Origin of the sequence: Pseudomonas pseudonitroreducens, from assembly GCF_021603645.1 — a bacterium.
Lineage (GTDB): Bacteria > Pseudomonadota > Gammaproteobacteria > Pseudomonadales > Pseudomonadaceae > Pseudomonas > Pseudomonas pseudonitroreducens.
The window spans coordinates 340,784-397,551 of the sequence record NZ_BQHJ01000004.1 but is presented as its reverse complement, the minus strand read 5'-3'; the positions used below and the strand labels follow the sequence as shown (position 1 = coordinate 397,551).

Here is a 56,768-nt window from a genome sequence, read left to right as displayed (position 1 = left end):
GCGCTACGGCGTAAAAGAAAGGCCGCCTTCGGGCGGCCTTTTTATTGCCACGGCTTTTCTGTAGGAGCGAGCTTGCTCGCAAACCCCTTGACGCCATTACGGCTGGAAATCCCATTCGCGAGCAAGCTCGCTCCTACGAAGAGCCTGCCGGCAAACGATTGCAGGATCACGCCATGTACGTGGCCACGGTCATGGCCCCTTTCTTACAGGAACGAAAAAGCCGCCCGAAGGCGGCTTTTTCACGAAAGGGAACGACAGCGCCGATTACTTCTCGGCAGCGCTGCGCAGGCCCTTCAGGGTGTTCATCGGTGCATCCACCACGAAGCTGTTGGCCAGCCAGGACGGAATGCTGCCACCCGGCTCGGTCTGCACCTGGTAGGTCACTTCGGTCACGCCCGCGCCCTTGGGCACCAGCTTCCACTCGCCGATCAGTTTCGGCACGCGGATTTCACCCTTCTCTTCCGGAATGTAGCTCGGCTCGGCCTTCAGATGACGGATCAGGCCGCCGTCGGCGGTCTTCTCGGTGGTCACGTGGATCACCACGTCACGACCGGTCACCGGCCAGGGCATGTCGATCTTCGAGTAGGTCCAGGAATTGTCGCCCTCGGTCTTCAGCAGACGCATCTCGGCGCAGGCGTGAATCCACTTGCAGGATCCGGCCACGTCTTCCTGCAGGGCGTTGATCTTGGCCACATCGGCCTTGATGTCGACGACGCCACGGTAGGCCTTGTACTTGGAACCTGCGACCGGGCTGAGGAAGACCTTCACACCGTCGTCTTCCTTCTCCAGCTTCCAGTCTTCCGCCAGGGCAGTACCGGCAAAGCCCATCACGGCAGTGGCCAGCAGGGTCATACGCAATACACCACGCATCGTCTTACCTCTCTTTATTCTTGATCTTGTGGGGGCAACAAATGCTGTCGCCCCGTCGCAATCCGCGGTCTTGAGCGGGTTGGGGCGTCAGTATGGACCGCGAAAACGTGACTTCCAAGTCACATCAGGCGGCGGTGATACGCTCCCACTCGGTGAGAATCTGCAAAGCCTGTTCGTTGCTGCTACCGCAGGCATCGGCGTCCGCATCGAAGGCCGCACAAACCTTTGGACGCCGCGAGTCGCCGAATAGTTTGCACAGATTGCGCTCATCCAGCTGTACGCAGCGCACACCCGCGGGCTTGCCGTCGGGCATGCCGGGGATGGGCGAGGAAATCGACGGCGCTATGCAGCATGCGCCACAGCCGATACGGCATTGCATGGTTGATGGACTCTCGACTCAGGGATCACGGGCTGGAGCGCAGCAGTCCCTGCTCGCGCAGTGCCGCCACCAGATGCTCGCCCTCGGCGGAGCCTGCGCGGTAGAAAACCGCCGGCTCGCCAATCGGCGTGGGGACGTCAACTGTCCCGCCGGCAGCCACCTCAAAGGTGCTGCCGCTCCACAGGTGCACCCAGCGCCCCTCGGGCAATGCCACGTTCAGGCGCTGCACGCCGGGCTCCAGTACCGGTGCCAGCAGAAATTGGTCGCCGAGCATATAGCTCGTCGGCGTTTCCGCCAAGCTGGCCGGATCAGCGGGGAACTCCAGCCACAGCGGGCGCACCAGCGGCCAACCGTGCTGGGCCGCCTCGTCCATCAGGCGCTGACGGTACGGCGCCAGCTCGCGGAATACACTGGCGAAGCGCTGCAACTGCGCCACCGTGGCCGACGTGCTGTAGGCCTGCACGTTGTCGTCCGGACGGTTGCCCTCGTGGGTGCGCAGCAGACTGGTGAAGGCGGAAAACTCCATCCAGCGCAGCAGCAGTTCCTCGCTGCGGTGGTAGTTCCTGATCGGGCTGCTGATGGTGGTGTAGCCGCCGGTATCGCTGTGGTTCAGGCTGAACCCGGAAACACCCCCGGAGAGCAACCCCAACAGCGCGCTGTGCAGGCCGTCGTCGGCGTCCCAGGTCACCAACTGGTCGCCCAGCCACAGGCTCGTGGTCAGGCCGGGGCTGCGGCTGTAGGCGGAACGCATGAAGAACAGCAGGTCGCCTGGCCCCTCCTCGTCCAGCAGTTGCCGGTTGAGCTTCGCCCACAACTCCGGATAGCGGTTGTGCAACGCCGCCGCCGACTCACCGGACGCCAGCTTCGCGTCATAGGGCAAGGCCTCGCCGAAGTCCGCCATCCAGCCGGAGAAGCCGGCGCCAAGCATTTCCTCGCGCATCACTCCACGCAGCCATTCAGCGGCCTGAGGACTGGTCAGGTCGACCAAGCCGGCGCTGAAGCTGGTGTTCTGCAACAGAAGGGGCTGCCCCTGGGCGTCCACCGTCAGGTAGCCGTGCTCCAGCGCTTCCCGGTAGAGATTGCGGGTCGTCCCACCCTTCTCCGCCGTGTCCACCAGGAATGGGTTCACGTAGGCCAGGCTGCGAATACCCTTGGCGCGCAGCTCGGCATTGAACGCCGACCATCCCGGATAGCGCTCACCATCGAGCACCCAGTTCCACCACAGTTGCTTGCCGAAACTGGTGCTGCGCTGGCCAACCCAATCCTGCACCCAGACGCCGGCCAGCGGCACCTTCGCCTGCTCCAGCTGCTGGACGATGCCACGCACACGCTCGGTGCCGCCCTGCAGCCCGAGGATCACCCCCTGCTGCGTCCAGGCCGGCAACGGCGGCATGCGCCCGACGACCGAGGTGTGTGCTTCGATCAATGCCTTGGGACTGCTGCCTTTATAGAAGTGCGCCTTGAGTTTGCCGGCGTGCACTTCCAGCGCCACGCGCTGATCGTCACGCAGGTCGAAGACCTGGTACTCCGATGCCTCGCTGAAGAAGCCGTGCAGGCGCGAGGTGAGGTAGAAAGGTACCGGCGCATAGGTGGTCCACCAATCACCGCCGGCGCGGTTAGTCAGATCGGCGGCCAGCGTGATGGGTTGCAGGCCACGCCCCACGCCCTGTTCCTGTACCAGGATCGGCAACCGGCGCCCGCTCAGGTTGAAGCGGGTGAATTGCTCGCCGAAGCCGTGAAACTGCTCGTCGGCCTCCCGCGCCCAAGCCAGATAGAGACGGTTCAGCGTCGGGTCATCCAGGCTCACATCCATCAGCACGCCGCGCTCGCCATCGGCACGCAGTGCAACGCTGTAAGGCACCTGCCGACCATCGTCGCAACCCAGTTTCCCCGAGATCAGCAGCTCATCCGTCCCGCCCCGAACGGCATCCAGCTGTTGCTGGTGACACAGCAAACCACGGTGTTCGTGGACGAACATTGCGCCACGATGCTCCTCGGCCTCGACACGTCCGAGTCCGGCGGCGAGGAACCCGCCACGGGTCTGCCACAGCGTCTGCGCGGGGTGCTCGCCCGCCAGCAAGGCGAAGGATGCGCCGTCCCATTCCAGGCGATAGCCACCCAGCTTCCAGCTCTGCCCGGCCGCCATGGCCGGCGCCACCGTCAGCTGCGCCCAGACCGGCCGCTGCTGCCACCACTGCCAGCCCTTCCAGCCACCAACCCCCAGCATTCCCAGCGCCAGCAGAACTGCGCTTGCCCGCAACAAGACTCTGATCACTACCCCGCCCCTTGGCTGTCGCGCGGCGCTCCACTAGGCTCAGGCGCAGTCCCCCACTGGAGCCGCTGCCATGCCGGTCTGGCTGCAAACCGCGTTTCTTCTGTCGCTCTCCAACCTGTTCATGACCTTCGCCTGGTACGGCCACCTGAAAACCCTGAACAGCAAGCCGTGGATCATCGCGGCGCTGGTCAGCTGGGGCATCGCACTGTTCGAGTACTTGCTGCAGGTGCCGGCCAACCGCATCGGTTACACAGTGATGTCGGTGGGGCAACTGAAGATCATGCAGGAGGTCATCACGCTGGCGGTCTTCGTGCCGTTCAGCGTGTACTTCATGCAGCAGCCACTGAAGCTCGACTATCTCTGGGCCGGCTTGTGCCTGCTGGGCGCGGTGTACTTTATCTTCCGCGCCTGAGGCGGGCAGGAGCGGCGCACGACGATCTCTGCGACCGATGGCGCCACCTGCAGGGAATAAAGCGAGTCAGGACTCGGACGAGTCCTGCAGGCGAGTGATCAGGCTGGAGGTGTCCCAGCGCCCGCCGCCGGCGGCCTGCACCTCGGCGTAGAACTGGTCGACCAGCGCCGTGACCGGCAGTTGCGCGCCATTGCGGCGTGCCTCGTCGAGGACGATCCCCAGGTCCTTGCGCATCCAGTCCACGGCGAAGCCGAAATCGAAGCGACCTTCCAGCATGCTCTGGTGGCGGTTCTCCAGTTGCCACGACTGCGCGGCACCCTTGCTGATCACTTCCATCGCCGCCATCCCGTCGAGGCCGGCGCTCTGGGCAAAGTGCAGGGCCTCGGACAACCCCTGCAGCAGGCCGCCCACGCAGATCTGATTGACCATCTTGGTCAGTTGCCCGCTGCCCACCGGGCCCATGCGTCGCACCATGCGCGCGTAGGTGGCGATTACCGGCTCGGCACGCGAATAGATATCCGCATCGCCACCGACCATCACCGTCAACGCGCCGTTCTCGGCACCGGCCTGGCCGCCGGACACCGGTGCATCGAGGAAGCCCAGCTCACGCTCGGCTGCCGCCACCGCCAGCTCACGGGCGACTTCGGCCGAGGCGGTGGTGTGGTCCACCAGCACCGAACCGGGCTGCATGCCGGCCAATGCGCCCTCCTCGCCCAGCACCACGCTGCGCAGGTCATCATCGTTACCCACGCAGCACATCACGAAGTCGGCCCATTGCGCGGCTTCGCGCGGAGTATCCGCCGAGCGGCCACCGAACTGCCTGACCCACTGCGCCGCACGGCTTGCGGTGCGATTGAAGACACACACCTCATGCCCTTCGCGCGCCAGGTGCCCGGCCATGGGGTAACCCATCACGCCCAGGCCGATGAATGCCACTTTCGCCATCGCAGTCCCCTTGTCCGATCAAGTCGCTCAGCCTAGCACAGCGGTTTGCCGGTCCTGCAAACGCCTTCCATACTCGATTCGAACCCAACTTTCGAACCCAACCACGAGCACCGACTATGCCCCACTGGCTGGTGATCGACCTGGAAGCCACTACCGAGGAAGGCGGCTGGCCGGTCGAGGAAATGGAGATCATCGAGATCGGCGCGAGCCTGGTGGCCGAGGCCGACGGTCGCGAGCTCGACCATTTCCAGCGTTTCGTCCGCCCGCAGCGGCGTCCGCTGCTGACGGCCTTTTGCCGTGAACTCACCCACATCACCCAGGCCAACGTCGATGCCGCAGCGCCCCTGCATGAGGTCTGGCCGCAGTTCGAGCGCTGGCTCGCCCAGCACAGGCCACGCCTGGCCGGATGGACCAGCTGGGGCGACTACGACCGCCATCAGCTGGAGCTGGAATGGCGCCGCCAGCACCTGGACAGCCACCTTTCCCGCGTTCCTCACGTCAACCTCAAGCAGCGCTTCGCCCAGGCCCGCCAGCTCAAGCGCCCGGTAGGGCTGAACGCTGCCTTGCACCTGGCCGGCCTGCACTTCCAGGGGCAACCGCACCGCGCCCTGGAAGACGCCCGCAACACCGCCCGTCTGCTGCCGCTGACCCTGCCCGTCGCCGGCTGAAAGCGCCCCGCAATCGCTGACTGCACGGTCGCCTGCGCCGCTCTAGTGACGGGGCCTGCGGCCTTGGGCATACTGGCGGGCCCTTTTTCACCCCTCTAGCAGGAGAAGCCCATGTTCAAGGTCAACGAGTACTTCGACGGCACCGTCAAATCCATCGCCTTCGACATGACCGCAGGCCCCGCCACCATCGGCGTGATGGCTCCCGGCGAATACGAATTCGGCACCAGCCAGCTGGAGGTGATGCACGTCGTCGCCGGCGCGCTGACCGTCAAGCTGCCGGGCAGCGACAACTGGGAAACCTTCGAAGGCGGCAGCAACTTCACCGTGCCGGCCAACAGCAAGTTCCAGCTGAAAGTCGCCCAGGACACCGCCTACCTCTGCGAATACCGCTGAGTTCGGCGCGTCATGAAAAACCGGCCCTGGTGGCCGGTTTTTTTATTGCCCGCGCACAGGGTGAATCAAACCTGTAGGAGCGAGCTTGCTCGCGAACCACTTCCCGGCGGCTGCGGCGCTGGGCTGTTCGCGAGCAAGGATCTGGCGTCCCCCTCGGTCCTACGAAGAGCAGTCACGCAGTCCGGCATCCAGCTGATCCCGCAACCACGCATTCTTCTCCGCGATGAACACCAGCCGCGAACCCTGCGCCGCCTCGGCCAGCGTCGCCGGGCGTAACTGGTAGCGCCCGCCCACATATTGCAGCCACGCCGCCTCGCCCTGCCCCGTCAGGCGTATCAGCCCTTTGAGGCGCAGCAACCCGCGCGGCAACGTCTCCAGCCAGTGCTTCAGCCGCACGCCGTCGAAGTGTTCATCACCCTGCCAGCTCCAGCTGTCGAACAGCTCGCCATGGTCGACACCTTCCTGCCCATGCGGCCGCAGCTTGCGCGACGGCTCGCCCAGCAGCAGCTCATCGGGAATCTGCGCCTGGATGGTTTCCAGCACTCGCGCTCCGCGTCCGAAGCGCTCGCGCTGACTCGCGCGCTCGTCGGTATCCAGCAGGTCGCACTTGTTCAACAGCAGCAGGTCGGCCGCTGCTGCCTGCATGCGCTCCAGCCGTGCGTACTCGCCTTCCAGCGGCTCACGACGGGCAGCGTCGACCACCGTCAGCACCGCATCCAGGTGCAGGCGCCTGCGCAGCTTCGGGTAGCCCAGCGTCTGCACGATGCGTTGCGGGTCGGAAACCCCGCTGCACTCGATCACTACCTGTTCCAGCGGCGGGTGCATATTCGCCAGCCGCTCCAGCTGCGCCAGCAGGTCGTCCTGCACCGAGCAGCAAATGCAGCCATTCTCCAGGCTGTACACGGCCTCGGTCTGCTCGGCGATCATCCCGGCGTCGATGTTCAGCTCGCCGAAATCATTGACGATCACCGCCAGCCGCCGACCCTCGCAGCGCTCCAGCAGGTTGCGCAGCAGCGTGGTCTTGCCCGCGCCGAGGAAGCCGGCGACCACCGTCACCGGGATGCTCGCGGCGCTCATGCGTTGACCCCGTCGATGCGCGGTGGCTCGCCCTGCCACACCGCCGCCAGGGCGGTGTCGCTGAACTGGCCAAGACGGTCGTACACCGGGCGGCCCTCGACGAAGGTCAGTTGTACTTCGGTGCGATGGATGTAGTTGCGCGCCGGCTGCTCGAAGAGGTTGCGGTCAAGCACGATGAAGTCCGCCGACTTGCCCGCCTCCAGGCTGCCGGTGAGCTTCTCCAGGCCCATGGCATAGGCGCCATTGAGCGTCGCTACGCGAATCGCCTGTTCCAGGCTGATCGGCTCGCCGAAGCATGCCGGGTCGTCGTTCCACGGATTCTGCCGGGTGACCAGGGTTTCCAGCGCCAGCCAGGGGTCGATGGACGCCACCGGCCAGTCGGTGCCGAACACCGCGATACCGCCGGCAGCCAGCACGCCCTTGAAGTCGTAGATGCGCTTCAGGCGATCGGTACCGTAGCCGGAGCGCGCGCCGCTGGCGAAGGGCGTCGGGTACCAGGCCGCCGGGGAGAACTCGGCGATCACCTCCAGCTCGCGGAAGCGCTTGAGGTTGCCCGGATGCAGGATGGTGCTATGCGCGCACTGGTGGCGCACGCCGCTGAATCCATTGCGCCGACGCGCTTCGGCCACTGCGTCGAGGAACACGTCGGACGCCGCATCGCCGGTGCAGTGGGCGATGACGCGGATACCGCTGCGATCCATGTCCACCACCATGTCGTTGATGTGCTCCGGCGTCAGGTTGAGCTTGCCGCGCCAGGCGTCCTCGCCCGGCCAGGGGGTAATAAGGAAGGAGGAGCGCGGCTCGACGGTACCGTCGAAGTGGAATTTCACCGCATTCGCCGACAGGCGTGCGCTGCGGTAGTAGTGGCGCTCGCCACTGAGCAGCTCCCAGCGACGGCGCACCGGGAAGATATCGTCCTGCCAACTGATCGCGGCCTCGACCCGCAGGGTCAGTTGCCCGGCATCGTCGAGGTACTTGAGGGCATCCAGACGGTTCTCGCAGACGTGCAGGTACTTGGCCGCGGTGACCCCACGCGAACTCTGGAAATGCACACCCTCGCGGTAGGACTGGCGCAATACCTTGGCCGGCGTCGGCGGCATGGCGGCATGGATCAGTGCGTAGGCACCGTCGATCAGCAGGCCGTTGGGCTCGCCGGTCAGCTCATCGCGCTCCAGGTAGCCATTGCGCGGGTCAGCGGTGCTGGCATCGATGCCGGCCAGTTCCAGCGCGCGGGAGTTGACCATCATGGTCCCCCACATGCGGTCCAGCAGCGCAACCGGACGGTCCGGCATCACCGAGTCGAGCCACTCGCGGCCCGGCTTCAGCCCGGCTTCGCGGAAGGTGTAGCGCACCCAGTACTGGCCGTAGACCCAGCCATCGCCGGGATGGCTGTCGGCGTAGTCACGGATCGCTTTCGCCAGTTGCTCCGGAGTCGGGTCCTCGATGCCGACGTCGAGATCGTCGGCATAGCGTGGATTGAGCGCCAGGTCCGGATGGGTGTGCATGTCGTGCAGGCCGGGCATGCAGAACGCGCCTTCGAGATCGCGCACCAGGGTGTCCGCGCCGACCAGGTGCTCCATGTCCTCGCGGCGGCCCACTGCCAGCAGCCGGCCATTGCGAATGGCCACGGCTTCGGCCCAGGGCTGGGCGGGGTCCAGGGTATAGAAGCGGCCGTTGTGCAGCAGCAGTTCGGCAAAGCGATCAGTGGGGGAGTTGGAGGAGCGGAAGCGGTCCGGAGCGGTCATGGGAAGCCCTTGTTGTTCTTGTCCGTGGGGGCAGTATAGGGCTCGACTTTCAACCATTGACTAGCACAAGATGACAACTCGCTAGCATTAAACGACAGGTTGACCGCGCGAATGCCCACCGCTTCCTTCGACATCGATTACGCCGCGCGCCAGCTGTTCCGCCATTTCCTCGACGAATGGCGCGCTCGCCCCGCCCTGCCGCCCGTGGCTCCCCTGCTCGGCGGCCTGGGCCTGCCGGCCGGTGGCGAAGCGGCGGCCGCGGAAATGAACTTCGCCCGCTACTACCGCCTGCTGCATCAGGCCGCCGGCCTGCTCGGTTCGAGCGATTTCTTCCTGCGCCTGGGCCAGCGCTACAACCTCTTCGATCTCGGGGTGATCGGCTATGCGCTGATCAGCGCGGCGAACCTGCGGCGCTCCTGGGATATCTCCCTCGGCCAGCCTTCGAGCCTGATGCCACACCCGATCCACACCCACCGCGAGGAAATCGGCGAGCACATCCGTCTGACGCTGCAGCTCCCGCCTTTCGGCGAGGTGGAACGCATTGCACTCTGCGAGGAATGGCTGAGCAGCACCTGGCGCTGGCTCTGCCAGCGCCTGCCGGACCTGGAAAACTGCGCCGGCATGCAATTGCACCTGCCCTATCCGCCGCCGGCCCATGCCGCCGTGTATGGCGAGCTCTTCCCCGGCCCCTGCCATTTCAATGCCGAGCAGGCCGAGCTGTGGATGCCGAAGGAGTTTCACGACCGCCCCTTCTCCACCGCCAACCCATCGGTGAGCCGACTGTGCCAGGCGCAGGGCGCGGCAACGCTGGCCAGCTTCGAGCGCGGCCCGGCGCTACCGGACGATGTGCGCTACTACCTGCTGCAGAATGCGCGCATCCCGCTGCCGGACCTGGAGCAGACCGCCGCCTGGCTGCGCCTGCCACCGCATACGCTGCAACGCCGGCTGCGCGAGCACGGGCTGACCTTCAAGGGCATCGTGCTGGAAGTGCGGATGGCGCTGGCCCAGCGTTATCTGCTGGCCAGCCGGATGGCCCTGCAGGAGATTGCCTTCCTGCTCGGCTACGAACACGTCACCAGCTTCCACCGGGCATTCCAGCGGTTTACCGGGACGACGCCGGAGCGGTTCCGCGCCGCGGGTGGGATCGTGCAGGAATGAAGCGATCGCGGACAAAGTCCGCTCCTGCGAGACACCTCTGCGCTTGGGCCATCCCTCACCCTAGCCCTCTCCCAAGGGGAGAGGGGACCGTTCGGTGCAGGATGAAACGTCGGCAACAGTCGGCACGGACTGCTCCCTCTCCCCCGGGAGAGGGCTGGGGTGAGGGGAAAGCATCGGCACGGGCTTCCCGAGAAAGACAGTTGCTCCTACGCCAGTGTTGCCATTTCGCGTAGGAGCGGACTCCGCCCGCGATTGTCTCGACGGCGCGCCTAACCTTCCTTCTCGCAATTGATCATCCACGGCACCCCGAAGCGATCTTCCACGGCGCCGAACAGCTCGGCCCAGAAGGTCTGCTCCAGCGGCATGGTGACCTTGCCGCCCTGCCCCAGGGCGTCGAAGAGACGCCGCGCCTCGGCCTTGCTGTCGACATTGAGGGTGATCGATACGCCCTTCACCCCGTCGTACTGACCGCACTGGGGCGAGGCATCCGAGCCCATCAGCACATGGCCGTCTACCTCCAGGCGAACATGGATGACACGGTTTTTCAGCGCCTCGGGCATGTCCTCGCAGCCCGGCGCATCGGAGAAGCGCATCAGCGCCGGCAGCTCGGCGCGCAGCACCTCGGCGTAATAACGGAAGGCTTCCTCGCAGTTGCCATCAAAGACCAGGTAAGCATTCATCAACATGGCGGTGTCCTCCAGATTCAGGATTTGCTGGCGATTTCGGCGCGCAGGCGCTCTTCCTGCTCGCGCAGTTCCGGGGTGAATTCGGCGCCGAAATCCTCGGCCTCGAAGATTTGCCGGATCTCGATCTCGGACTCGCCGTCGAACGGGTTGGGCGAACGCCTGACCCAATCGATGCACTCCTGCAACGACGCGGCCTGCATGATCCAGAAGCCGGCGATCAGCTCCTTGGTTTCGGCGAACGGGCCGTCGATCACCTGCCGCGATGCGCCATCGAAGCGCACCCGCGCGCCCTTCACGCTGGGGTGCAGGCCCTCGCCAGCGAGCATCACGCCGGCCTTCACCAGCTCCTCGTTGTAGGCTCCCATGGCGGCGAGCAGCTCTTCCTTGGGCATTACACCGGCTTCGGAGTCGGCGGTGGCTTTGACGATCACCATGAAGCGCATGGTCTTTCTCCTCTTGTCATTGTCTTGTAGTTGCCAGCGTGGCGGCCGGTTGCTACCGGTTCCTGACATCTAGTCGAAGGGCGCGACGACAGATCGACAGTCATTGGAAAAAAATTTCCACGGCGGCACAGGGGGAATGAGCATAGGTCGCCAGGGCACGGGAAGACGGTGAAATCGGAAATTTCGCTATGGACGGCCATCGCCAGCGCCGTTAGAACGGGGCGCTCAGATTAATCCGGGCGTCCCCATGCAGGTCCAGCTCATTCCCGTCATCGAACTGTTCTATCTGGTCGATGACGTTCCCTTGCCGATCGACGGGCCGTACTGGAAGCACGTGCAAAGCTGGCAGGCATTCCACGAGCGCAACCTGCAAGCCAACGGTTTCAGCCCGGGGCTCAAGCCCTATCTCCCGGGCAGCGCATTCCATCGCCTCGGAAACCTGAGCGACCCGGACATTTCGCGACTGATTCGCCTGCACTGCGCCGAGGGCCTGAGGGGTTCCGGAGACTGGCGGCAGATTCGCCCCCTGCCGGGCGGCTACGTCCTGCGGGTGGGCAATCTGGACATTCTCTTCCCGCAGTGCTGCAGCGACCTGGGCGACCTGCACAGCTGGCAGCGCATTGCCCAGGGCAAGGGTGCCTACCTCTACAGCGGCCACCCGTCACCGGTCATCTGCCAGCAGAATCAGTCCGCGAGTTTCGATTTCAACGAAAACGAACAGGGCGAAAGCTTCACCCCGCCGCCCGCCCTGCATTCGGTGACCGTGCCACTGGCCGCGCTCAGGCGAGCCGTGCTGGCCGCCGATCGGGAACTGCGGATCTTCGCGGCGCGGCTGGAATTGCTCAACGCCGAAGAGGCACTCAAGGTGCCCGACATCGAAACCCTGCTGATCCACGGACGCTAGCCCTCCGGGCTGGACAGTCTGCTCCGCGCTTCTTAGATTCAGTCCTTTTCGCATGACACGGAGCATTGCCCCATGAGCCTGGAATCGGTTCGCGCCTTCTTCGCCGAAAAGGCCCCCGACATCGCCATCATCGAGCTGGAAACCAGCACCGCCACAGTCGCCCTGGCCGCCGAGGCCCACGGCGTGGAGCCGGGCCGCATCGCCAAGACGCTGTCCCTGCGGGTGGGCGAGCGTACCGTGCTGGTGGTGGCGCGCGGCGATGCGCGGCTGGACAACCGCAAGCTCAAGGAAGCCTTTGGCGGCAAGGCCAAGATGCTCGGTGCCGAGGAAGTCGTGGAGCTGACCGGACACCCGGTGGGTGGGGTCTGCCCGTTCGGCCTGGCGACGCCGTTGCCGGTGTATTGCGATGTGTCCCTGCAGGCCTTCGACGAAGTACTGCCGGCGGCTGGGGCGGTGCACAGCGCCGTACGCATCGGGCCGCAGCGCATGGCAGAGCTGGTGGCGGCGGACTGGATCGATGTCTGCCAGGAGCTGGTTGATCAACCAGCTTAGGTTTGCCGACCCATCGCGGACGAAGTCCGCTCCTACACCCGATGGAAATTCTCGGTAGGAGCGGACTCCGTCCGCGATGGGTGTCAGGCCGCTCCGATCCGTCAAGGTACATCCCCTGCTCCACCACTGTTGCCACAGCAACACCCACCCAACACTTTGCTGTTTGCCCAGCGCCTCAAGTGTTGGAGAAAAACACCAAACCATTGATTTACAAGACTTTTAAATTTCGGCACAGCTTGTGCAATGACCTGAACAGACAGGCCCGAACACCGGGCCGCTTCATCTGCCCCGAGGTCGCTGTACTGCCATGTCCCAACTCCCCGAATCCGCCCACTACGACATCCGTGAGCCGAACGCCCAGGTAATCGCCTCCGACGCCGAGGCCATCGACGTCGCCCACAAGGTCGCCGCCTTCCTGCTCGAAGGCGCCGCCGAGCGCGACCGCAACCGCGAAGTACCGCCGGAAGTGGTCGAGGTCTATTCCAACAGCGGCCTGTGGGGCATCAGCGTGCCGCGCGCCTTTGGTGGCGCCGAGGTGTCCTACGCCACGCTGGCGGAAGTCATCGCCATCATCTCCGCCGCCGACCCGTCGCTGGGGCAGATTCCACAGAACCACTACTGCCTGCTGGAAGACATCCGCCTGCAGGGCAGCGAGGAGCAGAAGCGCTTCTTCTTCGATCTGGCACTCAAGGGCAACCGCTTCGCCAACGCGCTGTCGGAAACCGGCGGCAAGACCGTGCAGGACATCCAGACCCGCCTGCGCCGCGACGGCGACCATGTCGTACTCGATGGCCGCAAGGGCTACTGCACCGGCTCGCTCTACGCCCATTGGCTCGGTGTGCTGGGCCTGGACGAACAGGGCAACGCCCAGCTCGCCTTCGTCCCGCGTGACACGCCGGGGCTGGTGATCGTCGACGACTGGGCGAGCATCGGCCAGCGCACCACCTCCAGCGGCACGGTGCTGGTGGAAGGCCTGCGTGTGCCGGCGTTCAACGTCTTCCCCACCCACCGCTCCTACGACGTACCGACCCTGGCCGGCCCGTTCGCGCAGATCACTACCGCCGCCATCGATGCCGGCATTGCCCGCGCGGCGCTGCGCGACACCATCGCCTTCGTCCGCGAACAGGCGCGCCCGTGGATCGACGCGGGCGTGGAGAAGGCCAGCGAAGACCCGCTGACCATCATCCAGGTCGGTGAACTGGGCATCCGCATCGAATCCGCCGACGCCCTGCTGGAACGCGCCGGCAAGGTAATGGACGCCGCCCGCCCGGCGCCGGACGAAGACAGCGTGGCCCGCGCCTCGGTTGCCGTGGCCAAGGCCAAGGTGCTGACCACCGAGGTCGCCATCGACGCCGCCAACAAGCTGTTCGAGCTGGGCGGCACCCGCTCCACCCTCGCCCGCCATGCCCTCGACCGCCACTGGCGCAACGCCCGCGTGCACACCCTGCACGACCCGGTGCGCTGGAAGTACCACCTGGTCGGCAACTGGCTGCTCAACGACAAGCGCCCGCCGCGCCACGACTGGAACTGAGGCCATCGCCATGAACAAGCAGATCCGCCTCAACGCCTTCGCCATGAACTGCGTCGGCCACCTCTCGCCCGGCCTCTGGCGCCACCCGCGCGACCAGCAGGCCGCGCGCTACACCGACATCCACTACTGGATCGAGCTGGCGAAAACCCTCGAACGCGGCAAGATCGACGGCCTGTTCCTGGCCGACGTGCTGGGCGTCTACGACGTCTACCACGGCAATGCCGACGCCGCGCTGAGCGCCGGCGCCCAGGTGCCGGCCAACGACCCGCTGCAGATCGTCCCGGCCATGGCCGCGGCCACCGAGCACCTGGGTTTCGGCATTACCGCCTCGGTGTCGTTCGAGCACCCGTTCCCTTTCGCCCGGCGCATGTCCACCCTGGATCACCTGACCCGTGGCCGCGCCGGTTGGAACATCGTCACCTCCTACCTCAACAGCGGCGCGCGCAACCTGGGGCTGAAGCAGCAGCTCAACCACCAGCAGCGCTACGCCCTGGCCGCCGAGTACCTGGAGGTCTGCTACAAGCTCTGGGAGGCCAGCTGGGACGATGACGCGGTAGTCGCCGACCGCAAGAGTGGCGTCTACGCAGACCCGCGCAAGGTCCACCCCATCGAGCACCAGGGCGAGCACTTCGAAGTGCCCGGCTTCCACCTCAGCCAGCCATCGCCGCAGCGTACGCCAGTGCTGTACCAGGCCGGCGCGTCGAGCCGCGGCAAAGCCTTCGCCGCCGGCAATGCCGAGTGCGTGTTCGTCGCCGCACCGACGAAAAACATCCTCCGTGACCAGGTCGCCGACCTGCGCCGCCTCGCCGTGGAAGCCGGTCGGCAGGCCGGCGATGTGCTGGTACTGAACCAGCTCACGGTGATCGTCGCACCGACCGACGCCGAGGCGCTGGCCAAGCTGGAAGACTACCGCCAGTACAGCGACCGTGACGGCGCCCTGGCTCTGGTCTCCGGCTGGACCGGCATCGACTTCGGCCAGTACGCGCCGGACCAGGTGTTGCGCCACGTACAGAGCGACGCCATCCAGTCTGCGGTGGACGCCTTCAGCGCCGCCGACCCGCAGCGCCAGTGGACCGCCGCCGAGATCGCCGACTACTGCGCCCTGGGCGGCGACGGCCCGCTGCTGGTGGGCTCGCCGCAGACCGTGGCGGACCAGCTGCAGGCCTGGGTCGAGGAAACCGACGTGGACGGCTTCAACCTGTCCAGCCTGGTGGCGCCGGAAACCTTCGTCGACATCGTCGACCTGCTGGTGCCGGAACTACAGGCACGCGGCCTGTTCAAGCGCGAGTACGAACAGGGCACGCTGCGCCAGAAGCTGTTCGGCCAGGGCGACCGCCTCGGCGCTTCGCACCGCGCCGCCAAGCTGCGCAGGGGCCGCGAATGATGGACGGCTGGTTCCGCAACCTCGACTGGCACGACCTCGGCCAGGCCTGCCTGGACACCCTCGCCATGCTCGGCGGCGCGCTGGCCTTCACCGTGTTGCTGGGCCTGCCGCTGGGCGTGTTGCTGTACCTCACCGGCAAGCGCCAGCTGCACGCGAAGCCCGGCCTGTACCGCGCCCTGTCGGTGGTGGTGAACATGCTGCGTTCGCTGCCGTTCATCATCCTGCTGATCGTGCTGATCCCGGTCACCACGCTGGTCACCGGCACCTCGCTGGGCGTGCCCGGCGCCATCCCGCCGCTGGTGGTGGGTTGCACGCCGTTCTTCGCGCGGCTGGTGGAAACCGCCCTGCGCGAAGTCGACCGCGGCCTGGTGGAAGCCACTCAGGCGATGGGCGCCAGCACCTGGCAGATCATCTGGCACACGCTGCTGCCGGAAGCGCGCACCGGGCTGATCGCTGCCGTCACCGTGACCGCCATCGTGCTGGTGGACTACACGGCGATGTCCGGCGTGATCGGCGGCGGCGGCCTTGGCGACCTGGCGATCCGCTTCGGTTACCAGCGTTTCCAGACCGACGTGATGATCATCACCGTCGCCCTGCTGATCCTGCTGGTGCAGGCCCTGCAGATGAGCGGCGACCGCCTGGTGGCGCGCTACACGAGGCGCTGAATTCCCCGCCCACTCCCTCTCCGGGAGCGGCACCCAGAACACCCGCCGGCAGCCGGGCCCCGCTGCCATCAAGGCCCCACGTCCACACCACGACGGCCCACCCACTGAAGCCCCAAGGAGCAACACCCATGAAAAAGGCCATCGCCATTCTGGCGGCCGTCGTCGCCTTCTCCGCCCACGCGGGGGAGAAACTCGTTGTCGGCGCCACCCCGGTGCCGCACGCGGAAATTCTCGAGTTCGTCAAACCGCAGCTGGCCAAGGAAGGCGTCGACCTGGACATCAAGGTCTTCACCGACTTCATCCAGCCCAACCTGCAGCTCGCGCAGAAGAACCTCGACGCCAACTACTACCAGTACCGGCCGTTCCTCGATGACTTCAACAAGACCCGCCACACCGACCTGGTGCCGGTGGTGGGCATCCACATCGAGCCATTCGGCGCCTACTCCACCAAGTACAAGTCCCTCGCCGAGCTGCCCGACGGCGCCAGCGTGGCCATCCCCAACGACCCGGTGAACACCGGCCGCGCCCTGGTGCTGCTGGCCGAGAGCGGCCTGATCAAGCTCAAGGACCCGAGCAACCCGCAGTCCACCGAGCGCGACATCACCGACAACCCCAGGCACCTGAAGATTCGTGAACTGGAAGGCGCGCTGCTGGCCCGCGCGGTGAAGCAGGTGGACCTGGCGTTCATCTTCGCCAACTACGCCCTGGAAGCCGGGATCGACACCAAGAGCGCGCTGATCGTCGAGAAAGGCAAGGACCTCTACGCCGAGTTCCTGGTGGCGCGTCCGGACAACATCCAGGACCCGGGCATCCAGAAGCTGGCCAAGGCGCTGAATTCGCCGGAAGTCCGCCAGTTCATCCTGACCCGCTACAAGGGCGAGATCGCCCCGGCGTTCTAAGCGCCCCCGCGTTTGTCCTGTAGGAGCGAGCTTGCTCGCGAACCTTTCGGCCCCGCACCAGGGTTTGTTCGCGAGCAAGCTCGCTCCTACGAAGAGCTGCTCCGTCACCACAGGAAACCGCATGACCAACGAATCCGCACCCAAGGACCTTCGTGACCAGGCGCCCCGGCTACTCCCGGCGCGCCGTATCAGCAACGACCCCCAGGCCATCGAAGCCGCCCACGAAGTGGCCCGCCTGGCAAAACCCGGAGCAGCCGCCCGCGACCGCGAGCGCGCGCTGCCCTGGAGTGAACTGGAACACTTCACCGCTCTGGGGCTTGGTGGCATCAGCATTCCCCGCGAGTACGGCGGCGCGCAGGTTTCCTACGCTACCGTCGCCGAAGTCTTCCGCGTGATCTGCGCTGCCGACCCGGCACTGGGGCAGATTCCGCAGAACCAGTTCGGCCTGCTCAACGTCATCGACAGCGTCGCCAGCGAGGCGCAGAAGCGCGTGTTGTTCGGCGGCGTGCTCAACGGCCGGCGCATCGGCAATGCCGGCCCCGAGCGCAGCACCAGAAACACCCTCGAACTCAAGGCGCGCCTACTGCGCGATGGAGACAACTTCCGCGTCAGTGGCGAGAAGTTCTATTCCACTGGCGCGCTGTTCGCCCACTGGGTCGCGGTGAAAGCCATCGACGAAGACGGCCGCGCCGTCATGGGCTTCGTCGAACGCGGCGTGGACGGCCTGCGCATCGTCGACGACTGGTCCGGCTTCGGCCAGCGCACCACCGCCAGCGGTACCGTGCTGCTGGAGAACGCCCCCGTCGCCGACTCGCTGGTGATCCACAACGGCCGCCTGGCCGACATCCCGAACATCCAGGGCGCCGTCTCGCAGTTGATCCAGGCCGCCATCGATGCCGGCATCGCAGCGAATGCGCTGGAAGACGCCATCGACTTCATCCGCACGCGCACTCGCCCGTTCATCGATGCCGAGGTCGAGAACGCCAGCGACGAGCCCTTCACTATCGCCGAGATCGGCCGTCTGCAGGTCGAACTGCACGCCGCCGAAGCACTGCTGGAACGCGCCGGCCACGTACTCGACGAAGTCAGCGCACGGCCCATCGACGACGAATCCGCCGCCCGCGCCTCCATCGCCGTGGCCGAGGCCAAGGTGCTGACCACCGAGATCAGTCTGGTCGCCAGCGAGAAGCTCTTCGAGCTGGCCGGCAGCCGCGCCACCCTCGCCGAATTCAACCTCGACCGCCACTGGCGCAACGCCCGCGTGCACACCCTGCACGACCCGGTGCGCTGGAAGGTCCAGGCAGTTGGCGCCTACCACCTCAACGGCGCCCGCCCGGCGCGTCATTCCTGGATCTGAGGAGCGCCGATGAACAGCATCGTTTTGTCCAACCCAGAGCTGGCCAATCCCGTCCATATCATCCGCAGCGACGACGAAGCGCTCGACGTCGCCCGCGCCCTGGCCGCCGACTTCCGCGAAGGCGCCATCGCCCGCGACCGCGAGCGACGCCTGCCGTGGGATGAACTGGAACGCTTCAGCCACTCCGGCCTGTGGGGCATCACCGTGCCGCGCGAGTACGGCGGCGCGGGCGTTTCCCGCGTCACCGTGGCGCGGGTGATCGCCATCATTGCCGCTGCCGACGGTTCGCTCGGGCAGATTCCGCAGAACCACTTCTATGCCGTCGAGCTGTTGCGGGTGAATGGCAACGACGAGCAGAAAGCCCGCCTGTTCGCCGAGGTGCTGGCCGGCGTGCGCTTCGGCAATGCGCTGGCGGAGATCGGCACCCGTACCGCCCACGACCGCACCACGCGGCTCAAGCGCGAGGATGGCTGCCTGCGCATCCATGGCCGCAAGTTCTACTGCACCGGCGCGCTCTATGCGCAGCGCATTCCCACGCTGGTGATCGATGACGATGGTCTGCAGCAGTTCGCTTTCACCCCGCGCGATACGCCAGGCGTCGAGATCATCGACGACTGGTCCGGCTTCGGCCAGCGCACCACCGGCAGCGGCAGCGTGGTGTTCGATGGCGCGCCGGTGGACGAGCGCGACATCGTGCCGTTCCAGAGCGCCTTCGAGCGCCCGACCACGGTCGGTCCGTTCGCGCAGATTCTTCACGCCGCCATCGACGTCGGTATCGCCCGAGGCGCGTACGAGGATGCGCTGGTGTTCCTCCGCGAGAAGGCACGGCCGTGGATCGATTCGGGCGTGGACAAGGCCAGTGATGATCCGCTGGCGATCAACGAAGTAGGCCGCCTGGCGATCCGCCTGCATGCCGCCGAAGCGCTGCTGGATCGCTCCGGCCGAGTGCTCGACGCCGCCATCGCCGAGCCGACTGCCGAAAGCGTTGCCGCCGCCTCCATCGCCGTGGCCGAGGCGCGGGCCATTACCACCGAAGTCTCGCTGCTGGCCGGCAGCAAGCTGATCGAACTGGGCGGCAGCCGCGCCAGCCTCGCCGAACTGGGCCTGGACCGCCACTGGCGCAACGCCCGCGTGCACACCCTGCACGACCCGGCGCGCTGGAAGTACTTCGCGGTGGGCAACTACTACCTCAACGGCAAGCTGCCGCCGCGCCGGGGGACGCTCTGATGCCCCGCGCCGTATCAGCTCTTCGTAGGAGCGAGCTTGCTCGCGAACAGCCCGAGCCCTCATCGGTTCGCGAGCAAGCTCGCTCCTACAGGCCCCCGGCCAGCGATGTACGGCGCATAACGCCTACGGCGCTATCCGCCACCGCCGCGGATACCCCGCTCCCGGGTATTCGCCATGCCCATGCCGCAGCGCCGTTGCCGAGCCGCCAGCGCAAGGAATCCCCATGAGCCAGAAACAGATTCTCCTCAACGCCTTCAGCATGAATTGCGTCGGCCACATCAACCACGGCCTGTGGACGCACCCGCGCGACCGCTCGACGGACTTCAACAAGCTCAGCCACTGGACCGAGCTCGCGCGCCTGCTGGAAAAGGGCCTGTTCGACGGCTTGTTCCTCGCCGATATCCTCGGCGTCTACGACGTCTACCAGAACGGCATCGAGCTCACCGCCAAGGAAGCCATCCAGCTACCGGTGAACGACCCGCTGATGCTCGTCTCGGCCATGGCCGGCGTTACGCAGAATCTGGGCTTCGGCGTCACCGCCAACCTCACCTACGAGGCGCCCTACCCGTTCGCCCGCAGGCTTTCCACGCTGGATCATCTGAGCGATGGCCGCATCGGCTGGAACATCGTCACCGGCTACCTTGAAAGCACCGCCCGCGCCATGGGCCAGGACCGGCAGATCGATCACGACCGCCGCTATGACCGCGCCGACGAATACCTGGAGGTGCTCTACAAGCTCTGGGAAGGCAGTTGGGAAGACGACGCCGTGCTCGCCGATCGCCAGCGCCGCATCTACGCGCAGCCGGGCAAGGTGCACAAGGTTCGCCACCACGGCGAGTTCTTCGACGTCGAGGGTTACCACCTCAGCCAGCCGTCGCCGCAGCGCACGCCGCTGCTGTTCCAGGCGGGCGCATCCAATCGCGGGCTGGCCTTCGCCGCCCGCCATGCCGAGTGCGTGTTCGTCTCGGCGCAGACCCGCGAGGCCACTCGCGTGCTGGTGGAGCGCATCCGCCAGGCGGCGGTGGACGCGGGCCGGCGGGCAGACGATATCAAGGTGTTCATGGGCATCAATGTGATCGTCGCGCCGACCGAGGCCGAGGCGCGCGACAAGCTCGCCGAGTACCGCCGCTTTGCCAGCGCGGAAGCCGGTCTTGCGCACTTCGCCAGCACCACCGGCATCGACTTCTCGCGCTATGCGCTGGACGAGCCGATCCGCTACGAGAAAACCAACGCCATCGAGTCCGCCACCAAGGCCCTGACCGTCGCCCGCACCGACGCCACCGTGCGCCAGCTGCTGGAACAGCTCGCCCTCGGCGGGCGTTACACCACGCTGGTGGGCAACCCGCCGCAGGTCGCCGATGAGCTGCTGGGCTGGATCAACGATGCCGGGCTCGATGGCTTCAACCTGACCCGCACCGTGGAGCCGGAAAGCTACGCCGACTTCATCGAACTGGTCGTGCCCGAACTGCAGAACCGCGGCGCCTACAAGACCGCCTACGCCGACGGCCCGCTGCGGGAAAAACTCTTCGGCGCCGGCCGCGCCCGCTTGCCCGCGCGGCATGTCGGCGCGAGCTACCGCCAGGCAACCGCCACTGGAGCGACTCCAGCCTTCTCTCTTTAAAAGGCCGACAGGCTCTACAAACCAAAAGGATTCGTTGCCATGCATGCACGCTTCAAACTCACCCTCGGCCTCTCGCTGAGCCTCCTCGCCGCCGGCCTCGCCCAGGCCGCCGACACCCTGCGCCTGGGCACCACCGCGGCCTTCGCGCCGCCGCTGGAAGTGGCGGTGAAGGAAGCCGCCCAGCAAGGGCTGAAGGTCGAGCTGGTGGAATTCACCGATTGGAACGCGCCGAACATCACCCTCGACCACGGTGACATCGACGCCAATTACTTCCAGCACACACCCTTCCTGGAGAACGCCAACCGCGAGGGCGGCCTGCACCTGAAGGCCTTCGCGCCGGGGATCATCAACAACGTCGGCCTGTACTCGACCCGCTACAAGGCCATCGCCGACCTGCCCGACGGCGCCAAGGTCGCCATCGCCAACGACCCGATCAATGGCGGCCGCGGCCTGCAGCTGCTGCAGAAGGCCGGGTTGCTCAAGCTCAAGGATGGCGTGGGCTACAAGGCGACGCTCGACGACATCGTGGCCAACCCCAGGCACATCCAGATCATCGAGCTGGAGGCCGTGCAACTGGTGCGTGCGCTGGATGATGTCGACCTCGCGCAGGGCTACCCGCATTACATCCGCCTCGCCGGGACCATCGATCCGAACAGCGCCCTGCTGTTCGACGGCATCGAGAACCGCGAATACGTCATCCAGTTCGTTACCCGTGACGACTTCAAGGACCCGGACGGCCGACTGAAGAAGTTCGTCGATCTCTACCAGCACTCGCCGCAGGTCCGCGCCGCGCTGGACAAGGCCCACGGCTCGCTCTACCAGCCGGGCTGGCAGTAAGCGCAGCAGCGTTTACCTGTAGGAGCGAGCTTGCTCGCGAACCCGGCCTCGCAGCGGGGTTCGCGAGCAAGCTCGCTCCTACAACGATTGCCGGACTCGCAAGCATGCTTTCGTAGGGCGCATAACGCGCCAGCGTTATCCGCCACATAGCAGCCGGCGGATAACCTGTTCCAGGTCATGCGCCCTACGTTCCTTGCCTCACCTTTCAGGAACAGGCCCCCACCATGGTCAGCTTCAACCGCAACCTCGAACTCGCCACCCAGCACATCGCCCTGCGCGGCCTGGGCAAGACCTACGCCGGGCACCACGGCCCGGTGGAGGCACTCAGCGACATCGAACTCTCCGTCCGCCGTGGCGAAGTGTTCGGCATCATCGGCCGCAGCGGCGCCGGCAAGAGCTCGCTGATCCGCACCCTCAACCGCCTGGAGCAACCCAGTGTCGGCCAGGTGCTGATCGACGGCGAGGACATCGGTGCCTTCGACGCCCAGCAACTGGTCGGCCTGCGCCGCCGCGTCGGCATGATCTTCCAGCACTTCAACCTGATGTCGGCCAAGACCGTGGCGCAGAACATCGCCCTGCCGCTGCGCGTGGCCGGCGTGCCGAAGGCGCGCATCGCCGAGCGGGTCGATGAACTGCTGCAGCTTGTGGGCCTGCAAGACAAGCGCCACGCCTACCCGGCACAACTCTCCGGCGGCCAGAAGCAGCGCGTCGGCATCGCCCGCGCGCTGGTGCACCAGCCGGAAATCCTGCTCTGCGACGAAGCCACCTCGGCGCTGGACCCGGAAAGCACCCAGGCCATCCTCGCGCTATTGCGCGACATCAACCGCCGCCTTGGCCTGACCATCGTGCTGATCACCCACGAGATGGCGGTGATCCGCGAAATCTGCGACCGCGTGGTGGTGCTCGAACGCGGGCGCATCGTCGAGCAGGGCGATGTCTGGGAAGTCTTCGGCAACCCGCAGCACGAGGTCAGCCGCACCCTGCTCGGCTCGTTGCAACAGCACCTGCCACCGGACCTGCTGGCGCGGCTGGAGCATCCTTCGGACAACGAAGTCATCCTCGACCTGCACTACACCGGCGTGCGCGAACAGGAGCCGGACCTGCTGGCCATCGCCCAGGCGCTGGGCAGCCGCATCAGCCTGCTGCACGGCGGCATCGAACGCATCCAGGGCCGCGCCCTCGGCCGCCTGCTGCTGAGCGTCGCTGCCCCTGCCGCGAGTGCTCCGCAACTGCTCGAACGCGCCCGCGACGTCGCCGATCGGCTGGAGGTACTCACCCATGCCTGATCGTTTGCTGCAAGGCTTGCTCGACACCCTGCTGATGATCGGCGCGTCCTCGGCCATCGTCCTGCTGGTGGGTATTCCGCTGGCCCTGGTGCTGGTCACCACCGGCCCCGGCGGGATCTTCCAGGCACGCCTGGTCAACCAGAGCCTGGGCAGCGTGGTCAACGTGCTGCGCTCGATCCCCTTCCTGATCCTGATGGTCGCGCTGATTCCCTTCACCCGCCTGATCGTCGGCACCAGCTACGGCGTGTGGGCCGCGGTAGTACCGCTGACCATCGCCGCCACGCCGTTCTTCGCACGCATCGCCGAAGTCAGCCTGCGCGAGGTCGACCATGGTCTGATCGAGGCGGCGCAGGCGATGGGCTGCCAGCCCCGGCACATCATCTGCAACGTGCTGCTGCCCGAGGCACGGCCAGGCATAGTCGCCGGCTTCACCATCACCCTGGTGACCATGATCAACTCCTCGGCCATGGCCGGCGCCATCGGTGCCGGCGGCCTCGGCGATCTCGCCTATCGCTATGGCTACCAGCGCTTCGACACCCAGGTGATGCTCACCGTGATCATCCTGCTGGTGGCACTGGTGACGCTGATCCAGTTCGGCGGCGACCGCCTGGCGCGCTGGCTCAACAAACGGCTGTGACGTTCGTCGGCTGATTCCGCCTCGGCCCTGCTCCCACGCGGGTTGCGTCTAACCTGACAACACACCCGCCCCTCCGTGCCCAGGCACAGTTCGTGGATGCGTGGCGTCCCTGTGCTCATTGCGGAGGCGTTCGTCATGGCCAACCCCCTTTCCACCCTGGGTATCGTGCACACCGCCATCAGCCTGGTGCCCCTCGTTGCAGGCATCTGGGCGCTCTACCAGACAGGGCGCATCGACCCACGCAGCCGTGCCGGCAAGTGGTATGTCTACGGGATGATCCTCGGTGTGCTGACGGCATTCGGACTCTCCAGCACCGGCGGCTTCAACGCCGGGCACGCCATCGGCATCCTCTGCCTGGTCGCCATTGCGGTGGGCAGCTACGCCCAGCGTGTCGGTGTACTCGGCGGCCTGGGTGAGTACGTGGAAACGGCAGCCATGAGCTTCGGCTTGTTCCTGATGATGATCCCCACGCTCAACGAATCGCTGTCGCGGCTGCCGCCCTCCAACCCGATCGGCCAGGGCCCGGACTCGCCGCCGGTGCAGACTGCCGTGATGATCGCCCTGCTGCTGTTCTTCATCGGCGTGCTCTACCAGTTCTACCGTATCTATCGGCGCCGCGTACCGCCGGCACGCCCGGCGCACTGACGGTCTATGCTGGCGACGTCATCCTGCTGGAGCGCCGCCATGACCGTCCGCCGCATCGTCGCCAACCTCGCCACCGGCAAGCCAGCCGAAGTGGCGCGTTTCTACCGCGAGCTGTTCGACCTGGAGGTCGTGATGGACCATGGCTGGATCCTCACGCTCGCGAGCGGCGAGCAGGCCCAGGCGCAGATCAGCCTGGCCAGCGAGGGCGGCTCCGACGCGCCGGTACCGGACCTGTCCATCGAGGTGGACAACCTGGATGAGGTGCACGAACGCGCGCGCAGCGCCGCTCATGCGATTGCCTACCCACTGACGGCCGAGCCCTGGGGCGTGCGCCGGTTCTTCCTGCGCGACCCGCTGGGAACGCTGGTCAATGTGCTGGAGCATGCCTAGCCGGTAACCGTTCGTCAGCCGCCCCGCCACCAGTCCTTCCGGCCCGGCAAACCGCCGCAACCGTCCTAGACTGCACTGGGCGCCCCCAGGCTCCGGCCGGAGCGGCGCAGATCGGATTCATCACCTGTCCTGGCGAGCCGTTGAACAGCAGTGTGCCCAGCACCGCAGGCCACAGGACCCGGCGCCCCAGACGGCGCCAGTTCCCTACATGAGCAATGCCATGTCAGAACGCGAACCATCGTCGACAGCGCCATCCGTTCCGTTGCAGGCGCAGGTGCATACCCGGGCTCCGGCTTCGCCTCGGGCACTTCCCGCCATGTCTCGAGTTCGCCAGCTCACCGCCCGTCTGGGTGGTTTGTTATCACCACGCCTCAGTCCAGCGCAGCAGATGCCGCCGGGCGTCTCGAAGGATCAGCCCCAGGAGATCACCATGAGTATCCGCAATTCCAAGGAACCCGCTGAAGACGCCGACCAGCAGCGCCCCTTCGCCAACCCGGACGACCATCTGTCGCAGCTCTACGATCTGCCGCCCGGCCAACTGCCGGACGCACTGGGCGCAGCCCCCGGCAGGACCTCGGGCGCCCCCACGGAAGCCGCCGGCTATGCGCAGAAACAGCAACAGAGTGCGCAACACACCCTTGATCAGCTGGACGAACTGGACGAGGCCCTGCTCCGCGAAGCGAACCGGCCCACCGTGAAGCCCAAGGGCGCTGCGGCCTATACCCCGGTAGATCCCGCCAGCCAGGCGGACCAGTTGCTGGCGGCGGCCGTCTCGCCACAATCCAGCGATACCGAGAATGTGCTGCAGGACGTACAGACCACCCTGGACTCCCTCGCCGGCATGGCCCAGGGGCTTTCCCAGCAGCGCCTGGACTCCATCAAGGAACGCGAGGGGCTCGATGCCCGCCAGGAGCAGGCCGACGAGCGTGAACGCCTGCTCAACGAACGCGAAGATACCTTGCGCCAGTGGGAGCAGCGCTTGCAGCAAGAGAAGGCTGCCCTGGCCCAGCAGGGCGAACAGCAGGCCGCGACGCTGGCGGAACGCAGCGCCACCCTGCAGGCTCTGGCAGAGACCGTCGACAGCCGCGACCGCGCCACTGCGAAACGCAGCGAAGCACTGCGCAGCGAGCAGGAGCAGCTGGAACGCAAGCTAGCCCAGATGCGTGTTCGCCATACCGAACTGGATGGCCGCGAAACCATGCTGCAACAGAAGGACAACGAACTGACCGAACGCTTCAAGCAGCTGGTGGATGCCAAGGAGCGTTTCAGCGCCATCGTTCGCAGCTTCAACGAAACGGTGCGCTTCAACACCGCGCTGAGCGCCATCAGCAAAACCGTCGGCGCACGCGCAGGCGAACTCTGATCCGGCCGCGGGACGCCGGGGCCACGCGGCCCCGGCATCGCGCTTCAACGGTTGAGGAAACCCAGCAGGTCCTCGTTCACCTGGTCGGCCAGGGTGGTGCACATGCCGTGCGGCCCGCCCTTGTAGACTTTCAGCTCGCCCTTCTGCACCAGCTCCACCGAGCGCCGGCCGGCGGCGTCGATGGGCACGATCTGGTCGTCGTCGCCGTGGAGGATCAGCGCCGGCACGTCGATCTTCTTCAGGTCCTCGGTGTAATCCACCTCGGAAAACTCGTGGATGCACAGGTACTGGCCTAGGTGCCCGCCGGTCATGCCCTGCAGCCAGAAGTTGTCGATCACCCCCTGGGACTGCTTCGCGCCGGGCCGGTTGTAGCCATAGAACGGTACCGCCAGGTCCTTGAAGAACTGTGAACGGTCTTCCTTCACCCCCTTGCGGATACCATCGAACACATCGATCGGCAGGCCACCGGGGTTGGCCGCGGTCTTGAGCATCAGCGGCGGCACCGCGCCGATCAGCACCGCACCGGACAACCGTTTCGTGCCGTGGCGGCCGATGTAGTGCGCCACCTCGCCGCCACCGGTGGAGTGGCCGACCAGGGTTGCACCCTTGAGGTCCAGTGCATCAATCACCGCCGCCAGGTCGTCGGCGTAGGTGTCCATGTCATTGCCGTTGGCCGGCTGGCCCGAACGGCCGTGGCCACGCCGGTCATGGGCGATGACCCGGTAGCCCTTCTGCACCAGGAACAGCATCTGCGCATCCCAGGCGTCAGCGTTGAGCGGCCAGCCATGGGAGAACACCACCGGCTGCCCACTGCCCCAGTCCTTGTAGAAGATCTCGGTGCCATCTTTCGCTTTCACGATGCTCATTTGGGTCGTTTCCTTCAGGGAGTGGTTGAAAAGAAACGCCGCAACTCCGGCGACTGCGGGCCGCTCTACGGCGGCCTTGAGCATAGCCAGCGCAATGGCGCCGACAGCGCCAGCCGATGGCTTTCCGACGAGCGACGGCTCAGCCGATACCGGCGCCGAACAGACCGCCGAGCCAGTCGGAGAACACCCGCAGGCGTCGCGACATCTGCCGGCGCACCGGGTACAGGACGCTGACCGGCAGCGGCGGCGGCTGCCAGTCGCGCAGCACTTCCACCAGCTCGCCGCTGCCCAGTCCTTCGCGCAGGTGATAGCGCGGCGCCTGGATCATGCCAAAGCCAGCACGGCAGGCGGCAATGTAGGCGTCGGCGTTGTTCACCGAAATCCGGCTGGGCAACCGCTGGGTGCGCAGTTCGCCGTCGAAGCGGAACTCCAGGTCGAAGATGCGTCCGCTGGAGGCCGACTGATAGTTCACCGCCAGATGCCCTTCGAGCCGATCCGGGTGCTCGGGCAGGCCAAACGCCTGTACGTAGGTGCGGCTCACGCAGGTCAATTGTTCCAGCTCGGCGATGCGCCGGCCGACCAGACTGGAGTCCGGCAAATCGCCGGCGCGCAGCACGCAGTCCACGCCCTCGCGCACCAGATCGACCTGGCGGTCATTCAGGCTCAGTTCGAGCTCGATCTGCGGGTAGCGCCGGCAGAATTCCGGCAGCGCCGGGATCACCACCAGCCGCCCGAGCGAGCTGGGCAGATCGACGCGCAGCTTGCCGCGTGGGTTGTCGGGCGAGTCGGAGAAGCAGTTCTCCGCCTCTTCCAGATCCTCCAGCAGGCGCACGCAGCGCTCGTAGTAGGCCTGGCCATCGGCGGTGACACTGACCTGCCGCGTGGTGCGGCGCAGCAGTTGCACGCCCAGGTGCGTCTCCAGTTGCTGGATCAGCTGGGTCACGCTGGCGCGCGGCAGCTGCAGGCTGTCCGCCGCCTTGCCGAAGGCCTTGAGTTCGACGATGCGGGTGTAGACCTGCATGGCCTGCAAGCGGTCCATGGCGCACTCCGATTATTCATCCAGGATGAATAGTTAAACCGCAATCAGCCGGTTTATCCATGCCGGACAAACAACAAGAATGGTCCTGCCCCTTTCCTCCCCCGGAGAACCCCGCATGAAGACCCGTCGCCTGGGCCCGCAAGGCCCCGTCGTTTCCGCCATCGGCCTCGGCTGCATGGGCATGTCCGACTTCTACACCACTGGCAGCGATGAAACCGAATCCATCGCCACCCTGCATCGCGCGCTGGAGTTGGGCGTCAGCCTGCTCGACACTGCCGATATCTACGGCCCGCACACCAACGAGGAACTGCTTGGCCGCGCCCTGAAAGGCAAGCGCGAACAGGTTTTCCTCGCCACCAAGTTCGGTATCGTGCGCACCCCGGAGCAGCCGCAGGTGCGCGGTGCCAACGGCCGCCCGGAGTACATCCGCCAGGCGGTAGAGGGCAGCCTGAAACGCCTGGGCACCGACCACATTGACCTCTATTACCAGCACCGGGTCGACCCCAAGGTGCCGATCGAGGAAACCGTCGGCGCCATGGCCGAGCTGGTCAAGGCTGGCAAGGTGCGTTTCCTCGGCCTCAGTGAAGCCTCGGCAGAAACGCTGGAGCGCGCGCATCAGGTCCACCCGATCACCGCACTGCAGAGCGAATACTCGCTATGGACCCGTGACCCGGAAGAGAACGGTGTGCTGGCTGCCTGCGAGCGCCTGGGCGTCGGTTTCGTCCCCTACAGTCCGCTGGGACGCGGCTTCCTGACCGGCGCGTTGAAGAGCCCGGATGACTTCGCCGAGGACGACTATCGCCGCTCCAGCCCACGCTTCACCGGCAAGAACTTCGCGAAGAACCTGCAACTGGTGGACAAGGTCGCCGAACTGGCCGCCGCCCGCGGAGTGCGTCCGTCGCAACTGGCGCTGGCCTGGGTGCTGGCGCAGGGCGAGCACCTGGTGCCGATCCCCGGCACCAAGCAGCGCAAGTACCTGGAAGAGAACATCGCCGCCGTCGACCTGACGCTGACCCGGGCCGAGCTGCTGGAACTGGACGCGATCTTCCCCGCCGGCGCTGCCGCCGGCGGGCGCTACAGCGAGCAGGTGATGGCGCTGATCCAGTAAAAGCGCTGCAACGGGGCTCCGGTGGACGCTCACAGCGGTTATGCTGGCAGCGTCTACCGGAGGCCTCATGCGATTCGTTCCCGCCGCTCTGCTCTTGCTTTCCTTTCTCCCCCTCGCCGCTCACGCCGATGAGGAATGCCAGGTAACGGCCGTGTTCAGCGGCGACCAGTTGACCTGCCAGCGTGCGGATGGCAGCGACACCACCATCCACCTGCGCGGCATCACCGCCCCGCAATTGCAGCAACCCTTCGGCCAGCGCTCCCGCGCGGCCCTGGTGCAGCTTGCCCTGGGCAAGAGCGCCACGCTCAAGCACGCCGAGCAGCAAGCCGATGGCAGCCTGCGCGCGGCGGTGTGGGTTACCCCGGCGGAGTGCCCGAACTGCGGTCATACCCTGGATATCGGTCGCGCACAGTTGAGCATCGGCCTCGCGCGCTGGCGACAGAGCGACGCGCAGACGCCCGAGGAAGTCGGCCAGTATCAGTTCGAGGAACACGAAGCCAAGGCGCGCCGCACCAATCTCTGGCGCACGCCCTGAGATCAGTTGCTCACGTAGTGCTGCAGGATGCGCCGATCCTCACCGTCTTCCACCAGCGCCTTGAGCGCCTGCGCGTAGCGACGGACGAAGTCCTCGTCCTGGCCGCGTTTGCTGAAGGCGACTTCCGCCGACTCCGCTGACACCACCACACCGGTGGGCTCTATACGTTTAGCCAGGCCCAGTTGCTGCAGTTCGTACTGGCCGCTGTGCTCGTCGGCAATGATGCCGTCGATGCGGCCCTTGTCGACCATGTGCCAGAGGTTGCTGCGGCTGGGGTTGAAGAACACCCGTGCGGCATAGTCCGGGTCGCTCATCAGTTGGCGGTAGGGTTCGCCGTAGGACACATCGATCTGCGCGCCGAGGCGGAAGTCGCTGCCCGGCAGGTCGGAAAGCTGCTGCAGGCGGTCGCGCTGGGGCAGCCCGCGGCGGACGAAGAGGATGTTGCGCGAAGGTGGCAGCACGGCGCCGGAAAACCAGGCGTAGACCTCGCGCTCAGGTTTGCGGAAGGCACCGGGCAGCACGTCGAGACGCCCCAGCTCCAGCTCCTTGAGCGCCCGCGCCCAGGGTAGCTTGAGCATCCGTACGTCGCAGCCCAGGCGCTCGAGCACCTCACGGTTCAGATCGACGTAGAGGCCGCCGACGCTGCCATCGGGCAGTTGCATGCTGAAAGGCGGGTCGTCATCCCAGCGCAGGGTCTTCTCGCAGGCGGCCAGCGACTGGCCGATCAGCGCCAGGCCCAGCAGGGCCAGGCACTTCAGGCATGCACGCGCGGGAAACAGCAGGCGAAAGGCTTGCGATGGCAAGATCACGACTCACGGCTGGAGAAGACGGATGTCCGGAGTGTATTGAACCCGATACCCGCCTTGCCAGCGCTGATCTGTTTCGCACGTTGGTTCTGTTTCGCTCACTGCCACCCATAACGCCGGGCGAACCACCCCTTCACCGCCTGGGTCAACGCCATGTAACCCAGCAGGATCGCCAGCAGCCATGGCCAATAACCCGGTGGCAGCGCTTCCAGGCGGAACGAATGCGCCAGCGGACCCATGGGCAGGAAGATCGCTACCGCGACGATCGCCAGGGTCATGCCCAGCAGCGGCCACGCCGCGCGACTCTGCAGGAACGGAATGCGCCGGGTGCGGATCATGTGCACCACCAGCAGTTGCGAGATCAGCCCCTCGACGAACCAGCCGGACTGGAACAGCGTCTGGTGCTCGGGTGAATTGGCGCCGAACACATGCCAGAGCACGAGGAAGGTAGCGATGTCGAAGATCGAGCTGATCGGCCCGAAGAACACCATGAAGCGCCCCAGCCCGCCCGGGTTCCACTGCTGCGGCTGGCGCAGCAGCTCGTCGTCGACGTGGTCGAAGGGAATGGCGATCTGCGACAGGTCGTAGAGCAGGTTCTGCACCAACAGTTGCAGCGGCAGCATCGGCAGGAAGGGAATGAAGGCGCTGGCCACCAGCACGCTGAAGACATTGCCGAAGTTGGAGCTGGCAGTCATGCGGATGTACTTGAGCATGTTGGCGAAAGTGCGCCGCCCTTCGATGACACCCTCCTCCAGCACCATCAGGCTCTTCTCCAGGAGGATCAGGTCGGCGGCTTCCTTGGCGATGTCCACCGCCGAATCCACCGAGATGCCGATATCCGCCGTGCGCAGCGCCGGGGCGTCGTTGATGCCGTCGCCAAGGAAGCCGACCACGTGGCCACGCTCGCGCAGCACCCGCACCAGGCGCTCCTTGTGACTGGGGGTGAGCTTGGCGAACAGCGTGGTGCGCTCGGCCAGCTCGCCCAGCACGGCGTCGTCCAGCTCGTCCAGTTGTGGGCCGAGCAGTACGCCCTCGACCACCAGGCCCACATCACGGCAGACCTTGAGGCTCACCCGGTCGTTGTCGCCGGTCAGCACCTTCACGGCCACGCCGTTCTGCGCCAGCGCGCGCAACGCCGGGGCGGTGGTTTCCTTGGGCGGGTCGAGGAAGGCGATGTAGCCGGCCAGGCACAGCCCGCTTTCGTCCGCCACGCCATAGACATCGCGGGTAGGCGGCAGCTCGCGGGTGGCCACGGCAACCACCCGCAGGCCTTCCTGATTGAGCCCGTCGGCCACCGCGCGGATGCTGTCCAGGCGCGCGCCGGTGAGTGGCTCGCTACCCTCGGCGGTTTCCACCGTGTCGCAGACCGCCAGCACCTCTTCCAGCGCGCCCTTGCAGATCAGCAGGTGGTTGTCTTCGCGCTCGCTGACCACGACCGACATGCGCCGGCGGGCGAAATCGAAGGGAATCTCGTCAAGCTTGCGAAAGCGACTGTCGACCTTCAGCGCATGGCGCAACTCGACGTGTTCGAGCACGGCAACGTCGAGCAGGTTCTTCAGCCCGGTCTGGTAGTGGCTGTTGAGGAAGGCCAGTTGCAGCACGCGGTCCTGCACCTGGCCGAAGGCGTCGGTGTGGCGCTCGAGGACGATGCGGTCCTGGGTCAGCGTGCCGGTCTTGTCGGTGCAGAGGATATCCATGGCGCCGAAATTCTGGATGGCGTCCAGGCGCTTGACGATCACCTTGCGCCGACTGAGCACCACCGCGCCCTTGGCCAGGGTCGAGGTGACGATCATCGGGAGCATTTCCGGGGTCAGGCCGACGGCGATGGACAGCGCGAACAGTGCGGCCTCCAGCCAGTCGCCCTTGGTGAAGCCGTTGATCAGCAGGACTACCGGCGCCATCACCAGCATGAAGCGGATCAGCAGCCAGCTGACGCGGTTCACCCCGGCCTGGAAGGCGGTCGGCGTCGGGTCGCTGGCGATCACTCGCTCGGCGAGGGAGCCGAAATAGGTGCGAGTGCCGGTGCCGATCACAACTGCCTGGGCCGAGCCGCTGACCACTGTGGTGCCCATGAAGCACAGGCTGTCGCGCTCCAGCGGGTTGCCCTGGCGGGCGTCGCGCAGCTGGGCGAACTTCTCCACCGGCAGGGATTCGCCGGTCAGCGCGGCCTGGCCGACGAAGAGGTCCTTGGCACTGAGCAGACGGACATCGGCCGGCACCATGTCGCCGGCCGACAGCCAGAGCACGTCACCCGCGACCAGCTCGCGGATCGGCACCTCCACTCGCAGCGCAGGACCCTCGCCTTCGGCGCTGCGGAATACCGTGGCGGTGTTGCTGACCATCGCCTTGAGTTTCTCGGCGGCGCGGTTGGAGCGTTTTTCCTGGATGAAGCGCAACAGCGTGGAAATACCCACCATGCTGCCGATCACAACGGCGGCCTCGACGTCCTCGGTGAACCAGGAAATGCTCGCGAGCACGGTGAGCAGCAGGTTGAAAGGATTGCAGTAGCAGTACCACAGGTGCATCCAGGCACCAATGGGCCGGTCCTGGTCCACTTCGTTGAGCCCGTCGCGTTGGCGACGCTCCTGCGCCTGGGTTTCGTTCAGCCCTTCGCGCCGGCTTTCCAGACGCTCCAGCACCGAGGTCGGTTCCAGCGCGGACCACTCCAGCAGCGCCGAGGCGAGCTCGCTGGGCGCCTGCTTCCCGGCGGCGGAACCACGCAGCAGGTCGCGCGCGGCCAGCCGGCGCAGTTGACGGGCCGGAAAGCCCTTGTTGATGAATTCGAGCAGGTGGGTCCTGATGAGGTCCAGGCGCATGATGACGTTCCCCTTGTGCGCACATCGTCCGGCGGCGTGGGGAGTCTGTGCCGAGTACCTTAAGGGGCCATGAAGGCTGGCACAGCGCGAACCGGCAGCGGCCTGGAAGCGCCGCCGCCGACGGTCATCAGAAGTCGCGCTTGTAGAAGATGTCCAGTGAGCTGGCCAGGCCGCTGGCGGCCTCCAGGTAGACCTTCTTGCTCAGCAGGTAGCGCAGCGCGATGGTGTTGGCTGGCTCGAACACGCCCACGCCATAGCGCAGGCTGAGCTTGTCGGACAGTTGCCCGCTGGCGACCACGCTGGTGCTGTTGCCCGTGCCTTCGGTATCCAGCTGGAAGTCCTGGATGCCCAGGCGCTGGGCGACTTCGCCGGTCAGCGGCGCACTGCCGGCGAGGCCGAGCGCCAGCGCCGCCTCGCCGAGCATGTTGCTGTCCTCGCCGCTGGACATCGGGCGCCCCAGCACCAGATAGGACAGCGCCTGCTGCTGGCTCATGGCGGGCTCGGAGAACACCTCGCTGCGCGGCTGTTCGGCGTTGCCGGTCAGGCGCAGGCCGGCGACCACATCGTCGACCTTGCGGATCGCCTCGACATCAAGGAACGGCTGGTCGACGGGCCCGGCGAACAACAGGCGCGCGCGGCGAATGGTCAGCTTCTGGCCGTAGGCGCGGTAGCGACCATTGTTCAGCCGCAGCTCGCCGCGGGTGTCCATGTTGTCGCCAATGTGTATCTGGCCGGCCAGCTCGGCATTCAGGCCAAAACCGCTGAAGGTCAGCTTGTCGCTACCGACATTGACGTCGATGTCCATGTTCAGCGCCAGGCTGCTCTTGGGCTCCGGCTTCGCGCCAACGATCACGCTGTCGTCGGAAACCTTGACCGTGGACGGTGGCAGCTGGCGAATGGTGATGGCCCCGCGCGGCACCTGCACCGCGCCGGAGATGGCGAGTCGCTCAGCGGCCATGCGCACGGCCAGGTCCGGTTCGACTTCCAGGTTGGCGTAGGGCTCGACTGTCACCGGCAGACGGTTGCCACGCAGCTTCAGGTCGACGTCCAGGCCAGTGGCCCAGGCGATGCGCCCGGACAGGCTGCCGTTGCCAGTCTTGCCCGCCTTCCAGTCGCCACTCAGGTCGACCTGCTCGCCGGCGATTCGCGCCGTGACCTGCAACTGCTCGAAGCGGGTCGGCAGGTCGCCGCCGGAGATTTCGCCGTCGTTCAGGCGCAGTTCGCCATCCACCCGCGGTGCCAGCAAGCCGCCGGAGATCTGCCCGCTGCCATTGAGATGGCCTTTCAGCGTCTCCACCATGGGCGCGAAGGGCCGCGCCACGGAGATGTCCAGCCCATTGAGGCTGAAGGTACCGCTCAGCGGTTTGGCTTTCGGCCGCGGGTCGAGCTGCACCTGGGCGTTCAGGCTGCCGAGCTTGTCACCGAGGAACTGCAGGCTGGTATCGATGCGCCGGGGCGTCAGGCGGCTCTCCAGTTGCAGGCGCTGGTAAGGGAAGTCGACCCAGTCTTCCTGCTCCTTGATGCGCAGGGTGCCATTGTTGGCATTGACCAGGATGGCGCCGTTCGGGCCGCTGGCGGGCAGGTCAAGCTGCACGTCGCCGTCGAGCTTGCCCTTCCAGGCGAAGTCCTCGGGCAACCAGCGCGCCAGGCTGTCCAGCGGGAACTCGCGCAGGTGCATGCGCAAGCGCGGGTCGGGCATCAGCCGCTGGTCTTCCATGCACAGGCTGGCCGGGCCGGAGGCCCAGCAGTGGGCGCCGAGGTTGATCCGCCCGTCCGCCAGGCGCTCCAGGCGCGCCGGCTGTTGCAGACGCCAGTCCTGGCCGCCGCTCTGTATATCGCCTTTTGCGAGACGCCCGCGCCAGTCCTTGCCGTTCCAGTTGCCGTCCAGGCCGAGGTCGAGCACTACCGGCTTGCCCTGCAGGCTCAGGGCGAGCTGTTGACGCTGGCGGTCTCCACTGCCGTCCAGCTTGAGCACGCCAAAATCCGTGTCGCCGCTGTGCAGTCCCTGCGCGGTCAGGTTCACCCGGCCGCGCTGGGCGGCGTCCAGCGCGGCAGTCAGGTCCAGCGTGCGCAGGCCCTGCTCGGCGTAGGCGACGCGCTGGCCGTCAAGCTTGAGTTGCCCCTGCGGCGCTTGCAACGTACCGGCCAGATCGAGCTGGCCGCTGACCTTGCCGAACAATTGTGGCCACAACTGGCCGAGGCGATTCAGGGCGATATCCAGTCGGCCGGACAGCCGCTGGTCCAGCGCAGCCTGTCCGCTGATGCGGTTGTCGCCGAGCTGCAGCGCCAGGCCATCGACCTTCCACGCCTGCCCCGCCGCCGTGGCGTTCGCCTTGAAGATGGCCGGCTGGCCACGCAGGCGCCCTTGCAGGTCGAGGTTGGCGTCGAGGTTCAGTGCCTCGCCCTTGAGCGAGCCCTTGCTGCGCAACGGCCCGCCCAGACGTCCGGGCATCTCTTCGAGCCAGTAGGCCGGATCGAGGTCGGACAGGTCGAACGCCGCGTCCCAGGTCACCGCGTCGGCGAATCCAACCTTCAGGTGCCCTTCGGCCTTGCCCTGCCCCGCCACCAGTTTCAGCGACGGCAGGAAGACTTCCGCGAGGTTGCCCGACACCGGGCTCGCTAGCGTGAAATCGCCGGCAGGTCCCTTGAAGGCGCCGTCGAAATTGCCCAGGTAGGTCCCCTCGCTGTAGCTCACTTCAGCCTTGAAGGTGTGCACGCTCACCGGCGGTTCGTCGATGGCCGGGTACAGGCGGCGCCAGGGAAAATCGAGCCAGTCGAGCTGGGCGTTGGCGGCGAAGGCGTCCTTCCAGTCGAGGCGGCCGGTCAGCGCCACGCGTTGCTCCTTGGCGGCGCTCAGGTCGAGTGCGGCGATGTCCGCACCCTCGGCATCGACGCGCCCGCGCAGGGTCAGCACCACCGGACTCTCCTCGGCGGGCAGCACGGCGGCGCCGGCCAACTGGTAGCCGTCCTTGAGATTGCCGCTGGCAGTCAGGCGCAATTGGTTCAGCGTCAGGGTATCGGGCAGCGAGGCATCAGCCTTGAAACCGTCGGCAGTGATCAATGCGGTGGCCGGCAGGTTCTCTGCCAGCGGTTGCAGGTCGCCTTCCAGGCGGCCGTTCAGGTAACCGCTGCTCTGCGCCTGCAATTTCAGGTGGTTCATCAGCTCGCCCGTTGCCTGCAGTTGCAGGGTCCAGGGTTTGTCGCCCGGCGCCGGCAGGCCGAGAGTCCCTTCGGCTTCCAGCGGCCAGCCCTGCGTGGGTTTCAGCAGGCCTTTGAGCGACAGATCCAGGCCGTCGCGGGCAAGCGTCAGCGAGTCGATGTGCAAGCCTTCATGATCCCAATGCGCGGCCAGCTCGGCGTCGCGCAGTTGTTCCTGGCCATCGAGCAGGAGGCGGCCGAGACGGATGTCTCCCAGCTCCAGCGACAGCGGCAGGCTCAGGTCCGGCAGCTCGATCGGGCCGGAGGACTCGCTCGGCCCGCTGGGTGGCAGAGTCAGCAGCACTTCGTTGGCCACGACCTTGTTCAGGCACAAGGTCATGCGCAGCAGGCAGGCCGGCGACCAGTCGATCTGTGGCTGATCGAGCACCAGATGCGTTGCAGCATCGCTCCATTCCAGACGCTTGGCACTGAAACCGCCGGCCAGGCGACCGTCGAATCCTTCTACGTTCAGGCCCGGAACCCAGCTCAGCACTGCACGGCTACCTGCTGGAGTGCCGAGCAACGCAGCCACGGCGATAACCAGCAACAGGAGCAGGCCGAGCAGACCGCCCAGGCTCCAGCGCAACGCGCGCATCCAGCCGGCGCGGCTCACAGTTCAGGCCCCATGGAAAAGTGCAGGCGGATGCCGCCGTCCTCGTCCAGGCCATCGGCCAGGTCCAGGCGCAACGGGCCGACCGGGGAAATCCAGCGAATGCCGATGCCAACGCCGGTCTTGATCGAGGGGAAGTCCAACGAGTTGAAGGAATTGCCCTGGTCGACGAAGGCTGCGATGCGCCAGCGCTCAGCGATGGGGTACTGGTACTCGACGCTGCCGGCGACCATGTAGCGGCCACCGATGCGATCACCGTCGGAATTCTTCGGCGACAGCGTCTGGTAGTCGTAGCCACGTACGCTCTGGTCGCCGCCGGCGAAGAAGCGCAGCGACGGCGGAATCGCGCTGTAGTCGTTGGTGGCGATGCCGCCAACCTGAATGCGTCCGAGCAAGCGCTGCCCTCCCCAGAAACTGGTCACGCCCTTGGCCATGGCGTTGATGTGCGCCACATCGGCGTCCGCCAGCAGCCCCTCCTTGGCGCCCTTCACTTCGAACTGCAGACGGTAGCCCTTGCCGGGGTCGATCTTGTTGTCAGCCTCGAGGATCGAGTAGCCAATACCCGGCATCAGGAAACTGCTCAGGCCCGAATCGTCGCCCAGCTTGTATTCCTCGCGCTGCCAGTTCAGCGAGACGACCCGCTGCCAGCCGCTGTCGAGCTTGTGGTGCCATTCGCCACCGAGGGTCAGCAACTTGCTTTCGGTGTCCACCAGGTCTTCGTACTGGTAGCCGCTGGTGAAGCGCAGCTTGTCGGTGAGCGGAGGGTCCAGGGGGATTTCGTACCAGGCGCCGACGTTCTGCCGGGGAGCGGAAACTTCGGCTTCGAAGCCCAGGCTATGGCCCTGCGGATTGACCCAGTGGCGGGTCCAGGTGGCCCGTGCACGCGGCCCGACGTCGGTCGAGAAGCCCAGGCCGAGGCCCATGGTGCGTGGCTTTCGCGCTTCCAGGTGGACGTGCACCGGGACCACCTCGCCATCGGCATTGGTCGGCGCGGCATCGACTCGCACACCATCGAAGTAGCCGCTGGACTGCAAGGCCTGATTGAGGTCGGCGATCTGCTCGGAATCGTAGTCGGCGCCCTCCTTGAACGGCACCATGCGTTGCAGCAGGTCCTCGTCGAAGGGGAAATCGCCAGCGAAATCGACCTTGCCCAGGCGGTAACGCGGCCCACTGGCATACACCAGTTCGATGTCCGCCACGCCGGCCTCAGGGTCGATGCGCAACTGCTGCTGGGTGAACTGGCCACGGAAGAAGCCGAAGCGCGAGGCCTGGTTCTGGATCAACCGCTTGGCGTCCTCGTAGGCGCCGTGATTGAGCTGCGCCCCAGGCTTCAGGGAATCCCCGCCGGGAACGCGGAAGCTCTTGAGACTGGCGGCCGGGCCCTCGACCCGCACCGTCACATTGCGCAGGTGAATCGGCTCGCCCGGCCGGACATTGATCCGCAGGGTCGGCACCTTGTCAGCGGTCACCCGGCCACGGATACGCGCCTGGTAGTAACCCAAAGCCTGGGCGGCCTTCTGCGCCTGCTCCACGGCGTTGCGCCGGAATCTCAGCAGGGCCGCCTGATCACGCTCGCCAAGGCTGCCCACATAGGCCTCGATGTTGGCCTTGAGCGCAGCGTTGGCGGGGGTGATACGAACGTCGAGATGGGCTTCGGCCGCCAGGACCCTCTGCAAGCAGAAGGCCATTACCAGCAGCAGCCCAAGCAATCCTTGGACAACTCTCATGGCGCGAAATGCTAGCACGGGTTTTCCCCGTATTGCCTTCCTTCAAGCCGTAGGAAGCATCTGAGGGTTCACCTCGCCGACTATCCCGCAGACACTTTCACCGCCTCACGCCGATGGGTGGGATGGAACAGCACATGCTCACGAATAGGCCCCAGCGCCACCTCCCCCAGCTCTTCGTAACCGTGCCGTCGGTAGAACTCCAGGTAGCGTGCGTTGCCCGTGTCCAGCACCAACCCCTGAGAGCCGCCATCCTCGGCGCACCATGCGTGCAGTGCATCGAGCAACTGCTCGCCGAGGTGCTTGCCCTGGAACTCCGGATGCACGCCGATCAATGGGAGGATGTGATACGGCCCAGGAGGCAGGCAGCCGAGCACCGCGGCGTGATAGTCGAGGTAGCGTCGGGTGCACCCCAGGCCCGTGGTCAGCAGCATGCGCATACGCCAGAACCAGCTCTCGGTGACATCCAGACGACGTTGCGGCGGCACCACCAGCGCCACGCCCACCAGGCGATCCTCGATCAACAGGCCGATGGCTGGCAGCTCCTCGAGAAAGTGCTGGTTGACCAGCTCGCGGACAGTCGCGCGCACGCGCTGGTCGAACCCGGCGCGGTCGGATTCGAACAGATAGGCAAAAGTGGGTTCATGGCGGTAGGCGTGATAAAGCAGCGAGCGGACTTCACGACTGTAGTTGCCGTCGAGCAGACGGACTTCGGCGAGGGTATCAGGCATGCGGACGCCTCTTCGTGTGAGTTCTTCTTATGCTTGTGGGTCCAGCCACGAAACCCTAGCAGCGCCTCGCCGGGGTCGCCAGGATCGGCCGACCTGGGCTAGCATCGTGCTTTTGCCAGGGCGCCCAGGATGAAAATCGTCTCCTTCAATATCAACGGTTTGCGCGCACGTCCCCATCAGCTCCAGGCGATCATCGAGCGCCACCAGCCGGACGTGATCGGCCTGCAGGAAACCAAGGTCGCCGACGAACAGTTCCCCCGCGAGGAAATCGAAGCCCTCGGCTACCACGTGCACTATCACGGGCAGAAGGGCCATTACGGCGTCGCCCTGCTCTCCCGCCAGGAGCCGCTGGAGCTGCAGCGCGGCTTCCCCAATGACGACGAGGACTCCCAGCGCCGTTTCATCTGGGGCACCTTCAAGGATGCCGAAGGGCAACTGATTACCGTGATGAACGGCTACTTCCCCCAGGGCGAGAGCCGTGACCATCCGCTGAAGTTCCCCGCCAAGCAGCGCTTCTACGCCGACTTGCAGGACCTGCTGGAAACCCGCTTCCAGCCCGACCAGCAACTGATCGTGATGGGCGACATCAATATCTCGCCGGAAGACTGCGACATCGGTATTGGCGAAGAGAATCGCAAGCGCTGGCTGAAGACCGGCAAGTGCAGCTTCCTGCCGGAAGAACGCGAATGGCTGGCGCGCCTGAAAGGCTGGGGCCTGGTGGACAGCTTCCGCCTGCAGAATCCGAGCGTGGACGACCGCTTCAGCTGGTTCGACTATCGCAGCCGTGGCTTCGAGGACACGCCCAAGCGTGGCCTGCGCATCGACGTCATCCTCGCCTCCGAAGCGCTGCGCGGGCGCATTGCCGATACCGGCGTGGACTACGACATCCGTGGCATGGAAAAGCCCTCGGACCACGCACCGATCTGGTTGCAGCTCAAGTAACCCGCGCGAATGAAAAAGCCCGGCCAATGCCGGGCTATTTCATCGCTGCCGAGGCCGGCGAACGGCCTCTTGAGTAATTCGGTATCAGGCGTCTTCGCTGGTTGTGACCGACTTGCTGATCGCACTGTAGGTCGTGTTGAATCGTACAGTCTCGTTGAAGCCCTTGACGATCACACCGAAGCGCTCCTTGGCGTCGAGCAATTGCTTGAAGCGGTCGGCCAGTTCAGCCCCCTGCCGCTGCAGACCGGCTTCGCGGTCATCCAGCTCCTGGACGCGGGCGCGCAGCTGGTTCAGCTGACGCTCAATCCCCTGCTGCTCCTGATTCAGGACCTCGGCGCGCTTGCTGGTGGCTCGGTCGCGGCTATCAACGGTTTCCGCAAGCGCTTGCAGAGCACTGCTGCGCTCGGCGAGTACGGCAGAGTTCTGCTCGGCAACGCGCTCGATATCATACTTCTCTTCCTGCAGACGCTGCTCCATCTGGGCCAGGCGATCTTCCCGCTCAGCCAGCTGACGCTCGCGCTCGATGGTGGCCTGACGACGTTCGTCGAGTGCCTCGCGCATCTTCACGACTTCCATCTTCTGCTGTGACAGGCCTTGAGCCATGCCTGCCAGAGAATCGAGAGTGGACTGCACATCGTGCAGCACGCCATCGGTCTCCATGACGGAAGACTGGAACGCAGGTTCCGCCGACGCTCGCGCAAGCGAGGCACTGGAGCTGGCTTTTTCCTGCTGGAGTTGGTCTGAAGCATTCATGGTGGAAGATTCCTCGTAGGAAGAGTGGGAAACTGGCGGAAGCGATTGGCTGAAGATTGAAGCGGCTGTGGTGTCAGCCGGGACGGTTCGAGAGGGGCCATACCTGCCGCTCGGTTGCTGAGCTGCCGCGGGCGCTACCTCCGGGTCAACCCATGAAACCTGCAGGTCTTGTCCCGCAACACCACCGTGGTCGGACTGTTCGGAGCCGGAGCCCAGGTCCGAGCACGCCGACGCGAGTTCGATCAAGTCTCTTTCGAGCAATTCGAATGCTTCGAGAACTGGCGCCCCTGTTACCGGTACATCACCGACAGGCTCCGTTGCTGCAAGCACTGCCATCGAATCGTCCTGCCCAGCATGCGGCGGATTGCCGACTTCACCCGCAGCAGCCACTTGGCTAGTGCTCTGCGCAGCGCTGGCCTTCGTATTGATCGGGATGTACCCCGTTGACAAATGGGGGCGTGAAGCGCCCTTGGCACGAAGAGACACAGCGTTCGCCAGACGAGACAGTGGAGTCTTGCGCTCGGTTCCTCGATCGGATGAAGAGGACATGTCTGTCTGTTCGGACGGTTCGGATGCACTCGCGGCAAGTGCTTCGTGATCCTCTTGTCCTTCGAACTGCTTCGTATCTGATGTCATGAAACGTCCTGCCCTGAGGATGATCGACCTCACTCCAACCCCCCGCACGGTTCGACATATCGAAGTGCGCCAATGGTCGGGTGTTCGGGTTGTCCTGCTGCTGCATGGGTTCGCTGCTGCAGAGCAGGTTGCAGAACGAATTCTTACAGGGCGGCACTCACGTGAATGTCAGTAAATTCCGGCGCAATCGAAGGAAAACTATGCAAGCCGCTCTGAATTCTGCCGGCAGGCCAACGGACAACTTCAGCTATCCGCAACGGAGCTGAGCATGGCGAGGGTGCCAGCCTGGAGAAAGGGGTGCCCGCCCCTACAGCAATCCGATTTCTTCGCTGATGCGGAACAGATCGTCCAGCGAATTGGCGTCCAGCTTGCGCATCAACTGACGCTTGTGCTGCCCGACGCTCGCCCCCGACAACGACAGGTGCTCCGCCAATAACGCTACCGAGCATCCGCGGCGCAACCCGTGCAGTACGGCGATCAGGTGCGTTGGGAAAACCAGAGCGGACTTCACCCTGGGGTCCTCGTCAACCAGCACTTGCTGATGCTCGGGAAATATCGTGCCGCCCGCCAGGACGGTATCCACGGCGCGCCCGATCAGATTCGGACGATCATCCATCAGCAGAAAGCCTGAAACCCCGCTGCGAATGGCGTGCTGGATATTCAGCGACGTACCCAGGCTGGAGCAGACCATTACGGGAGTAGAGGATTTCAATTGACCGCCACGCCGAAGCATCGCCACGAGCTCCAGCCCATGGATATCTGGTAGCTCGAGCGTAACCAGCAATAGATCGCAATCGCTTACGCTCAGATTGCTCAGCGCCTGCCGGGCGAACTTGAAGTGCAGGTCGCACTGATGGCCGCCGGCGTGCAGGAAGCGACGCAAGGTGACGAAGTCACGCCGGGAAGGGTCGACGAGAACGATACGGGCCATGTTACTCCCTGTTGCAAAGGCCTCGCTGTTACTGTTTGCGGGCTGGATCGTCCGCCGTGAATCAACGTGACATCGCCCGTCAGCCAATCGCCCGGTGTTTCCGCGACAGCTTGCAGTGGCGACGAATGGAACCGGGCGGAATGACATCGCCGGACAACTCCATGTCTCGGCAATGTCTCCTGCGCCAGCTCCTGCCCCGGAGGATAAGGTCGGCCGATTCGTCTCGCGACTTATCGGCCACCGAACTCACTCGGTTACAGACTTGGAAATGGCGGACAAGGTGCTGTTGAACTGCACGGTTTCGTTGAAACTCTTCACGATGGTGCTGAATTTGTCCTTGGCGCTCTGCAGGTTCTTGAGGCGTACCGCCAACTCCTCGGTCTTGCGCTTGAGAGCACTTTCACGCTCGTCCAGTTCGAAGGCGCGACTACGCAGGGCGCCGAGTTGCTCGTCGATACGCTGCTGCTCGAGCTGGACGGACTCGGCGCGCTTGACCGTGGTCTTGTCACGCAGGTCAACGGTCTGCGCCAGCTCCTTGAGTGCTTCGCTACGCTCCGCCAGCAGGCGATTGTTCTCGGCGGCCATGCGATCGAGGTTGGTCTTGGCCTGTTTGAGATGACTCTCCAGAAGCAGCCGGCCTGCCGCCTGCTTCTGGTGAGTCAGGCCCTGGGCCATCCCGGCAAGCGAATTGAGGGTGTTCTGGACATCGGACAGAACATCGTCGGGGTCCGCCTCGAGCTGGGGAACGCTCAGCGCAGCTGCAACCTCCTGCAGCTCCATCGAGGTAATTGGAATGGCAGTGCCTTTCATGTCGGCCTGAGGTACCACGGTGTCTTGCATTTCAGTCATTTCAGATTCCTTCTGGATCAATATTCCCTGAAGCGCCACTGCCTCAGGGTTGCTGTCGCCTGCCTGCTGAGCGGCAACCGTGTTCGCTGCGGAAGACACTTTCGCCTCATCCAACGTCGAAACCAGGACTTCCTCGCGGGACAAGTCATGACCGGTAGCAGCCAGTACCGCCAACGTATCTGCCAAGCCGGAAATCATGGGTTCGAAGAATTCATCGGTTTCACAATCGGCACTGGAAATTCCGCTCGGAGCCAGCTCTGCCTCCAAGGGTTCGAACACCGTCAGCTCTGGCTGCTGGATTGGCTCTACCGGTTCCCATTGCATATCGGTCTCTGGCGCACCGCTCGCCTGCGGTTCAGCGCCTTCCGTCGATGCGGGCACGAAATGCTCCACCGTCGATAGAACCGACTGCTCGGCAGCCTCCTGTTCCTCTGGCTGCGGCTGCACAACGACATTCAGCGCTTGCGCCTGCTCCAGCTCGGATGGCTCCACAACCTCCGGGACAAACAGCTCGACCACTGGCGGGGTGGCCTGAGCAGCGACCTCCTGGGATTCCAGCGGCTCCGGCTCGACAGGCTCCAGGATTTCCGGGGCGCTTTGTTCGGCAAGAGCCTCCAGCTCTTTCAACGCAACGGCCAGCAGGGGTTGCACCTGCTCCGGGGCAGGTTGTTCCATTGCATCCGCAATGAAAGGCTCGACAACGTCGAGTGCTGGCGGCGCCGTTTGTGCAGCGACTGCCGGCGATTCCAGCTGTTCCGGTTCGGCACGCTCTACAACTTCCGCGACGCTTTGTTCGATAAGGTCCGGAACTTCCGGCATCTCCAACGCAGTGTCTACCGCCGCTTCCACCGGCTCCTGTTCGGGGGGCTCGACTGCCTCCAGAGCAAATGGCTCGACAATATCGAGTGCTGGCAGGACTGCTTGCGCAGCGACTTCCAGGGACTCCGGTAGCGCCGGCTCAACAGGCACCGCGACTTCCGGGGCGCTTTGTTCGACAGGAGCCAGAACTTCATGCTCTTCCAATGCATTGGCTATTGGCGCTTGCACCTGCTCCGGTTCGGATGGCTCTGCTGCCTCCGGAACAAACGGCCCGAAAATCTCGAGCGATGGATGGGCCTCGTGTACAGCGACTTCCAGGGACTCCGGTAGCGCCGGCTCAACAGGCACCGCGACTTCCGGGACGTCTTGTTCGACAGGAGCCAGAACTTCATGCTCTTCCAACGCATTGGCTATTGGCGCTTGCACCTGCTCCGCTTCGGATGGCTCTGCTGCCTCCGGAACAAACGGCCCGAAAACCTCAAGCGATGGATGGGCCGTTTGCGCAGCGACTTCCAGAGGCTCCGTCAGCTCCGGCTCGACATGCGTTTCGACTTCCGGAACGTTTTCTTCGACAGCGCCGAGAGCTTCCGCCTCCGTCAGCACAATGGCCACCGGGGCTTCCGCCTGCTCCTCTGCAGGTGGCTCAACCACATCCGGAATGAAAGGCTCGACAGCCTCGAGCGATGGCGAGGCTTCCTGTGCATCAGCTTGCAATGCTCTCGCCGGCTCCTGCTTCGACTCGGCAGACACTGACGCTGCCGCCCCAGCCGCAGCGGGCACTTCCAGGAACTCCACTTCCTGCAGATTGAACGAGATTTCCTCCTCCTCCGCTGGCAGCTCAGTCAGCCCTGTAGCCGCCGCTTCGCTCATGGCCACGAGCGTCGGAGCATCTGCTGCAGGCGGCTGAGCAGGAATGGACTCCGTCAGCGCAGGGCCATGTTCAGGCTCAGTCTGCACTGCAGGCGATTCAACAGCCCCGCTCGATCTCGGCTCGCCCACCATTGGAGAGGTGCCATTCGCCTCCGCGGCCACACGTAGACCGAGAAAGTCCTCATCAACGGAATCCAGCGCCACGGGCTCTCCCGTGCCTGCCGGCGGCATCTCGCCGCCGAGCCTAGCTGCGGCAGCTCCGAGTGACTCCGGATCTTGCACAGCAAGTGTTTCCCGGACCTCAGCTGCTGCAGCCTCTTCGCCGCTTCGGGACTTGCTCGTCCGGGCGAGCTGGGCGAAGTCCAGGATCATGTCCGTAGACAGTTCGAGTCCTAGATCGACGATATTTCTGGGAGCCTCGTCATCATCCCCGGACGGGACCGAAAGCCGCAAAGGCGCTGGTCGGCGCGCCAGCATCCCTGCCTGGGATAGCAGGTTCAGCCATGACCGCAGCGACGCCATTGGCAGTTCGATTTTCCGGAACGTCATGCCCCGAGGCGTCGGCAGGCTCAGTGAACGCCTGCGCCATGGACGCCCCCAGCAGGGTGCCATGGCATTGTGGACGGCGAGCGGGATCAGCCTGACGCGATGCTCGGCGCCGGCCTCGGCTGGCCTGGAGGCGCTGTGGGGTGAGCTCATGGTTATCTTCCGGCGGGTGCAGTTCAAAACGGCGCAAGTTTCTCTTGACCTTGGAAGCGGCGTTATCAGGTTTCCCTGATGCACCCCTAGATTTTTCCTATTCGCGACCGCCCACAGCGAGCGGCGCAATACCACGCGCCTCGCCTGCCTTCAGCCTCGCCGTGGTTGCCGCAAAGGCTTCAGCGCGCCCCCGAGTTCCGATGAGCGTTGGGAGGCCCCTATCAGGTCCAGCACGATGGTCAACACGAACAGCGGCACGACCAGCAGAAGCATCGTGGGAGCGAGTTCCATGGCCTTATCCGGGAGCACAAGCAGCGTGCCGGACATCAAGGCGACCAACAGGATGATGACCAGCTTGATCAGCACCGAAGCAAAATCGACGAGGCCGCCCATTCCAGGCTCCTGCATATCAAGGTGAGGCGACCTGTATAGCGATGACTAGCAGACGCGGAAATCAGAAATCTCCCGCAATCCACCAGTCATCTCCGAAGAAGGCGGCAAGCGCTCTGGCGCATGGGCAAGCGTCATATCGATGCAATGATTTCGACTTAATCTGCCGCGCCAACGATGCCTCAAATGGAAGTTGACCCCATGCAGTACAAGTCGAGCCCCAGCGATGCCCAACCCTGGCCTGTCACCATCGCCTGGCTCACCATCGCGTTCATCTGCTACGCGTTTCCCTGGTCGGCATTCGCCGCCCTGCCCTCGTCCCAGGGCGGTGAGCCGGTACTGCGCATCCAGGGCTCCAACACCATCGGCGCGCACCTGTTGCCGGAGCTGGTGAAGGGACTGCTGGTCAGCGAGGGCTACAGCGACGTCAGTGCCAAGCCGGGCAAGGCGGAGAACGAACAGCGCATCATCGGTCGCACCCAGGACGGCAAGGAAGCCATCATCGACCTGGCGGCCCACGGTTCCAGCACCGGTTTCGTCGCCCTGAAGGACAACAGCGCCGAACTGGCGGCCGCCTCGCGCCCGATCAAGGACGCCGAGGTCGCGGGCCTATCGGCGTCGGGCAACCTGCGCAGCGCCAAGGCCGAGCAGGTGATCGGCATTGATGGCCTGGCGATCATCGTCAACCCGGCCAACGTGCTGGATGAACTGACCACCGACAGCCTCGCGCGAATCTTCTCCGGTGAAGTGAAGACCTGGGAGGAACTGGGTGGTCGCGGCGGTGCGATCCATCTGTACGCCCGCGACGACAACTCCGGCACCTTCGATACCTTCAAGGAGCTGGTGCTGGCCAGCCACGGCAAGGCGCTGGCCGGCGGCGTCCAGCGCTACGAGTCCAGCGACCAGTTATCCGCCGAGGTGAGCAAGGACCCGCAGGGCATCGGTTTCGTCGGCCTGTCGTCCGTGCAGAAAGCCAAGGCGCTGCGCATCGCCGACGGCGACTCCCAGGCGATGCCGCCCTCGACCACGCTGATCGCCACCGAGGACTATCCGCTGTCGCGCCGCCTGTTCCTCTACATGAAACCGGAAGAGCCGAACCGCTGGGCCCGCGCCCTGCTGCAGTTCGCCCAGGGCGACAAGGGCCAGGCCCTGGTCAGCGCCAGCGGTTTCGTCGGCCAGCGTGTGCAGGCGGTGAAGATGGCTCCACGGGCCAGCATGCCGGAGAACTACCAGGCCCTGGCGCGTGACGCCAAGCGTCTGTCGGTGAACTTCCGCTTCCGCGAAGGCAGCGCCACCCTGGACAACAAGGCGCAACGCGATATCGACCGTCTGCTCGCCTACCTTCAGCAGAGCGGCAAGATGAACAAGCAGGCCGTGCTGGTCGGTTTCGGCGATCCGAAGCAGGACCCAGCCCGCGCCGAGCTGCTCTCCAAGCTGCGGGCCATGGCCGTGCGCCGTGAACTGGCGAAGGAAGGCGTGATGTTTCGCGAGATCAGCGGCATGGGCGACGCCCTGCCGGTGGCGGCCAACAGCGATAACGACGGTCGGGTGAAGAATCGCCGCGTCGAAGTCTGGGTCTACTGATCCCTCTGGTGGTCAGCGTCTAGACTGTCTGAAGGACGCTGACCGCTCGGTCTGGAATTACTGTAGGAACTTGTTACGTTCCTTCGCTTGTCTCTGCCGGGCGCTCTGCTATTTTCCCGCCAGTGACGCCGGGCCCCTCTGACGGTTGCCAACCGCCATGTCGGAGTCACTTTTCGACAACGACACTAAGGGAGGGGCCAAATGACAGCTCTGCACGCCTTTTTGACCGAACCATTCCTCGGAACCGCCACCTGGTTCTGGCTGGCCTTCCTGGCCATCGTGATTCTTCTCCTTGTACTCGACCTGGGCGTCCTGCAACGCGATCACCACGAGATCGGCGTGCGCGAGAGCCTGATGCTCTCTGCCGGCTACTTCGCCTGCGGCCTGGCCTTCGGTGGCTGGGTCTGGTACGAGTTCGGCGCCACCAGCGCGGTGGAGTACTACACCGGTTTCCTCGTCGAACAGTCGCTATCGATGGACAACGTGTTCGTCATGGCGATGATCTTCGGCTTCTTCGGCATTCCTCGCCGCTACCAGCACCAGGTGCTGTTCTGGGGCATCCTCGGCGCCATCGTCATGCGCGCGCTGATGATCGGCCTGGGTGCCGCGCTGGTGAAGGAATTCGAGTGGATCATGTACGTATTCGGCGCCTTCCTGCTGTTCAGCGGCGTGAAGATGCTATTCAGCAAACATGATGCCGAGCCGGACCTGGCGAACAATCCGGTGCTGAAGTTCCTGCGCAAGCGCATCCGCATGACCGACACCATCCACGAGCATCACTTCTTCGTGAAGATGCCGGACGCCTCAGGCAAGCTGGTGCGCTACGCCACCCCGCTGTTCCTGGCGCTGATCCTGATCGAAATCGCCGACCTGGTATTCGCCGTGGATAGCGTGCCGGCGATCTTCGCCATCACTCAGGACCCGTTCATCGTCTACACCTCGAACATCTTCGCGATCCTCGGCCTGCGCGCCCTGTACTTCTCGCTGGCGGCGATGATCCACCGCTTCGTCTACCTGAAGTACGCCCTGGCGCTGGTGCTGGTGTTCATCGGTACGAAGATTTTCCTGCACGGATTCATCGGCAAGGTTCCCGCGGCCCTGTCGCTTGGCGTAACCTTCGGCCTTTTGGCGGGTGGCATACTGCTATCCTTGCTCAAGACCCGCAGAACCAGCGAGGAGCCGCTGGAAATCGTCAGCCAGGAGAGCATCCATGCAAGCGCTGGAGGTGAGGATCGAAGCCGTTGAGTTTCGCGGCCGGGCCTATTGGCAGGTCCGTCTCGGTCGTCGTGCCCTGCGCTTCCCCCATGAGGCTGCCGCACGCGCCTTCGCCGCCCAGTTGCACACACGGCGCGAGTGGCTGATCGAGCAGAGGGCAATGGCCGACGGACCAGAGCCCTCTCCACAGCAGTGAATGAACAGGGCCAGCGCAAGCTGGCCTTGTTCATTGTGAGTCGAGCACTATCAGCGCTTGAAAGCGAGTGTAGGAGCGGACTCCGTCCGCGATGTGCATCAGGCCGGCTCGTAGCTGCCGGAAACCCATCGCGGACGGAGTCCGCTCCTACAAAAAGCACCATGCTCCCGGAATGAAAAAGGCCCGCATCAGCGGGCCTTTGCATTGGGGCTAACGATCAGCGGCTGCTGCGCAGAGCGTCCTTGGGCACGTACTTGCCAATCTCGTACTTGCCGATGGCCGCACGGTGCACCTCGTCCGGGCCGTCGGCCAGGCGCAGGGTGCGCTGCATGGCGTACCAGTAGGCCAGCGGGAAGTCGTTGGAGACGCCGGCGCCACCATGCATCTGGATGGCGCGGTCGATCACCTGCAGGGCGACGTTGGGCGCGACGACCTTGATCTGGGCAATCTCGCTCTGGGCGAACTTGTTGCCGGCCTTGTCCATCATGTAGGCGGCATTGAGAGTCAGCAGGCGAGCCTGGTTGATCTCGATGCGCGAGTTGGCGATGTGGTCGATGTTGCCACCCAGGCGAGCCAGCGGCTTGCCGAAGGCGGTGCGGCTGACGGAGCGCTTGCACATCAGTTCCAGCGCGCGCTCGGCCATGCCGATGGAGCGCATGCAGTGGTGGATACGGCCTGGGCCGAGGCGACCCTGGGCGATCTCGAAGCCGCGGCCTTCGCCGAGCAGGACGTTCTCGTAAGGCACGCGGACATTCTCGAACAGCACTTCGGCGTGGCCGTGCGGGGCGTCGTCGTAGCCGAACACCGGCAGCGGACGAAGGATCTTCACGCCGGGGGCGTCAGTGGGCACCAGGATCATCGAGTGCTGCTGGTGACGCGGCGCATCCGGATTGGTCAGGCCCATGAAGATCATGATCTTGCAGCGCGGGTCGCAGGCGCCGGAGGTCCACCACTTGCGGCCATTGATGACCCACTCGTCACCGTCACGAACCGCGTTGGCTTCCATGTTGGTGGCGTCGGACGAGGCCACGCCCGGCTCGGTCATGGCGAAGGCGGAGCGGATTTCGCCACGCAGCAGCGGCTCCAGCCAGGTGCGCTTGTGCTCTTCGGAGCCATAGCGCACCAGCACTTCCATGTTGCCGGTGTCGGGAGCTGCGCAGTTGAACGGTTCGGAACCGATCAGCGAGCGGCCCATGATCTCGGCCAGCGGTGCGTATTCCATGTTGGTCAGGCCAGCGCCCAGTTCCGACTCGGGCAGGAACAGGTTCCACAGGCCTTCGGCTTTCGCCTTGACCTTGAGGTCTTCCATGATTTGCGTGGGCTGCCAGCGGTCACCCTGGGCCACTTGCTCCTCGAACACCTTCTCGGCGGGATAGACGTTGGCTTCCATGAACGCGGTGAGGCGCTCACGCAGGTCCTGAACCTTGGCGGAATAAGCGAAATCCATGGGGGCTAACCTTCTGGCGGCGGTTGTTTGTGTGGAGTGATGCTAGAACAGCGGGAAGGATTTACCCAGCCTATTATCCGAATCGATGAACATTCATAACCCATATGGACCTGGGCGCCGGTTCGGGTATGATCGGGCCAAAACAATGACAAGCGGAGCCCCGGTAATGAACCTCAGCAAGGTCGATCTGAACCTGTTCATCGTCTTCGACGCGATCTACACCGAAGCCAACCTGACCCGCGCCGGACAGATCGTCGGCATTACCCAGCCCGCCGTCTCCAACGCCCTCGCCCGCCTGCGCGAAACCTTCAACGACCCGCTGTTCGTGCGCACCGCCCAGGGCATGGTGCCGACGCCGATGGCGCAGAACATCATCGGACCGGTGCGCAATGCGTTGCAGTTGCTGCGCGTATCGGTACAGGAAAGCCGCACCTTCACCCCGACCCAGGCGAACAAGACCTATCGCATCAGCATGACCGACCTCACCGAGGCCATCGTCCTGCCGCCGCTGTTCCAGCGCCTGCGCCGCCAGGCGCCGAACGTGCACATCGAGAGCTTCCTCTCCAAGCGCCGCGAGACCACCAAGGAGCTGGCCGCCGGCCGCCTGGACTTCGCCGTCGATGCACCGTTGAACACCGACCCGCAGGTGCGCCACGTCAAGCTGATGGAAGACCGCTATGTCTGCGCCATGCGCCAGGGCCACGCGCTGGCCAAGGACAAGGTGACGCTGGAGGAATACCTGTCGGTGGCGCACATCCAGATTTCCAGTCGCCGCAGCGGCCTCGGCTACGTCGACCTGTCGCTGGGCAAGATGGGCCTGCAACGCAAGATCGCCCTGCGTTCGCAGCACTACCTGATGGCGTCCACCGTGGTGCAGCAGACCGACATGGTGGTCACCGTGCCCGAGCGCTTTGCCCGCCACCATGGCCTGCACTTCGTCGACCTGCCGGTGAACGACGTGCCCAAGCTGGAAACCCACCTGTACTGGCACGAAAGCACCGACCAGGACCCGGCCAACCGCTGGATGCGCGAGCAGATCATCGAGCTCTGCCAGCAGGTGACGGCGCGCGAGGCGCGCGAGGCGGCGGAGCGGGCCTGATGCTTCAGGCGATGCCCATTGATGGGTATCGCTTCGCTCCACGCCATCCTACGTAGCACCTGAAGACGGTGCGCTGGCGGGGCATGCCGAGCCCGGCCAGTTGAATCCAGCGGCCGCCCCACCTGTAGGAGCGAGCTTGCTCGCGAACATTGCTCGTCGGTTGGGCGGTTCGCGAGCAAGCTCGCCCCTACGAAAAGCAATCCGTTCCGCCTGACAAGCCACCTGCAGACCCCGCCCTGCCGAAGTGCCTGTCCAACGAACAGGCCGGGGGCTGCCGGCGAACCCTTACAGACTCCGTGCGATCACCAGTCGCTGCACGTCGCTGGTGCCTTCGTAGATCTGGCACACGCGCACGTCGCGGTAGATGCGTTCCACCGGGTAGTCCTGCAGATAGCCGTAACCGCCGAGGGTCTGGATTGCCGCGGAGCACACGCGCTCGGCCATTTCCGAGGCGAACAGCTTGGCCATCGAGGCCTCGGTCAGGCACGGCAGGCCAGCTTCGCGCAGGCTGGCGGCGTGATGCACCATCTGTCGCGCCACGGCGATCTCGGTGGCCATGTCGCTCAGGCGGAAAGCCACGGCCTGGTGCTGGATGATCGGCTTGCCGAAGGTCTCGCGCTCGTGGGCATAGTCGCGGGCGTACTCGAACGCCGCACGAGCCATGCCGACCGCCTGCGAAGCGATGCCGATGCGCCCGCCTTCCAGGTTCGCCAGGGCGATGGCGTAACCCTGCCCTTCCTCGCCCAACCGGTAGCTGGCGGGAATGCGCACGTCATCGAAGGCAATCTGGCAGGTGTCGGAAGCATGCTGGCCGAGCTTGTCCTCGACGCGCACCACGCGGTAGCCGGGCGTATCGGTCGGCACGATGAAAGCGCTGATGCCCTTCTTGCCGGCCGCCGCATCGGTCACCGCGAAAACGATCACCACGCCGGCATGGCTGCCGGAGGTGATGAACTGCTTGCTGCCGTTCAGCACGTAATGATCGCCATCACGGCGCGCGCGGGTCTTCAGGAAGCTGGCGTCGGAGCCGGCCTGCGGTTCGGTCAGGGCAAAGGCGCCGATCATTTCGCCACGGGCCAGGGGTACGAGGAACTGGCGCTTCTGCTCGTCGTTGCCGAACTTGGCGATGGGCATGCAGCCCACCGAGTTGTGCACGCTCATGATGGTCGAGCAGGCGCCGTCGCCGGCGGCGATCTCTTCCAGGGCCATGGCGTAGGCCAGGTGGCCGGTCTGCGCACCGCCCCACTGCTCCGCCACCAGCATGCCGAGGAAGCCGAGGTCGGCCATTTCCTTGATGGCTTCGGCGGGGAAGCGGTGTTCGCGGTCCCAGTCGGCGGCGAAGGGTTTCAGCCGTTCCTGGGCAAACTGGCGGGCAACGTCGCGGATCTGGAGATCTTCTTCGCTGGGAATCATGGTTGGCTCCTTACGCCAGGCGCTCGACCGCGATGGCCGTGGCTTCGCCGCCGCCGATGCACACCGAGGCGATGCCGCGCTTGAGGTCGTACTGCTTGAGCGCCGACAGCAGGGTCACGATCACCCGCGCACCGGACGCACCAATCGGGTGGCCGAGGGCGCAGGCGCCGCCGTGGACGTTGAGCTTGTCGTGGGGAATATCCAGGTCACGCATGGCGGCCATGGCGACCACCGCGAAGGCCTCGTTGACCTCGAACAGGTCGACGTCGCCGATGGCCCAGCCGGTGCGTTGCAGCAGACGGTTCACTGCGCCTACCGGTGCAGTCGGGAACAGGTTCGGTGCATCGGCGAAGGACGAGTGGCCACGGATCGCGGCCAGCGGCGTGAGGCCGCGCCTCTCGGCTTCGGACAGGCGCATAAGCACCAGAGCAGCGGCGCCGTCGGAGATGGAGCTGGCATTCGCCGCCGTCACGGTACCGCCGTCGCGGAACGCCGGTTTCAGGGTCGGAATCTTGTCCGGGCGCGCCTTGGGCGGCTGTTCGTCCTGGCTGATTTCGCGGGTTTCCTTGCCGGCCTTGACGCTCAGCGCGACGATTTCCTCGGCGAAGCGGCCTTCGCTCATGGCCTTCTGCGCACGGGTCAGCGAGGCGATGGCGTAGTCATCCTGCTGCTGGCGGGTGAAGCCGTACTTCTCGGCGCAGTCCTCGGCGAAGGTGCCCATCAGGCGGCCCTTGTCGTAGGCGTCTTCGAGGCCGTCGAGGAACATGTGGTCAAGCACCTTGCCGTGGCCCATGCGGTAGCCGCTGCGGGCGCGCTCCAGCAGGTACGGCGCGTTGGACATGCTCTCCATGCCGCCGGCCAAGGCCACGCGGGCGCTGCCGGCGAGGATGGCGTCGTGGGCCATCATCGCCGCCTTCATGCCCGAGCCGCACATCTTGTTCACCGTGGAGCACGGCGTGCCGCGCGCGAGGCCCGCGCCCAGCACTGCCTGGCGCGCCGGCGCCTGGCCCTGCCCGGCGGAGAGCACGCAGCCGAGCACCGCTTCGTCCACCTCTTCGGCGCCCAGGCGGGCGCGTTCGACGGCGGCGCGAATAGCGGCGGCGCCGAGAGTAGCGGCGTTGACGTCCTTGAAGTCGCCGAGGAAGCCGCCCATGGGCGTACGGGTGGCGCTGACAATGACGATGGGATCGTTCATGAGCTGTCTCCTGTTACTTCGCGGCCATGCGGATGGCGCCGTCGAGGCGGATCACTTCGCCGTTGAGCATGCTGTTCTCGATGATGTGCCGGGCCAGCGCGGCGTACTCGTCGGGGCGACCGAGGCGCTGCGGGAACGGCACGCTGGCGCCGAGGGAGTCGCGCACTTCCTGGGGCATGGCAGCCATCATCGGCGTCTCGAAGATGCCGGGGGCAATGGTCATCACGCGGATGCCCGAGCGCGCCAGTTCGCGGGCGATGGGCAGGGTCATGCCAACCACCGCGCTTTTGGACGCGGAGTACGCGGCCTGGCCGATCTGCCCGTCGAAGGCGGCGACCGAGGCGGTGTTGATGATGATGCCGCGCTCACCACCGGAGTCCGGCTGGTTCTGCGCCATGGCTTCGGCGGCCAGGCGCAGCATGTTGAAGGTGCCGATCAGGTTGATGTTGATGGTGCGGGTGAAGCTGTCCAGCCCGTGCACACCGTTGCGGCCGATAATTTTCTCCGCCGGCGCCACGCCCGCGCAGTTGGCCAGGCCATGCAGCGCGCCGAAGGCATCGAGGACAAGTTGCACGGCGGCCTTGCCGTCCGCCTCGCTGCACACATCGGTGCGGATGAAGCGCGCATTGGCTTCGCCCAGTTCGGCGGCCTGGGCCGCGCCGGCTTCGGCGTTGATGTCGGCCAGCACCACCTTGGCGCCGGCGCCCACCAGCAGTTTCGCGGTGGCTGCGCCGAGGCCGGAACCGCCGCCGGTGATCAGGAATACCTTGTTCTGGATCTGCATGAAGTCTCTCCGCTGTACTTAGTGAGCTGCCGCTTTCTCGGCCGCTTCGCGTTGCTTGGCGATCTCCTGGTTACGCAGGAGGAAGCGCTGGATCTTGCCGCTGGGGGTCTTGGGCAGTTCGTCGACGAACTCCACTTCCCGCGGGTAGCTGTGCGCCGACAGTCGCTTGCGCACGTACTGTTGTAGTTCCTCGGCCAGCTCCGCGCCCGGCCGGTAGGACGAGCAGAGCACCACGAAGGCCTTTACCAGTTCGGTGCGTTCCGGGTCCGGCTTGCCGATGACCGCCGCCTCGATCACTGCCGGGTGTTCGATCAGCGCGCTTTCCACGTCGAACGGGCCGACGCGGTAGCCGGAGGTGGTGATCAGGTCATCGGCGCGGCCGACGAAGCTGATGCTGCCGTCAGCGTTCAACTCTACGGTATCGCCGCTCAGGTAGTAGTCGCCGACGAAGGATTTGGTCTGCATGCCCTGGTAGCCGGCGAACCACATCATCGGCGAACGCTTGCGGTCCATGGCGAGGACACCGGGCTGGCCGGCGGGCAGCTCGTTGCCCTGCTCGTCCAGAACCACCACGCGGTGGCCGGGAATGGAGAAGCCGGCAGCGCCCAGGTGCACCGGGTGTTCCAACTCGTGGTGGTTGGCCAGCACCATGCCCAGCTCGGTCTGGCCGTAATGGTCGTGGATGGTCACGCCCAGCTCGCTGGCGAACCAGCGGATCACTTCCGGGGTCAGCGGCTCGCCGGCGCTGCTTACCGCGCGCAGGCGCCCCTTGAGCGGTTTGGACACCGCCTCGCCGGCAGCGATCAGCAGGCGGTACGCGGTGGGCGAGCCGGCCAGGTTGGTGATGGCGTACTTGCGCACGATGCGGCAGGTGCTCTCCACCGTGAACGCGCCTTCGTAGAAGGTGATCGGGTGCCCCATGGCCAGCGGCCCGGTGACGCCGTAGTAGAGGCCATAGGCCCAGCCCGGATCGGCCAGGTTCCAGAACGAATCCTCCTCGCGCAGGCCCACCGCATCGCGCATGTAGCCAACGAAGGCGACGATGGCTTTCAGCGGCACGGCGAGCGGCTTGGCCAGGCCGGTGGTGCCGGAGGTGAACATCAGCAGGAAGGTGTCTTCGCCGCTGCGCAGCACCGGTTCGAAGTCCGGCGAGTGCCGTTCCAG

50 protein-coding genes (1 of these 50 cut by a window edge) are annotated in these 56,768 nt (G+C 65.4%); 26 read left to right on the top strand and 24 right to left on the bottom strand.

Annotated features, from left to right (window positions below):
• Positions 1–264: 264 nt before the first annotated feature.
• The 3 genes from L6D89_RS12325 to L6D89_RS12315 form a co-directional block, all read right to left on the bottom strand.
• Complete coding sequence (locus tag L6D89_RS12325) at positions 265–870, bottom strand: START domain-containing protein (protein WP_236174645.1); 606 nt, start codon at positions 868–870, stop codon at positions 265–267.
• Between the two features lie 124 nt (positions 871–994).
• Complete coding sequence (locus tag L6D89_RS12320; RefSeq protein WP_054907940.1) at positions 995–1,249, bottom strand: YkgJ family cysteine cluster protein; 255 nt, start codon at positions 1,247–1,249, stop codon at positions 995–997.
• Between the two features lie 25 nt (positions 1,250–1,274).
• The gene (locus L6D89_RS12315; protein ID WP_236199878.1) at positions 1,275–3,524 is read right to left on the bottom strand and encodes an alpha-glucosidase; all 2,250 of its coding nucleotides are present in this window, start codon (positions 3,522–3,524) and stop codon (positions 1,275–1,277) included.
• Between the two features lie 70 nt (positions 3,525–3,594).
• On the opposite strand from L6D89_RS12315, the gene L6D89_RS12310 reads away from it, so the two are divergent.
• The gene (locus L6D89_RS12310) at positions 3,595–3,936 is read left to right on the top strand and encodes a DMT family protein (protein ID WP_017518056.1); all 342 of its coding nucleotides are present in this window, start codon (positions 3,595–3,597) and stop codon (positions 3,934–3,936) included.
• Positions 3,937–4,002: 66 nt separating this feature from the next.
• Here L6D89_RS12310 and L6D89_RS12305 read toward each other — a convergent pair whose 3' ends face one another.
• Positions 4,003–4,881: an NAD(P)-dependent oxidoreductase gene (locus tag L6D89_RS12305; protein WP_236199877.1), complete on the bottom strand. Its 879-nt coding sequence runs from the start codon at positions 4,879–4,881 to the stop codon at positions 4,003–4,005.
• A 116-nt stretch (positions 4,882–4,997) separates the two neighbouring features.
• On the opposite strand from L6D89_RS12305, the gene L6D89_RS12300 reads away from it, so the two are divergent.
• Positions 4,998–5,549 carry a 3'-5' exonuclease gene (locus L6D89_RS12300; protein WP_236174642.1) on the top strand — a complete coding sequence of 184 codons (552 nt, stop codon included), beginning with the start codon at positions 4,998–5,000 and terminating at the stop codon, positions 5,547–5,549.
• A gap of 111 nt (positions 5,550–5,660) precedes the next feature.
• Positions 5,661–5,942: a pyrimidine/purine nucleoside phosphorylase gene (gene ppnP / locus L6D89_RS12295; RefSeq protein ID WP_088417293.1), complete on the top strand. Its 282-nt coding sequence runs from the start codon at positions 5,661–5,663 to the stop codon at positions 5,940–5,942.
• A gap of 159 nt (positions 5,943–6,101) precedes the next feature.
• Here the strand turns inward: ppnP and L6D89_RS12290 are convergent, their stop codons facing one another.
• Both L6D89_RS12290 and L6D89_RS12285 read right to left on the bottom strand, forming a co-directional pair.
• On the bottom strand, positions 6,102–7,019 hold the full coding sequence (locus L6D89_RS12290; RefSeq protein ID WP_236199876.1) for a CobW family GTP-binding protein: 918 nt from the start codon (positions 7,017–7,019) through the stop codon (positions 6,102–6,104).
• The gene (locus L6D89_RS12285) at positions 7,016–8,764 is read right to left on the bottom strand and encodes an amidohydrolase (RefSeq protein WP_236199875.1); all 1,749 of its coding nucleotides are present in this window, start codon (positions 8,762–8,764) and stop codon (positions 7,016–7,018) included. The genes L6D89_RS12290 and L6D89_RS12285 overlap by 4 nt, the downstream gene beginning before the upstream one ends.
• A 111-nt stretch (positions 8,765–8,875) precedes the next feature.
• On the opposite strand from L6D89_RS12285, the gene L6D89_RS12280 reads away from it, so the two are divergent.
• Positions 8,876–9,922, top strand: coding sequence for a helix-turn-helix transcriptional regulator (locus tag L6D89_RS12280; protein ID WP_236199874.1), 1,047 nt, complete (start codon positions 8,876–8,878; stop codon positions 9,920–9,922).
• 269 nt (positions 9,923–10,191) lie between these two features.
• Here L6D89_RS12280 and L6D89_RS12275 read toward each other — a convergent pair whose 3' ends face one another.
• Both L6D89_RS12275 and L6D89_RS12270 read right to left on the bottom strand, forming a co-directional pair.
• Complete coding sequence (locus L6D89_RS12275; protein ID WP_236199873.1) at positions 10,192–10,608, bottom strand: VOC family protein; 417 nt, start codon at positions 10,606–10,608, stop codon at positions 10,192–10,194.
• Positions 10,609–10,625: 17 nt separating this feature from the next.
• Positions 10,626–11,051 (bottom strand): YciI family protein, encoded by a 426-nt coding sequence (locus tag L6D89_RS12270; protein WP_236199872.1) that lies wholly within the window; start codon positions 11,049–11,051, stop codon positions 10,626–10,628.
• 247 nt (positions 11,052–11,298) lie between these two features.
• On the opposite strand from L6D89_RS12270, the gene L6D89_RS12265 reads away from it, so the two are divergent.
• The 15 genes from L6D89_RS12265 to L6D89_RS12195 all read left to right on the top strand — a co-directional run bounded on the left by L6D89_RS12265 (position 11,299) and on the right by L6D89_RS12195 (position 26,349).
• Positions 11,299–11,955: a hypothetical protein gene (locus L6D89_RS12265; protein WP_236174637.1), complete on the top strand. Its 657-nt coding sequence runs from the start codon at positions 11,299–11,301 to the stop codon at positions 11,953–11,955.
• 72 nt (positions 11,956–12,027) lie between these two features.
• The gene (locus L6D89_RS12260) at positions 12,028–12,507 is read left to right on the top strand and encodes a YbaK/EbsC family protein (RefSeq protein ID WP_236174636.1); all 480 of its coding nucleotides are present in this window, start codon (positions 12,028–12,030) and stop codon (positions 12,505–12,507) included.
• A 307-nt stretch (positions 12,508–12,814) separates the two neighbouring features.
• The gene (locus L6D89_RS12255) at positions 12,815–14,038 is read left to right on the top strand and encodes an SfnB family sulfur acquisition oxidoreductase (RefSeq protein ID WP_236199871.1); all 1,224 of its coding nucleotides are present in this window, start codon (positions 12,815–12,817) and stop codon (positions 14,036–14,038) included.
• 10 nt (positions 14,039–14,048) lie between these two features.
• Entirely contained in the window at positions 14,049–15,422 is a 1,374-nt protein-coding gene (locus tag L6D89_RS12250) for an LLM class flavin-dependent oxidoreductase (RefSeq protein WP_236199870.1), read from the top strand.
• Complete coding sequence (locus tag L6D89_RS12245) at positions 15,422–16,087, top strand: methionine ABC transporter permease (RefSeq protein WP_236199869.1); 666 nt, start codon at positions 15,422–15,424, stop codon at positions 16,085–16,087. The genes L6D89_RS12250 and L6D89_RS12245 overlap by 1 nt, the downstream gene beginning before the upstream one ends.
• A gap of 128 nt (positions 16,088–16,215) precedes the next feature.
• The gene (locus L6D89_RS12240) at positions 16,216–16,986 is read left to right on the top strand and encodes a MetQ/NlpA family ABC transporter substrate-binding protein (protein WP_236199868.1); all 771 of its coding nucleotides are present in this window, start codon (positions 16,216–16,218) and stop codon (positions 16,984–16,986) included.
• A gap of 121 nt (positions 16,987–17,107) precedes the next feature.
• Positions 17,108–18,343 carry an SfnB family sulfur acquisition oxidoreductase gene (locus L6D89_RS12235; RefSeq protein WP_236199867.1) on the top strand — a complete coding sequence of 412 codons (1,236 nt, stop codon included), beginning with the start codon at positions 17,108–17,110 and terminating at the stop codon, positions 18,341–18,343.
• 9 nt (positions 18,344–18,352) lie between these two features.
• Complete coding sequence (locus L6D89_RS12230) at positions 18,353–19,570, top strand: SfnB family sulfur acquisition oxidoreductase (RefSeq protein ID WP_236199866.1); 1,218 nt, start codon at positions 18,353–18,355, stop codon at positions 19,568–19,570.
• A gap of 223 nt (positions 19,571–19,793) precedes the next feature.
• Positions 19,794–21,191 carry an LLM class flavin-dependent oxidoreductase gene (locus L6D89_RS12225; RefSeq protein ID WP_236199865.1) on the top strand — a complete coding sequence of 466 codons (1,398 nt, stop codon included), beginning with the start codon at positions 19,794–19,796 and terminating at the stop codon, positions 21,189–21,191.
• Positions 21,192–21,230: 39 nt separating this feature from the next.
• Complete coding sequence (locus L6D89_RS12220; RefSeq protein ID WP_236199864.1) at positions 21,231–22,028, top strand: MetQ/NlpA family ABC transporter substrate-binding protein; 798 nt, start codon at positions 21,231–21,233, stop codon at positions 22,026–22,028.
• A 224-nt stretch (positions 22,029–22,252) separates the two neighbouring features.
• Positions 22,253–23,314, top strand: a complete 1,062-nt coding sequence (locus L6D89_RS12215; protein ID WP_236199863.1) for a methionine ABC transporter ATP-binding protein — start codon at positions 22,253–22,255, stop codon at positions 23,312–23,314.
• Positions 23,307–23,951, top strand: coding sequence for a methionine ABC transporter permease (locus L6D89_RS12210; protein WP_236199862.1), 645 nt, complete (start codon positions 23,307–23,309; stop codon positions 23,949–23,951). The genes L6D89_RS12215 and L6D89_RS12210 overlap by 8 nt, the downstream gene beginning before the upstream one ends.
• 135 nt (positions 23,952–24,086) lie before the next feature.
• A complete protein-coding gene (locus L6D89_RS12205; protein WP_236199861.1) occupies positions 24,087–24,596 on the top strand; it encodes a hypothetical protein in 510 nt (169 codons plus the stop codon).
• Positions 24,597–24,635: 39 nt separating this feature from the next.
• Positions 24,636–24,986: a VOC family protein gene (locus L6D89_RS12200; protein ID WP_236199860.1), complete on the top strand. Its 351-nt coding sequence runs from the start codon at positions 24,636–24,638 to the stop codon at positions 24,984–24,986.
• Between the two features lie 430 nt (positions 24,987–25,416).
• On the top strand, positions 25,417–26,349 hold the full coding sequence (locus L6D89_RS12195; protein WP_236199859.1) for a hypothetical protein: 933 nt from the start codon (positions 25,417–25,419) through the stop codon (positions 26,347–26,349).
• Between the two features lie 44 nt (positions 26,350–26,393).
• Here L6D89_RS12195 and L6D89_RS12190 read toward each other — a convergent pair whose 3' ends face one another.
• Both L6D89_RS12190 and L6D89_RS12185 read right to left on the bottom strand, forming a co-directional pair.
• A complete protein-coding gene (locus tag L6D89_RS12190) occupies positions 26,394–27,215 on the bottom strand; it encodes an alpha/beta fold hydrolase (RefSeq protein WP_236199858.1) in 822 nt (273 codons plus the stop codon).
• Between the two features lie 139 nt (positions 27,216–27,354).
• Complete coding sequence (locus tag L6D89_RS12185; protein WP_236199857.1) at positions 27,355–28,254, bottom strand: LysR family transcriptional regulator; 900 nt, start codon at positions 28,252–28,254, stop codon at positions 27,355–27,357.
• A 115-nt stretch (positions 28,255–28,369) separates the two neighbouring features.
• On the opposite strand from L6D89_RS12185, the gene L6D89_RS12180 reads away from it, so the two are divergent.
• Both L6D89_RS12180 and L6D89_RS12175 read left to right on the top strand, forming a co-directional pair.
• Complete coding sequence (locus tag L6D89_RS12180; protein ID WP_236199856.1) at positions 28,370–29,362, top strand: aldo/keto reductase; 993 nt, start codon at positions 28,370–28,372, stop codon at positions 29,360–29,362.
• A gap of 67 nt (positions 29,363–29,429) precedes the next feature.
• Complete coding sequence (locus L6D89_RS12175; RefSeq protein WP_236174619.1) at positions 29,430–29,897, top strand: thermonuclease family protein; 468 nt, start codon at positions 29,430–29,432, stop codon at positions 29,895–29,897.
• Between the two features lie 2 nt (positions 29,898–29,899).
• Here L6D89_RS12175 and L6D89_RS12170 read toward each other — a convergent pair whose 3' ends face one another.
• The 5 genes from L6D89_RS12170 to L6D89_RS12150 all read right to left on the bottom strand — a co-directional run bounded on the left by L6D89_RS12170 (position 29,900) and on the right by L6D89_RS12150 (position 39,782).
• Positions 29,900–30,706 (bottom strand): substrate-binding periplasmic protein, encoded by an 807-nt coding sequence (locus L6D89_RS12170; protein WP_236199855.1) that lies wholly within the window; start codon positions 30,704–30,706, stop codon positions 29,900–29,902.
• A 95-nt stretch (positions 30,707–30,801) separates the two neighbouring features.
• Positions 30,802–33,519, bottom strand: coding sequence for a magnesium-translocating P-type ATPase (gene mgtA / locus L6D89_RS12165; protein WP_236199854.1), 2,718 nt, complete (start codon positions 33,517–33,519; stop codon positions 30,802–30,804).
• 127 nt (positions 33,520–33,646) lie between these two features.
• Positions 33,647–37,312, bottom strand: coding sequence for a translocation/assembly module TamB domain-containing protein (locus tag L6D89_RS12160; RefSeq protein ID WP_236200004.1), 3,666 nt, complete (start codon positions 37,310–37,312; stop codon positions 33,647–33,649).
• A 14-nt stretch (positions 37,313–37,326) separates the two neighbouring features.
• Positions 37,327–39,054, bottom strand: coding sequence for an autotransporter assembly complex protein TamA (locus L6D89_RS12155; protein ID WP_373874944.1), 1,728 nt, complete (start codon positions 39,052–39,054; stop codon positions 37,327–37,329).
• A gap of 80 nt (positions 39,055–39,134) precedes the next feature.
• Positions 39,135–39,782, bottom strand: a complete 648-nt coding sequence (locus L6D89_RS12150) for a GNAT family N-acetyltransferase (protein ID WP_236174616.1) — start codon at positions 39,780–39,782, stop codon at positions 39,135–39,137.
• 129 nt (positions 39,783–39,911) lie between these two features.
• On the opposite strand from L6D89_RS12150, the gene xthA reads away from it, so the two are divergent.
• Positions 39,912–40,724 carry an exodeoxyribonuclease III gene (gene xthA, locus L6D89_RS12145; RefSeq protein ID WP_236199853.1) on the top strand — a complete coding sequence of 271 codons (813 nt, stop codon included), beginning with the start codon at positions 39,912–39,914 and terminating at the stop codon, positions 40,722–40,724.
• 84 nt (positions 40,725–40,808) lie between these two features.
• Here xthA and L6D89_RS12140 read toward each other — a convergent pair whose 3' ends face one another.
• From L6D89_RS12140 to L6D89_RS12125, 4 genes are all read right to left on the bottom strand, one after another.
• Positions 40,809–42,113 carry a hypothetical protein gene (locus L6D89_RS12140; protein ID WP_236199852.1) on the bottom strand — a complete coding sequence of 435 codons (1,305 nt, stop codon included), beginning with the start codon at positions 42,111–42,113 and terminating at the stop codon, positions 40,809–40,811.
• 307 nt (positions 42,114–42,420) lie between these two features.
• Positions 42,421–43,044: a response regulator transcription factor gene (locus L6D89_RS12135; RefSeq protein WP_236199851.1), complete on the bottom strand. Its 624-nt coding sequence runs from the start codon at positions 43,042–43,044 to the stop codon at positions 42,421–42,423.
• A gap of 246 nt (positions 43,045–43,290) precedes the next feature.
• The gene (locus tag L6D89_RS12130) at positions 43,291–46,131 is read right to left on the bottom strand and encodes a hypothetical protein (protein WP_236199850.1); all 2,841 of its coding nucleotides are present in this window, start codon (positions 46,129–46,131) and stop codon (positions 43,291–43,293) included.
• 300 nt (positions 46,132–46,431) lie between these two features.
• Positions 46,432–46,674 (bottom strand): hypothetical protein, encoded by a 243-nt coding sequence (locus L6D89_RS12125; protein WP_236199849.1) that lies wholly within the window; start codon positions 46,672–46,674, stop codon positions 46,432–46,434.
• Positions 46,675–46,872: 198 nt separating this feature from the next.
• Here L6D89_RS12125 and L6D89_RS12120 point away from each other — a divergent pair, with 198 nt between their 5' ends.
• The 3 genes from L6D89_RS12120 (at position 46,873) to L6D89_RS12110 (ending at position 49,666) form a co-directional block, all read left to right on the top strand.
• Complete coding sequence (locus tag L6D89_RS12120) at positions 46,873–48,255, top strand: substrate-binding domain-containing protein (RefSeq protein WP_236200002.1); 1,383 nt, start codon at positions 46,873–46,875, stop codon at positions 48,253–48,255.
• Positions 48,256–48,456: 201 nt separating this feature from the next.
• Positions 48,457–49,500, top strand: coding sequence for a TerC family protein (locus L6D89_RS12115; RefSeq protein ID WP_236199848.1), 1,044 nt, complete (start codon positions 48,457–48,459; stop codon positions 49,498–49,500).
• Positions 49,466–49,666, top strand: a complete 201-nt coding sequence (locus L6D89_RS12110) for a hypothetical protein (protein ID WP_236199847.1) — start codon at positions 49,466–49,468, stop codon at positions 49,664–49,666. The genes L6D89_RS12115 and L6D89_RS12110 overlap by 35 nt, the downstream gene beginning before the upstream one ends.
• Before the next feature lie 217 nt (positions 49,667–49,883).
• On the opposite strand, the gene L6D89_RS12105 is transcribed toward L6D89_RS12110, so the two are convergent.
• Positions 49,884–51,113 (bottom strand): acyl-CoA dehydrogenase, encoded by a 1,230-nt coding sequence (locus tag L6D89_RS12105; RefSeq protein WP_236174608.1) that lies wholly within the window; start codon positions 51,111–51,113, stop codon positions 49,884–49,886.
• Positions 51,114–51,279: 166 nt separating this feature from the next.
• Here L6D89_RS12105 and L6D89_RS12100 point away from each other — a divergent pair, with 166 nt between their 5' ends.
• The gene (locus L6D89_RS12100) at positions 51,280–52,212 is read left to right on the top strand and encodes a LysR family transcriptional regulator (RefSeq protein ID WP_024765514.1); all 933 of its coding nucleotides are present in this window, start codon (positions 51,280–51,282) and stop codon (positions 52,210–52,212) included.
• 285 nt (positions 52,213–52,497) lie between these two features.
• On the opposite strand, the gene L6D89_RS12095 is transcribed toward L6D89_RS12100, so the two are convergent.
• The 4 genes in view from L6D89_RS12095 to L6D89_RS12080 are tightly spaced (at most 18 nt apart) and all read right to left on the bottom strand, a layout consistent with a single transcriptional unit that may run on beyond the window.
• Complete coding sequence (locus L6D89_RS12095; protein WP_236199846.1) at positions 52,498–53,625, bottom strand: acyl-CoA dehydrogenase family protein; 1,128 nt, start codon at positions 53,623–53,625, stop codon at positions 52,498–52,500.
• A gap of 10 nt (positions 53,626–53,635) precedes the next feature.
• The gene (locus L6D89_RS12090; RefSeq protein WP_236199845.1) at positions 53,636–54,820 is read right to left on the bottom strand and encodes an acetyl-CoA C-acyltransferase; all 1,185 of its coding nucleotides are present in this window, start codon (positions 54,818–54,820) and stop codon (positions 53,636–53,638) included.
• Positions 54,821–54,833: 13 nt separating this feature from the next.
• Positions 54,834–55,604, bottom strand: a complete 771-nt coding sequence (locus tag L6D89_RS12085) for a 3-hydroxyacyl-CoA dehydrogenase (protein ID WP_236199844.1) — start codon at positions 55,602–55,604, stop codon at positions 54,834–54,836.
• 18 nt (positions 55,605–55,622) lie between these two features.
• Positions 55,623–56,768: the 3' portion of an acyl-CoA synthetase gene (locus tag L6D89_RS12080; protein ID WP_236199843.1), read on the bottom strand. It continues 519 nt past the right edge of the window; 1,146 of the gene's 1,665 nt are visible here — the last part of the coding sequence; its start codon lies beyond the right edge, outside the window; the stop codon is at positions 55,623–55,625.

Bases quoted from the DNA above. Each gene is read 5' to 3' on its own strand.
- L6D89_RS12195 (WP_236199859.1), top strand. From the start codon at position 25,417: ATGAGTATCCGCAATTCCAAGGAACCCGCTGAAGACGCCGACCAGCAG.
- L6D89_RS12270 (WP_236199872.1), bottom strand. From the start codon at position 11,051: ATGCGCTTCATGGTGATCGTCAAAGCCACCGCCGACTCCGAAGCCGGT.
- L6D89_RS12085 (WP_236199844.1), bottom strand. From the start codon at position 55,604: ATGCAGATCCAGAACAAGGTATTCCTGATCACCGGCGGCGGTTCCGGC.
- L6D89_RS12200 (WP_236199860.1), top strand. From the start codon at position 24,636: ATGACCGTCCGCCGCATCGTCGCCAACCTCGCCACCGGCAAGCCAGCC.
- L6D89_RS12285 (WP_236199875.1), bottom strand. From the start codon at position 8,764: ATGACCGCTCCGGACCGCTTCCGCTCCTCCAACTCCCCCACTGATCGC.
- L6D89_RS12115 (WP_236199848.1), top strand. From the start codon at position 48,457: ATGACAGCTCTGCACGCCTTTTTGACCGAACCATTCCTCGGAACCGCC.
- L6D89_RS12265 (WP_236174637.1), top strand. From the start codon at position 11,299: ATGCAGGTCCAGCTCATTCCCGTCATCGAACTGTTCTATCTGGTCGAT.
- L6D89_RS12230 (WP_236199866.1), top strand. From the start codon at position 18,353: ATGAACAGCATCGTTTTGTCCAACCCAGAGCTGGCCAATCCCGTCCAT.
- L6D89_RS12105 (WP_236174608.1), bottom strand. From the start codon at position 51,113: ATGGATTTCGCTTATTCCGCCAAGGTTCAGGACCTGCGTGAGCGCCTC.
- L6D89_RS12225 (WP_236199865.1), top strand. From the start codon at position 19,794: ATGAGCCAGAAACAGATTCTCCTCAACGCCTTCAGCATGAATTGCGTC.
- L6D89_RS12280 (WP_236199874.1), top strand. From the start codon at position 8,876: ATGCCCACCGCTTCCTTCGACATCGATTACGCCGCGCGCCAGCTGTTC.
- L6D89_RS12205 (WP_236199861.1), top strand. From the start codon at position 24,087: ATGGCCAACCCCCTTTCCACCCTGGGTATCGTGCACACCGCCATCAGC.
- L6D89_RS12320 (WP_054907940.1), bottom strand. From the start codon at position 1,249: ATGCAATGCCGTATCGGCTGTGGCGCATGCTGCATAGCGCCGTCGATT.
- L6D89_RS12110 (WP_236199847.1), top strand. From the start codon at position 49,466: ATGCAAGCGCTGGAGGTGAGGATCGAAGCCGTTGAGTTTCGCGGCCGG.
- L6D89_RS12235 (WP_236199867.1), top strand. From the start codon at position 17,108: ATGACCAACGAATCCGCACCCAAGGACCTTCGTGACCAGGCGCCCCGG.
- L6D89_RS12275 (WP_236199873.1), bottom strand. From the start codon at position 10,608: ATGTTGATGAATGCTTACCTGGTCTTTGATGGCAACTGCGAGGAAGCC.
- L6D89_RS12255 (WP_236199871.1), top strand. From the start codon at position 12,815: ATGTCCCAACTCCCCGAATCCGCCCACTACGACATCCGTGAGCCGAAC.
- L6D89_RS12310 (WP_017518056.1), top strand. From the start codon at position 3,595: ATGCCGGTCTGGCTGCAAACCGCGTTTCTTCTGTCGCTCTCCAACCTG.
- L6D89_RS12150 (WP_236174616.1), bottom strand. From the start codon at position 39,782: ATGCCTGATACCCTCGCCGAAGTCCGTCTGCTCGACGGCAACTACAGT.
- L6D89_RS12325 (WP_236174645.1), bottom strand. From the start codon at position 870: ATGCGTGGTGTATTGCGTATGACCCTGCTGGCCACTGCCGTGATGGGC.
- L6D89_RS12220 (WP_236199864.1), top strand. From the start codon at position 21,231: ATGCATGCACGCTTCAAACTCACCCTCGGCCTCTCGCTGAGCCTCCTC.
- L6D89_RS12210 (WP_236199862.1), top strand. From the start codon at position 23,307: ATGCCTGATCGTTTGCTGCAAGGCTTGCTCGACACCCTGCTGATGATC.
- L6D89_RS12300 (WP_236174642.1), top strand. From the start codon at position 4,998: ATGCCCCACTGGCTGGTGATCGACCTGGAAGCCACTACCGAGGAAGGC.
- L6D89_RS12215 (WP_236199863.1), top strand. From the start codon at position 22,253: ATGGTCAGCTTCAACCGCAACCTCGAACTCGCCACCCAGCACATCGCC.
- L6D89_RS12090 (WP_236199845.1), bottom strand. From the start codon at position 54,820: ATGAACGATCCCATCGTCATTGTCAGCGCCACCCGTACGCCCATGGGC.
- L6D89_RS12175 (WP_236174619.1), top strand. From the start codon at position 29,430: ATGCGATTCGTTCCCGCCGCTCTGCTCTTGCTTTCCTTTCTCCCCCTC.
- L6D89_RS12180 (WP_236199856.1), top strand. From the start codon at position 28,370: ATGAAGACCCGTCGCCTGGGCCCGCAAGGCCCCGTCGTTTCCGCCATC.
- L6D89_RS12245 (WP_236199869.1), top strand. From the start codon at position 15,422: ATGGACGGCTGGTTCCGCAACCTCGACTGGCACGACCTCGGCCAGGCC.
- mgtA (WP_236199854.1), bottom strand. From the start codon at position 33,519: ATGCGCCTGGACCTCATCAGGACCCACCTGCTCGAATTCATCAACAAG.
- ppnP (WP_088417293.1), top strand. From the start codon at position 5,661: ATGTTCAAGGTCAACGAGTACTTCGACGGCACCGTCAAATCCATCGCC.
- L6D89_RS12155 (WP_373874944.1), bottom strand. From the start codon at position 39,054: ATGAGAGTTGTCCAAGGATTGCTTGGGCTGCTGCTGGTAATGGCCTTC.
- L6D89_RS12125 (WP_236199849.1), bottom strand. From the start codon at position 46,674: ATGGGCGGCCTCGTCGATTTTGCTTCGGTGCTGATCAAGCTGGTCATC.
- L6D89_RS12130 (WP_236199850.1), bottom strand. From the start codon at position 46,131: ATGACGTTCCGGAAAATCGAACTGCCAATGGCGTCGCTGCGGTCATGG.
- L6D89_RS12120 (WP_236200002.1), top strand. From the start codon at position 46,873: ATGCAGTACAAGTCGAGCCCCAGCGATGCCCAACCCTGGCCTGTCACC.
- L6D89_RS12140 (WP_236199852.1), bottom strand. From the start codon at position 42,113: ATGACATCAGATACGAAGCAGTTCGAAGGACAAGAGGATCACGAAGCA.
- L6D89_RS12260 (WP_236174636.1), top strand. From the start codon at position 12,028: ATGAGCCTGGAATCGGTTCGCGCCTTCTTCGCCGAAAAGGCCCCCGAC.
- L6D89_RS12095 (WP_236199846.1), bottom strand. From the start codon at position 53,625: ATGATTCCCAGCGAAGAAGATCTCCAGATCCGCGACGTTGCCCGCCAG.
- L6D89_RS12100 (WP_024765514.1), top strand. From the start codon at position 51,280: ATGAACCTCAGCAAGGTCGATCTGAACCTGTTCATCGTCTTCGACGCG.
- xthA (WP_236199853.1), top strand. From the start codon at position 39,912: ATGAAAATCGTCTCCTTCAATATCAACGGTTTGCGCGCACGTCCCCAT.
- L6D89_RS12250 (WP_236199870.1), top strand. From the start codon at position 14,049: ATGAACAAGCAGATCCGCCTCAACGCCTTCGCCATGAACTGCGTCGGC.
- L6D89_RS12160 (WP_236200004.1), bottom strand. From the start codon at position 37,312: ATGCGCGCGTTGCGCTGGAGCCTGGGCGGTCTGCTCGGCCTGCTCCTG.
- L6D89_RS12305 (WP_236199877.1), bottom strand. From the start codon at position 4,881: ATGGCGAAAGTGGCATTCATCGGCCTGGGCGTGATGGGTTACCCCATG.
- L6D89_RS12185 (WP_236199857.1), bottom strand. From the start codon at position 28,254: ATGGACCGCTTGCAGGCCATGCAGGTCTACACCCGCATCGTCGAACTC.
- L6D89_RS12135 (WP_236199851.1), bottom strand. From the start codon at position 43,044: ATGGCCCGTATCGTTCTCGTCGACCCTTCCCGGCGTGACTTCGTCACC.
- L6D89_RS12240 (WP_236199868.1), top strand. From the start codon at position 16,216: ATGAAAAAGGCCATCGCCATTCTGGCGGCCGTCGTCGCCTTCTCCGCC.
- L6D89_RS12190 (WP_236199858.1), bottom strand. From the start codon at position 27,215: ATGAGCATCGTGAAAGCGAAAGATGGCACCGAGATCTTCTACAAGGAC.
- L6D89_RS12290 (WP_236199876.1), bottom strand. From the start codon at position 7,019: ATGAGCGCCGCGAGCATCCCGGTGACGGTGGTCGCCGGCTTCCTCGGC.